49 protein-coding genes (1 of these 49 only partly in view) are annotated in these 57,671 nt (G+C 48.3%); 38 read left to right on the forward strand and 11 right to left on the reverse strand.

Annotation, left to right across the window (positions count from 1 at the left end):
• From A1OO_RS17185 to A1OO_RS17200, 4 genes are all read right to left on the reverse strand, one after another.
• Positions 1–795: DUF3483 domain-containing protein (locus A1OO_RS17185; RefSeq protein ID WP_017003811.1), on the reverse strand; the 795-nt coding region annotated here is incomplete at its 3' end.
• A gap of 20 nt (positions 796–815) precedes the next feature.
• Entirely contained in the window at positions 816–2,876 is a 2,061-nt protein-coding gene (locus A1OO_RS17190; protein WP_017003812.1) for an NADH:flavin oxidoreductase, read from the reverse strand.
• A 123-nt stretch (positions 2,877–2,999) separates the two neighbouring features.
• Positions 3,000–3,530 (reverse strand): DUF5943 domain-containing protein, encoded by a 531-nt coding sequence (locus tag A1OO_RS17195; protein ID WP_017003813.1) that lies wholly within the window; start codon positions 3,528–3,530, stop codon positions 3,000–3,002.
• 73 nt (positions 3,531–3,603) lie between these two features.
• Complete coding sequence (locus tag A1OO_RS17200; protein WP_017003814.1) at positions 3,604–4,593, reverse strand: dipeptidase; 990 nt, start codon at positions 4,591–4,593, stop codon at positions 3,604–3,606.
• A gap of 207 nt (positions 4,594–4,800) precedes the next feature.
• On the opposite strand from A1OO_RS17200, the gene A1OO_RS17205 reads away from it, so the two are divergent.
• Complete coding sequence (locus A1OO_RS17205; protein ID WP_026023928.1) at positions 4,801–5,925, forward strand: M14 family metallopeptidase; 1,125 nt, start codon at positions 4,801–4,803, stop codon at positions 5,923–5,925.
• A gap of 110 nt (positions 5,926–6,035) precedes the next feature.
• Here A1OO_RS17205 and A1OO_RS17210 read toward each other — a convergent pair whose 3' ends face one another.
• Both A1OO_RS17210 and A1OO_RS17215 read right to left on the reverse strand, forming a co-directional pair.
• Entirely contained in the window at positions 6,036–7,187 is a 1,152-nt protein-coding gene (locus A1OO_RS17210) for a sterol desaturase family protein (protein ID WP_017003815.1), read from the reverse strand.
• A 183-nt stretch (positions 7,188–7,370) separates the two neighbouring features.
• On the reverse strand, positions 7,371–9,101 hold the full coding sequence (locus A1OO_RS17215) for a formate--tetrahydrofolate ligase (protein WP_017003816.1): 1,731 nt from the start codon (positions 9,099–9,101) through the stop codon (positions 7,371–7,373).
• Positions 9,102–9,446: 345 nt separating this feature from the next.
• Between A1OO_RS17215 and A1OO_RS17220 the strand changes: the two genes are divergently transcribed.
• The 3 genes from A1OO_RS17220 to A1OO_RS17230 all read left to right on the forward strand — a co-directional run bounded on the left by A1OO_RS17220 (position 9,447) and on the right by A1OO_RS17230 (position 11,051).
• Positions 9,447–10,088 carry an SGNH/GDSL hydrolase family protein gene (locus A1OO_RS17220; protein WP_017003817.1) on the forward strand — a complete coding sequence of 214 codons (642 nt, stop codon included), beginning with the start codon at positions 9,447–9,449 and terminating at the stop codon, positions 10,086–10,088.
• Positions 10,089–10,172: 84 nt separating this feature from the next.
• Positions 10,173–10,691 (forward strand): lipocalin family protein, encoded by a 519-nt coding sequence (locus tag A1OO_RS17225; RefSeq protein WP_017003818.1) that lies wholly within the window; start codon positions 10,173–10,175, stop codon positions 10,689–10,691.
• Positions 10,692–10,847: 156 nt separating this feature from the next.
• Entirely contained in the window at positions 10,848–11,051 is a 204-nt protein-coding gene (locus A1OO_RS17230) for a hypothetical protein (RefSeq protein WP_017003819.1), read from the forward strand.
• A gap of 56 nt (positions 11,052–11,107) precedes the next feature.
• Here the strand turns inward: A1OO_RS17230 and A1OO_RS17235 are convergent, their stop codons facing one another.
• Positions 11,108–12,115: a LysR family transcriptional regulator gene (locus tag A1OO_RS17235; RefSeq protein ID WP_017003820.1), complete on the reverse strand. Its 1,008-nt coding sequence runs from the start codon at positions 12,113–12,115 to the stop codon at positions 11,108–11,110.
• 108 nt (positions 12,116–12,223) lie between these two features.
• Between A1OO_RS17235 and A1OO_RS17240 the strand changes: the two genes are divergently transcribed.
• Together A1OO_RS17240 and A1OO_RS17245 are read left to right on the forward strand one after the other, a co-directional pair.
• Entirely contained in the window at positions 12,224–13,249 is a 1,026-nt protein-coding gene (locus A1OO_RS17240; protein WP_016959190.1) for a zinc-binding alcohol dehydrogenase family protein, read from the forward strand.
• A 54-nt stretch (positions 13,250–13,303) separates the two neighbouring features.
• On the forward strand, positions 13,304–13,594 hold the full coding sequence (locus A1OO_RS17245; RefSeq protein WP_016959189.1) for a putative quinol monooxygenase: 291 nt from the start codon (positions 13,304–13,306) through the stop codon (positions 13,592–13,594).
• Positions 13,595–13,763: 169 nt separating this feature from the next.
• On the opposite strand, the gene A1OO_RS23900 is transcribed toward A1OO_RS17245, so the two are convergent.
• Entirely contained in the window at positions 13,764–13,889 is a 126-nt protein-coding gene (locus tag A1OO_RS23900) for a hypothetical protein (protein WP_016959188.1), read from the reverse strand.
• Between the two features lie 329 nt (positions 13,890–14,218).
• Between A1OO_RS23900 and A1OO_RS17250 the strand changes: the two genes are divergently transcribed.
• From A1OO_RS17250 to A1OO_RS17305, 12 genes are all read left to right on the forward strand, one after another.
• Entirely contained in the window at positions 14,219–15,094 is an 876-nt protein-coding gene (locus A1OO_RS17250; RefSeq protein ID WP_017003821.1) for a DMT family transporter, read from the forward strand.
• Between the two features lie 315 nt (positions 15,095–15,409).
• Positions 15,410–16,939, forward strand: a complete 1,530-nt coding sequence (gene yfcC, locus A1OO_RS17255) for a putative basic amino acid antiporter YfcC (RefSeq protein ID WP_083248060.1) — start codon at positions 15,410–15,412, stop codon at positions 16,937–16,939.
• A gap of 81 nt (positions 16,940–17,020) precedes the next feature.
• Positions 17,021–18,037 carry a succinylglutamate desuccinylase/aspartoacylase family protein gene (locus A1OO_RS17260; RefSeq protein WP_026023930.1) on the forward strand — a complete coding sequence of 339 codons (1,017 nt, stop codon included), beginning with the start codon at positions 17,021–17,023 and terminating at the stop codon, positions 18,035–18,037.
• A gap of 206 nt (positions 18,038–18,243) precedes the next feature.
• Entirely contained in the window at positions 18,244–19,761 is a 1,518-nt protein-coding gene (locus tag A1OO_RS17265; protein WP_017003825.1) for an O-antigen ligase family protein, read from the forward strand.
• Between the two features lie 13 nt (positions 19,762–19,774).
• Complete coding sequence (locus A1OO_RS17270; RefSeq protein WP_017003826.1) at positions 19,775–21,607, forward strand: response regulator; 1,833 nt, start codon at positions 19,775–19,777, stop codon at positions 21,605–21,607.
• Positions 21,608–21,896: 289 nt separating this feature from the next.
• Entirely contained in the window at positions 21,897–22,220 is a 324-nt protein-coding gene (locus tag A1OO_RS17275) for an STAS domain-containing protein (RefSeq protein ID WP_016959182.1), read from the forward strand.
• Between the two features lie 29 nt (positions 22,221–22,249).
• On the forward strand, positions 22,250–23,059 hold the full coding sequence (locus A1OO_RS17280) for an OmpA family protein (protein ID WP_017003827.1): 810 nt from the start codon (positions 22,250–22,252) through the stop codon (positions 23,057–23,059).
• The gene (locus A1OO_RS17285) at positions 23,056–25,158 is read left to right on the forward strand and encodes an SLBB domain-containing protein (protein ID WP_017003828.1); all 2,103 of its coding nucleotides are present in this window, start codon (positions 23,056–23,058) and stop codon (positions 25,156–25,158) included. Before A1OO_RS17280 ends, A1OO_RS17285 begins: the two co-directional genes overlap by 4 nt.
• Positions 25,158–25,865: a tyrosine-protein kinase family protein gene (locus A1OO_RS17290; protein ID WP_017003829.1), complete on the forward strand. Its 708-nt coding sequence runs from the start codon at positions 25,158–25,160 to the stop codon at positions 25,863–25,865. The genes A1OO_RS17285 and A1OO_RS17290 overlap by 1 nt, the downstream gene beginning before the upstream one ends.
• Positions 25,866–25,879: 14 nt before the next feature.
• The gene (locus A1OO_RS17295; protein ID WP_241819159.1) at positions 25,880–27,409 is read left to right on the forward strand and encodes a SpoIIE family protein phosphatase; all 1,530 of its coding nucleotides are present in this window, start codon (positions 25,880–25,882) and stop codon (positions 27,407–27,409) included.
• 160 nt (positions 27,410–27,569) lie between these two features.
• Positions 27,570–30,530, forward strand: coding sequence for a PAS domain-containing hybrid sensor histidine kinase/response regulator (locus tag A1OO_RS17300; protein WP_241819160.1), 2,961 nt, complete (start codon positions 27,570–27,572; stop codon positions 30,528–30,530).
• Between the two features lie 118 nt (positions 30,531–30,648).
• Positions 30,649–32,082: a sigma-54-dependent transcriptional regulator gene (locus A1OO_RS17305; RefSeq protein WP_017003831.1), complete on the forward strand. Its 1,434-nt coding sequence runs from the start codon at positions 30,649–30,651 to the stop codon at positions 32,080–32,082.
• Between the two features lie 162 nt (positions 32,083–32,244).
• On the opposite strand, the gene A1OO_RS17310 is transcribed toward A1OO_RS17305, so the two are convergent.
• Positions 32,245–33,189 carry an NAD-dependent epimerase/dehydratase family protein gene (locus A1OO_RS17310; protein WP_017003832.1) on the reverse strand — a complete coding sequence of 315 codons (945 nt, stop codon included), beginning with the start codon at positions 33,187–33,189 and terminating at the stop codon, positions 32,245–32,247.
• Positions 33,190–33,615: 426 nt separating this feature from the next.
• Between A1OO_RS17310 and A1OO_RS17315 the strand changes: the two genes are divergently transcribed.
• The 11 genes from A1OO_RS17315 to A1OO_RS17365 all read left to right on the forward strand — a co-directional run bounded on the left by A1OO_RS17315 (position 33,616) and on the right by A1OO_RS17365 (position 47,742).
• Entirely contained in the window at positions 33,616–34,632 is a 1,017-nt protein-coding gene (locus A1OO_RS17315) for a glycosyltransferase family 4 protein (protein ID WP_016959174.1), read from the forward strand.
• Positions 34,633–34,817: 185 nt separating this feature from the next.
• Positions 34,818–36,074, forward strand: coding sequence for a glycosyltransferase (locus tag A1OO_RS17320; RefSeq protein ID WP_017003833.1), 1,257 nt, complete (start codon positions 34,818–34,820; stop codon positions 36,072–36,074).
• On the forward strand, positions 36,071–37,213 hold the full coding sequence (locus A1OO_RS17325; RefSeq protein WP_016959172.1) for a glycosyltransferase family 4 protein: 1,143 nt from the start codon (positions 36,071–36,073) through the stop codon (positions 37,211–37,213). The genes A1OO_RS17320 and A1OO_RS17325 overlap by 4 nt, the downstream gene beginning before the upstream one ends.
• Positions 37,210–38,634 carry a lipopolysaccharide biosynthesis protein gene (locus tag A1OO_RS17330; RefSeq protein WP_016959171.1) on the forward strand — a complete coding sequence of 475 codons (1,425 nt, stop codon included), beginning with the start codon at positions 37,210–37,212 and terminating at the stop codon, positions 38,632–38,634. The genes A1OO_RS17325 and A1OO_RS17330 overlap by 4 nt, the downstream gene beginning before the upstream one ends.
• A gap of 237 nt (positions 38,635–38,871) precedes the next feature.
• Positions 38,872–39,594, forward strand: coding sequence for an acyltransferase (locus tag A1OO_RS17335; RefSeq protein ID WP_017003834.1), 723 nt, complete (start codon positions 38,872–38,874; stop codon positions 39,592–39,594).
• Positions 39,591–40,718 carry a glycosyltransferase gene (locus tag A1OO_RS17340; RefSeq protein ID WP_017003835.1) on the forward strand — a complete coding sequence of 376 codons (1,128 nt, stop codon included), beginning with the start codon at positions 39,591–39,593 and terminating at the stop codon, positions 40,716–40,718. Before A1OO_RS17335 ends, A1OO_RS17340 begins: the two co-directional genes overlap by 4 nt.
• Positions 40,715–42,220, forward strand: coding sequence for a GumC family protein (locus A1OO_RS17345; RefSeq protein ID WP_017003836.1), 1,506 nt, complete (start codon positions 40,715–40,717; stop codon positions 42,218–42,220). Before A1OO_RS17340 ends, A1OO_RS17345 begins: the two co-directional genes overlap by 4 nt.
• Positions 42,221–42,260: 40 nt before the next feature.
• On the forward strand, positions 42,261–44,621 hold the full coding sequence (locus tag A1OO_RS17350; protein ID WP_017003837.1) for a hypothetical protein: 2,361 nt from the start codon (positions 42,261–42,263) through the stop codon (positions 44,619–44,621).
• A 154-nt stretch (positions 44,622–44,775) separates the two neighbouring features.
• Positions 44,776–45,846 carry a glycosyltransferase gene (locus A1OO_RS17355; RefSeq protein WP_017003838.1) on the forward strand — a complete coding sequence of 357 codons (1,071 nt, stop codon included), beginning with the start codon at positions 44,776–44,778 and terminating at the stop codon, positions 45,844–45,846.
• 1 nt (position 45,847) lies between these two features.
• Positions 45,848–47,080, forward strand: coding sequence for a glycosyltransferase family 2 protein (locus A1OO_RS17360; RefSeq protein WP_017003839.1), 1,233 nt, complete (start codon positions 45,848–45,850; stop codon positions 47,078–47,080).
• Positions 47,081–47,088: 8 nt separating this feature from the next.
• A complete protein-coding gene (locus A1OO_RS17365) occupies positions 47,089–47,742 on the forward strand; it encodes a sugar transferase (RefSeq protein WP_198928791.1) in 654 nt (217 codons plus the stop codon).
• A gap of 135 nt (positions 47,743–47,877) precedes the next feature.
• On the opposite strand, the gene A1OO_RS17370 is transcribed toward A1OO_RS17365, so the two are convergent.
• Complete coding sequence (locus tag A1OO_RS17370; RefSeq protein WP_016959163.1) at positions 47,878–48,303, reverse strand: DUF4399 domain-containing protein; 426 nt, start codon at positions 48,301–48,303, stop codon at positions 47,878–47,880.
• 180 nt (positions 48,304–48,483) lie between these two features.
• Positions 48,484–50,151 (reverse strand): FAD-dependent oxidoreductase, encoded by a 1,668-nt coding sequence (locus A1OO_RS17375; protein ID WP_017003841.1) that lies wholly within the window; start codon positions 50,149–50,151, stop codon positions 48,484–48,486.
• A gap of 239 nt (positions 50,152–50,390) precedes the next feature.
• Here A1OO_RS17375 and A1OO_RS17380 point away from each other — a divergent pair, with 239 nt between their 5' ends.
• The 9 genes from A1OO_RS17380 to A1OO_RS17420 form a co-directional block, all read left to right on the forward strand.
• Positions 50,391–50,831 carry a YeeE/YedE family protein gene (locus tag A1OO_RS17380; protein ID WP_017003842.1) on the forward strand — a complete coding sequence of 147 codons (441 nt, stop codon included), beginning with the start codon at positions 50,391–50,393 and terminating at the stop codon, positions 50,829–50,831.
• 9 nt (positions 50,832–50,840) lie between these two features.
• Positions 50,841–51,287 carry a YeeE/YedE family protein gene (locus A1OO_RS17385; RefSeq protein ID WP_017003843.1) on the forward strand — a complete coding sequence of 149 codons (447 nt, stop codon included), beginning with the start codon at positions 50,841–50,843 and terminating at the stop codon, positions 51,285–51,287.
• A gap of 780 nt (positions 51,288–52,067) precedes the next feature.
• Positions 52,068–52,265, forward strand: a complete 198-nt coding sequence (locus A1OO_RS17390) for a Flp family type IVb pilin (protein WP_016959159.1) — start codon at positions 52,068–52,070, stop codon at positions 52,263–52,265.
• A gap of 22 nt (positions 52,266–52,287) precedes the next feature.
• Entirely contained in the window at positions 52,288–52,719 is a 432-nt protein-coding gene (locus A1OO_RS17395) for an A24 family peptidase (protein ID WP_241819161.1), read from the forward strand.
• A 3-nt stretch (positions 52,720–52,722) separates the two neighbouring features.
• Entirely contained in the window at positions 52,723–53,496 is a 774-nt protein-coding gene (cpaB, locus tag A1OO_RS17400; protein WP_016959157.1) for a Flp pilus assembly protein CpaB, read from the forward strand.
• An 11-nt stretch (positions 53,497–53,507) separates the two neighbouring features.
• The gene (locus tag A1OO_RS17405; protein ID WP_016959156.1) at positions 53,508–54,860 is read left to right on the forward strand and encodes a type II and III secretion system protein family protein; all 1,353 of its coding nucleotides are present in this window, start codon (positions 53,508–53,510) and stop codon (positions 54,858–54,860) included.
• Complete coding sequence (locus tag A1OO_RS17410) at positions 54,857–55,411, forward strand: hypothetical protein (RefSeq protein ID WP_016959155.1); 555 nt, start codon at positions 54,857–54,859, stop codon at positions 55,409–55,411. Before A1OO_RS17405 ends, A1OO_RS17410 begins: the two co-directional genes overlap by 4 nt.
• 12 nt (positions 55,412–55,423) lie before the next feature.
• On the forward strand, positions 55,424–56,686 hold the full coding sequence (locus A1OO_RS17415; protein WP_017003844.1) for an AAA family ATPase: 1,263 nt from the start codon (positions 55,424–55,426) through the stop codon (positions 56,684–56,686).
• A gap of 6 nt (positions 56,687–56,692) precedes the next feature.
• A protein-coding gene (locus A1OO_RS17420) for a CpaF family protein (protein WP_016959153.1) crosses the window boundary here: on the forward strand, positions 56,693–57,671 show its 5' portion. 299 nt of this gene lie beyond the right edge of the window; only the first 979 of its 1,278 coding nucleotides appear in the window; it begins with the start codon at positions 56,693–56,695; its stop codon lies off the right edge, out of view.

Raw genomic sequence — 57,671 nt, forward strand, 5'->3', positions numbered from 1 at the left:
TTTGGGGTTAAGCGGCTGGCCCGCGGCAAATGCTGGACATACTTTTTCGCAGCGCCCGCATTGCACACACGCATCAAAACCGAGTAATTGATTCCAATGAAAATCCGTCGGCTTTTCCACGCCTAGCGTGTTTTCATTGAGATCTATGGGTTTTAAGCCCGTCGAACGCCCACCGCCGAACCTGCCTTGCCGGCGATGAAACCCCAAGTGGAGTGCGCCAGCAAACGCATGTTTCATTGGGCCGCCCCACGTCATGCCAAATATCAGTTCAGCTAAACCGAGCAGCACGCCACCGAGCAACAGAACGGTGAGCACAATCGGCACATTACCGATACCAAGAAGCTGAATCAGTGCGATGCAAAGGCCTGACAATGAAAATGCTAACAAGCTATAGGGAAGACGATGCCAAACGCCCTTAGATAAATTTGCAGGCGGGTTATCTCGGCGTTTCTTCACCTGATAAGCGCCAATACTCATGACCGAGAATGTCACCGCCAACAAGCCATAGGTAAATGAAGAGTTGCCACCAAAAACATACACCACCAACATGGCAAGCACAGAGGCAACAAAACCACCTGCAGTGGCGACATGGGTATTAGCAAATTTTTTGTCTCGGGCCACCACATCATGCAAATCGTGCAGGTAGCGAGGAAGAATAGCTGCAATGCCTTTAAAGAATGGAACAGCGTTAGGGTCAGGCTTACCCTGACGCCACATTTTGACTCTTCTCGCTGCACCTATGGCTGCAAGCAAGATCGCAAGGAGAAGAAGAGGACCAATTAGCGCTGTGGACATATCGCTTCCCTCGCTAATGGCTATAGGTCTTTACACAGACGAAGCGCATCATAAATGGCTGCATGAATATTGCGTGGGGCGTTGCAATCTCCAAGTCGATAGAGCAAATACCCCTCCCCTTGTTCGGCGAACATAGGTTGAGGTTTGGCAGCATAAAGCGCTTCAAGATCGACTTGACCGTGATTTCGCGATCCCTCTTTGAACGCGTAATACAGGGCTTCATCGGGTCTTACGCCGTTTTCAATGACCACCTGATCCACCACGCGCTCTTCGCGCACACCCGTGTATTCATTTTCAAATCGGGCGATCAGCTTCTCGCCTTCTCTGTAGACCTGCTCCAACACAAGATCCGACGACATCACTACGTCGCGCGCATACAGGCTGCGGTAATAAGTCGGGAAGCTGGTTCCCCCCACCGCGACACCCGGTTTAATGTCATCCGTGACCATCTCAACTTGTGCGCCTTTGGCTGCCAGAAAATCTGCCACAGACATGCCACTGAATTCGCAAATGGTGTCATATACCACCACGTTTTCCCCCGGCGCAACCGCACCACTGAGAATGTCCCAACTGCTCACCACCAAGCCATCTTCCGCGCCCCATTCAGGGGTTTGATTTGTGAAGGGCGTGCCGCCGACAGCGAGCAACACCACATCGGGTGTTTCGGCCATGATCACGGCTTCATCTGCTGTCACGTCAAACACCAAGTTGACGCCAAGGCGGCGAAGTTCGAGATCAAACCAACGGGTAATGCCCGCGATTTGTTCCCGCTGTGGTGCTTGTGATGCGAGTGAAATCTGCCCCCCCAGCTCGCGGCTTTTCTCAAACAGCGTGACTTGATGACCACGCTCGGCACATACCCTTGCCGCTTCCATTCCCGCAGGACCGCCACCAACGACGACGACTTTTCGAATTGGGCCATCGGTTTTAGTGATGATGTGCGGCATGGTTTGCTCGCGAGAGGTCGCGGCGTTTTGAATGCACAGCACATCAATGCCTTGATACTGTCTGTCGATGCAGTAATTCGCGCCAACACACTGACGAATTTGGTCTGTCTGTCCCAGCTTCACTTTGGTGATGAGATGCGGGTCGGCAATGTGTGCGCGAGTCATGCCGACAAAATCAATCAATCCGCTTTCTAATGCGCGCGCCGCTTGCACGGGATCTTTGATGTTTTGCGCATGCATCACGGGCACATTGACCACGCTGCGAATGCCTGCCGCCAAATGGATAAACGGTTCTGGCGGATAGGTCATATTAGGAATGACATTCGCTAACGTATTGTGCGTATCACAGCCTGAGCCAACGATGCTGAAAAAGTCGATCAGACCGAGGCTGTTGTAATACGCCGCGATCTCTTTCATGTCATCTTGATCAAGGCCATCTGGGTGGAACTCATCCCCTGTCATACGAATGCCAACCGCGAAATCCGGCCCCACCTCTTCACGCACCGCTTTGAGTACTTCCACGCCAAAACGCATCCGGTTTTCAAAACTGCCGCCCCACTCATCGGTGCGTCGGTTAACGCGCGGACTCCAAAATTGATCAACCAGATGTTGGTGCGCAAAAGAGAGTTCAACGCCATCCAAACCGCCGTCTTGGGCGCGTTTGGTCGCTTTGGCGAAATCACCAATGATGCGCCAAATTTCTTCTGGTTCGATAGTCTTACAGGTGGCGCGGTGAACCGGTTCACGAATGCCACTTGGGCTCATCAACGACGGCCAATTGCCGCCATCCCAACGAGAACGACGCCCCATGTGGGTAATTTGAATCATGATATGCGCGCCATGTTTATGCATGGCATCGGCAAGATTTTGTAGGTGCGGGATCACTTCGTCGGAGGCCATATTGACTGACTTCCACCAGCCTTGCGGGCTGTCGATTGAGACCGGACTCGAGCCGCCACAAACACACAGCCCTATGCCGCCTTTGGCTTTTTCTTCGTAATACTGAATGTAGCGCTCAGTCGGCATGCCATTTTCGGTCGCATATACCTCGGCATGCGCCGTGCTGATCACGCGGTTTCTGATCATCAGCTTGTTAATCGCAAGCGGCTGAAAAATGGCATCGAACTGAGACATGATATTTCCTTATGTTCGTTTTAGATCCTGGGTCCTGCAAAAATTCAAAGCCCATGTTTGCTGCGTCAAGCTCTTGCTTTCCCTAGGATCTAGGGCCTGCTCTTAACTCTCAACGCTTGACGCTTAAACAGGCTTCACGTCAAACAACCCAAATTCGTAGCCCTCTTCCGAGCCACTTTGACGTTGAACAGCATGCGTTTTGAGCGGGAAGCCCACGCTTTCGGTGACCTGATCCATCGCGCCTGCAAACCACCCCGTGAACATGTAATCCACTTTGCGATTGACCTTGCCGTAGTAATACACAAACGCAGAGTTTTCGAGTCGCACTCGCGCTGTGCCTTGAGACACATCAAGGTGCTCGATAAAAAACTGCCCCCAACCACGTTGAGAAAGGCGTTTCATGTAATGATCAAACACTTCAGCGCCGGAAATGCTGTGGGTTTCACCTTCTTGCTCACACCAAAAATAGGCCGATTTATAGCCTGCTTTGTAGAGCAAATCAGCATAGACATCCGCACCTAACGCTTCTTCTACCGCAGCATGGTTATTGATGAAAAAATGGCGCGGCACGTACAACATGGGTAACCCATCTGTACGCCAAACGCCGGTTTCGTCGTCAACCTGAATCGGTAATTCCGGTGGATGTTGGCTCATGAATGTTTCCTCAGCTTTCACTATTAATCTCGATCAAATCACTTAGCAACAATCGAACGCTTACACGCAGGTGCTATTCGCCCCACACGTCTTTCAATACATTGACCCAATTTCCGCCCATGATTTTCTGCACCTTGCTTGCAGGCCAGCCGTTATCAAGCAGCGCTTGGGTTAAGTTCGGGAAATCCCCGATGGTGCGCATACCTTTGGGGTTAATGATCTCGCCAAAGCGTGTCAGCCTGCGTGCATAGCCTTTGTCATGGGTGATCCATTCAAAAAATGCCTGATCGTGACCCTGCGTAAAATCCGTACCAATACCGACACTGTCTTCCCCCACAATGTTGACGATGTAATCAATGGCCTCGACATAATCTTCGATGGTGGAGTTGATGCCGTTTTTAAGGAAAGGCGCGAACATGGTGACGCCAACAAAGCCGCCGTGATCAGCAATGAATTTCAGTTCAGCGTCAGATTTATTGCGCGGGTGATCTTTTAGCCCTAAAGGCAAGCAGTGGGAATAACAGACAGGTTTCTTGGATTCCAAAATCACTTCTTCAGAGGTTTTGGGACCAACATGGGAAAGGTCACACATCACGCCCACACGATTCATTTCCGCTACCACTTCACGCCCATAACCCGACAAACCGCCATCACGTTCATAGCAGCCAGTGCCAACGAGGTTTTGGGTGTTGTAGGCCATTTGCGCGATGCCAACGCCCAGCTTTTTGAAAATCTCGATGTAGCCCAGTTGGTCTTCAAATGCATGCACATTTTGAAAGCCCAGCATGATGCCGGTTTTGCCTTCTTCTTTGGCACGTAAGATATCTTGTGTGGTGTGAACAGGGCGAATAAGGTCGTTGTTGTCACGAAGCAGCTGATTGAATTCGACGATATTGTCGATGGTGGCCTGAAAATCTTCCCACACCGACACGGTGCAGTTAGCAACGGTGAGTCCACCCTTTGCCATGTCTTCAAACAGCGCCCTGTCCCACTTGGCAATGATGAGGCCATCAATAATGATGGAATCGCGATGAAGTACAGCGGCAGCGTTATTGTCGGACATGAAGGCTTCCTTGTGAGTATTCCCTTTTCTATGACTTTCACGTTAACCAACAACCTTCAAACTCGGCGGTGCGATTGCGACAGCTTGTTGCGGGTTTGCGTCAGAGGGGGAATTGCCCCCACGCATATCGGGGGTGATTGCAGGTTTAGGACGCCGAAAACTGTGATAATCTTACTGACTGTTCACACAAAAACGTCACATTCAAAAATGAAAATATTCAGCAACTTCGAAAGCGGAAATATTCACATCGTTAAAGCCGATACGCCTAACGATATTCAGCTCACCATTCCTGCGGATAACCAAACCGAGATATCCCAGTGGTTCCACTTTCGACTAGAAAGTACGTCGCAAGAACAGCATGATTTCAAAATTCTGAACTTAGCAAAATCGGCTTACCCAGAAGGGTGGAAAGACTACGATGTTGTCGCGTCTTATGATCGCAATGAGTGGTTCCGTATTCCTGCCGAGTTTGATGGCGACACCCTGCGCTTTTCTGTTATCCCAGAAAGTGGCTCCATGTACTTTGCCTACTTCGCGCCATACTCTTACGACCGTCATCAAGACTTACTGCACAGTGCGCAATCTCACTATGCGTGCGAACTTGAAACCCTTGGCACCACGCTTGATGGCAACGACATCAGTCTGTTGACCATCGGTGAGCCAGCAGAAGGCAAGAAGAACATTTGGGTGATTGGTCGTCAGCATCCGGGCGAAACCATGGCGGAATGGTTCATTGAAGGGCTGCTGTTGCGCCTGCTTGATGAAACCGACACCGTGGGCAAAACCCTGATCGACAACGCGGTGATCCGCGTGGTACCGAACATGAACCCAGATGGCAGCATTCGCGGTCACCTGCGTCACAACGCGATTGGCGTAAACCTCAACCGCGAGTGGCAAACACCGTCGGTCGAGCGCAGCCCTGAAGTGTTTTACGTTCGCGAGCGCATGCTAGAAACGGGGGTTGATATGTTCTTGGACATTCACGGTGATGAAGCCATTCCGTATAACTTTGTCGCGGGCAGTGAAGGCATCCCTTCTTATAACGAAGAATTGGCGGCGCTCGAAGATCACTTCAAGCAAGCCCTGCTGACCATCACCCCTGAGTTCCAAGACGAATTCGGTTACCCGAAAAGTGCACCGGGTACGGCCAACCTCACTGTGGGTTCAAACTGGGTAGCAGAACAATTCAAATGTTTAGCTTACACCGTTGAAATGCCATTTAAAGATCACATCAGCCACGCTGACGCGCTGTATGGCTGGTCTCCTGCCCGCAGTGCGGCATTCGGTAACGACATGTTGGCAGCCATTTTGGCAACACACAGCAAACTGTAATGTCAGTTGCTTTGGTGACTGACGGGTAGACTCGCACAGACTCAAATCAAAAAGCCCAAACGCAGAGTTTGGGCTTTTTTTTGACGCTTTGTGAATCAACGTGAATCTTGCTATTTGTTCTTTTTCCACGCTGTAATGGGATACAAGATCTGTCCCAGAATACTTTTCGGCAATGGCTTGGTCGTGCCGTAATTCGCAGGCCAATGTTTACCCGGCATGTGCATGGTGCCGAACAGCCAATCAAACACCACCAAATGCGCACTGTAGTTGGTATCAATCGCCGGCTTTTCTGAACTATGGTGCCAATGATGAAACTGTGGCGTCACGAATATGTATTTCAGCACACCAAAATGCAGACGCGTATTGCAGTGGATCAACACTGCTTGCAGCGCAGCGAATGCAACGTAAGCATTCAAGGCGGTTTCCGATGGGCCAAGCAAATACAGCGGCACCATGACCATTGCGCGTTCTGAAAACACCTGCAGAAAATGACCACGTGAACCTGCCAACCAATCGAGATTTTCCACCGAGTGATGCACCGCATGCACAGGCCAAAGCACTTTCACTTCGTGAAACAGACGATGCTCCCAGTACAACACAAAATCAGCGGCAATCAGAATCAACACAAACTGAACAAACACAGGTAACGATTGGATGGTTTCTTGAAACGAAGCACTCACCGCCCAGCTAAAGTGGCTCACATGGTAGTTGGCATAAATCAAGATGGCGGAAATCGCGAGATGGTTGAAGCAGAAATAGAGAAAATCCGTCTCCCACTCTTTGCGTAAAATCACCTGATTCTTGTATTTCGGATACAGCTTTTCCAGCGTCACAAACACCACCGCAGAGCCCAAAAACGCAAGGATTAACCAATCGACACCCAGCGACAACGCTTTCGGTTCAACGGGGCCAACAGGCACGGTGTACCCGCCTAACGCGAAAGCGATCAGGGTCAATGTTATCCCTATACACCCTAGCCTGCGGCGCTTTTTCAAAAGGTGCGTCATTGCCCCAAAGAACAAGGAAAAGTACATGCCGTATTTCAGAATGTGTTGCAGGCTTTCGGCGTCATAGGTTTTGCGTAGTTCGGTGGTAGTGAGATAAGAAGGAAACAGATAGGCCAGCACCGCAAGCAATGACAATGCACCGAGCATGACTGACAAATAGCCGCTGATTTTGCCATCGCCAATACGTAACTGGCGTTGTGCATCAAGCGCAACCTGTCGTTGCTGATAGTGATATGAAGGGTCCTGCTTGGCCATGTCTCTGTCCTTTTTTTGTGTCTGTGCTCCGTGTGTGGAACCAAGACTACGACAGATCCCGCCCGCCGTTAATACCGCTGTTCAAAGTAACAAAAAGCGCCACGAAAGGTGGCGCTATCTGTGACTTTTTAGCGTGAGCTACTCGAATCGCAGCTTACAGGCTAAGTATTGGCGTTGGGAGCGCTAGAACAAGCCCACAATTTCACCGTTATCATCCAAGGAGATACTCAGCGCCGCGGGTTGTTTCGGCAAGCCAGGCATGGTCATCACATCACCACAAATCGCGACCACAAAACCAGCCCCTGCCATCAAATGCAATTCACGCACGGGCAGAACATGTTCCGTCGGTGCGCCCAGCATGTGAGGATCTGCGGTAAAGCTGTAAGGCGTTTTCGCGATACACACAGGCAGATGACCAAAACCTTGTTGATGAATTTCATCCAACTGTTTTTGCGCGGCAATGTTGAATTGCACATCCGATGCGCCATATAAGCGCGTGGCAATGGTGCGGATTTTCTCGTCAATCGGCATCGCATCTTCGTAGAGAAACTTCACCTCTGGCGAGCCGCTGTCCAAAATCGCTTTAACGCCTTCTGCGACGGCTTTGGCACCCGCACTGCCTTCCGCCCAGTGATACGCTTCTTCCACTTTCGCACCTAATCCTAAACAGACTTCTTTAATCACCGTCAGTTCTTCGTCGGTGTCTGTTGGGAATCGGTTAATCGCCACCAGCGGGTTTAAGCCAAACTGCTGCATGTTTTCGATATGACGAACGAGGTTTTCTGCACCCTTGGTGACGGCCTCGACATTTGGCGCATCAAGATCGCCTTTGCCGATACCACCCTGCATTTTCAAAGCACGTACAGTACACACCAATACCGCAGCATCGGGTTTTAGACCTGACAATCGACACTTAATATCGATGAATTTTTCAGCCCCCAGATCCGCACCAAAGCCGGCTTCTGTGACCACGACATCGGTTAAACCGAGCGCGGTGCGTGTCGCCATCACCGAGTTACAACCATGAGCAATATTGGCGAACGGACCGCCGTGGATCAACGCTGGATTATGCTCCAGAGTTTGGATTAAATTCGGTTGAATGGCTTCTTTGAGCAGCACCGTCATTGCGCCATCAGCGCCTAGCTCGCGTGCCGTGACTGTCTTGTTGTCACGGTTGCGCCCGATGATGATATTTCCGAGTCGGCGCTGGAGATCTTTTCTATCATCAGCAAGACAAAGGATCGCCATGATTTCTGACGCGACAGTAATATCAAAACCAGATTCACGTGGCTGACCATGAGCAGGCCCACCCAAACCAACCAAGGTATGGCGAAGTGCGCGATCATTCATGTCCATGACACGACGCCACGAAATACGACGTGAATCCAGATTAAGCTCGTTGCCCCAGTGAATATGATTATCAATCAGCGCAGCCAGCAAGTTATGGGCAGAAGTAATGGCATGAAAATCCCCCGTGAAGTGCAGGTTCAAATCTTCCATTGGGATAGCTTGTGCACGCCCACCACCTGCCGCGCCGCCTTTTACGCCAAAACATGGCCCAAGTGACGGTTCACGCAAGCAAACACTGGCGCTCACGCCAATCGCATTCAATGCGTCGGTTAACCCGATACTGGTGGTGGTTTTTCCTTCACCAGCAGGTGTCGGTGTAATCGCGGTCACTAATACCAGCTTGCCTTGCTTTTTACTGGTATCAAGCTGCGCCAAATCCAGTTTGGCTTTGTAATGTCCATAAGGAATCAGCGCGTGTGCAGCGACGCCAAGTTTACGCTGAGCCACTTCGAAGATGGGCCAAGGTTTTACTGCTCGCGCGATTTCAATATCCGGTGCGCCCGGAGGAGGTAACACTGTCATAGTTAATTCTGCCAGTACTGCATTATTATGATTATTGGTCATTTGTACTCGAACTGCTTGTGAGTATGGGCTGTTTGCCCGTACTCGATATTCTTCATTTGCGACACTTTCTAATCTTTTTGCTCTCCTGAAGCGCGAAAAACCAGTCATCTCAAGATGCGTGTTCAGCGAGAGCTTGCGGGTGCCTAAGTAGACAGTAAGCGTGAGGAAATTGGCTTGATGCGGGTCAATGAAAAAGAAAGGATAGCGTCACTATTTCAACAATAACCGTCAGTTACTTGGGTATATCCGTTGAATATTATCTTGTGACGGTATTTACTCTTGAATGGGCGATATTCTAAATGCTTCGCTTTATACCCAAGTACTTTTAAACGGAGAAAAAACGCTATGCCACGGATCCTATGCTTCGGTGATTCAAACACTTGGGGATACAACCCTTCCAATGGCGAGCGATGGCCTGATGGCGTTCGCTGGACATCACGACTTCAACAACACCTCAATGACGAATCGCAAAAGCCAACGGCGTGGACACTGATTGAAGAAGGCCTTAACGGACGCACCACCATGTGGAATGACGTGCTCAAACCTCACCGTGACGGCAGCGCGGCCTTGCCAATGGTCTTGCTGACCCATCGCCCGCTGGATTGGGTTGTCATCATGCTTGGCACGAATGATCTCAAATCTCAATACCCATCAGAGCCAGCATGGATAGCAGAAGGCGTTCGAAAGTTAGTGGGTCAGGTTCGCGAAACCGACAATGCAGGACAAACTGCACCGCAGATCCTTATCGTTTCTCCCGCGCCCATGCATGACGCCAATAAATGGGCGTCTGGTTTTATCAATGGGAGAGAGAAATCACTGCAACTAGCGTCTTACTTCCACACCGTTGCAGAAGAAGAAGGCTGCTATTTCCTAGACGCAGGTCAAGTATGTGAAGCCTCACCGATAGACGGTTTACACATAGATGCGCAAGGCCATGCAGCATTGGCAGCATTCATTTATGAAGCGCTGGAAGGGTTAACCGACTGATCCTGAAAATGTTCGCCACCTTAATATTAGATTAAGCCCGTATTGGCTAACACCGGAATGCTCACACACAACACAAGAAGAAAAATGATGATTCGAACCCTTTTCGCCGTACTTTCATTGCTGCTACTCACTGCTTGCCAATCCGTTCCCGACGGCGTGACGCCTGTGACGGGGTTCGACGAACAACGCTATCTTGGCAAATGGTATGAAGTAGCTCGTCTCGATCACAGCTTCGAGCGTGGTCTAAGCAATGTCACCGCCGAATACTCAGTGCGAGAAGATGGGGGTATCCGTGTGTTAAACCGTGGTTTTAACACAGAAGATCAAGAATGGTCTGACGCAGAAGGGCGAGCGTATTTCGTGGATGAGCGCGATACCGCGCATTTGGAAGTCTCTTTCTTTGGTCCTTTCTTTTCATCCTACGTGGTGTTCGAACTGGGTGAAGACTACGACTACGCATTCGTGTCAGGTTACAACACAAACTACCTCTGGCTGTTAGCTCGCACGCCCACCGTTTCTGACGCACTACTGGCAGAATTCTTAACCATTGCAGAGGAAAAAGGGTTTAACATCAACGAGATTATCTTCCCCGTTCAAGAGTAATACAGACTGAGCCTAATCACTTTCAACGAGAGATTGGGCTCAACTTCCCGCTTTTTGATTAAATATTCTGCAAACTCAGTCGCCCTTAAACAAAGGACTAAACTTCATCCTTCCTTTCTGCTTAAATAGCCCGATATTAATAAGATAATCAATAATATGCCGATAACGACTGATACCCCTGCAATGCGAGATACACTTGCTCGCCTGAACCAAGATGCTATTGCCTCCATTGACACCAACGGAGAATGCAAGATTAAGGTCAACGATCTGTCTACCCTGCTTTCTGCTTACAAAATTGAGCTGAACAAAAACCGGGGCTTAAAAAAAGCAATGGGAAACGCAGCCAAGGCTGACGCTTAAGTTTCACTAAGCCTTGAACCGGATGGCTGATGAAGCTTCGGTGACTCAGCCGACCCTTAGATCAGATCTTTCTTATCCAATATCCCTTTTTCAACCAATTGATTGAGCAATGCTCTGCACTTCTCTTGCAGCATGTCCCGCAGCAATCTGGCGGCGGGCGTGATCGATTGACGGCTAGGAAAGAGCAACCAAAGTTCCGATGGCTCAGGCGGAATCTCTAAATCTAAGCTGATAACTCTGCCGGCTAGAAGATCCGCAGCCATATCAAGTGATGACTTGGATGCCAAGCCTTTCCCTGAGACACACCAGCGCCTGACTAAATCAGCATCATTTGAGGCGCGATCCCCCCTCACCTTGATTTTTTGCTCACGCTCGCCATCTGAAAACACCCACACGTCATGCAATACGTCATTCAACTGATAGAGCAAAGCATTGTATTGCTGCAATTTTTGCAGCGGAACGGTGACTCGATTTCCCCTGTTTCCGCAGTTCACGCTTCCGCTTTGCGCTGCGCTATCCACTAGATCACCCTCTAAGAGACCGCTATCCATAAGGTAATCCTGAGTGGCACAGAGAACGCGGGGAACGTTGCAGATCTTAAAACCATACACGTTTGCATCCGTTGGCGAGCCATATCGCAACGCCATATCAACCGAATCACGGTAGAAATCAATGTTGCTGTCGCTGATACTCGCTCGCAATCTCACGTCTGGGTGCGTATCCATAAATTCATCAAGCCAAGGGAGGATCACGTTGCGCCCTAAATCTGATGACAGCGCAATACGCACTTCACCATCGACAATGTCGAGGTCTTCTTTCACATTTTGCTTGGCTTGCGCCAGCATCAACAACGCCTGTTCACATTGAGGAAGATAGCGCTCCCCAGCATTAGAAAGGCGCAACTGCCTTGTCGTCCGGATAAAAAGCTCAACACCAAGGACGCTTTCCACACGCTTAACCGCCGCACTGGCGGTTGCCACACGCATATCCAATTGTGTCGCCGCGGCAGTAATGCTACGACACTCGGCCACTTTAAGGATGACTTGCAGATCTTCAATCAACATATTGTCAAAAATAATTTGATAATCATTCAATTATTATGCTGTTTATTACAAACCAATCAACACCTATTCTCTCTTCAACGCACAACATTGTGGATTCGGAGATAAAGCATGAAAGCGATTGGATACTTAAACTCACTGCCTATTACTGATACAGAGTCATTGCTTGATATCGAGCTACCACAGCCTATCGCGACTGGCCATGATCTTTTGGTGAAAATCAAAGCCATTGCGGTTAATCCTGTGGATTACAAAATTCGCCAGAACATGGCGTCTGAAAATGGCGAGTACAAAGTGATTGGCTGGGATGCAGTGGGCGAAGTGATCGCAACCGGAGATGAGGTTAGCAAATTTCAAGCTGGCGACATCGTTTACTATGCAGGCGCATTGGGCCGTCAGGGCAGCAACGCAGAATACCAACTGGTCGATGAGCGCATCGTTGGACATAAACCGAAAAGCTTATCCGACTCCGAAGCAGCGGCACTGCCACTCACAACCATTACCGCATATGAACTTTTGTTCGATCATCTAGCATTGGCGCAGCAAGATCCAGAATCCAAAGAGAAATCAGGCGATGTCCTTTTGGTTGTTGGTGCGGCAGGTGGTGTAGGTTCTATCTTAGTGCAGCTTGCAAAACAGCTTACTGGCGCAACCATCATTGCAACCGCATCACGTGAAAGCTCGCAAGCTTGGGTGACCAAACTGGGTGCGGATCATGTGGTTGACCACACCAAACCGCTTCAGACTCAAATCGATGCATTGGACGTTGGCCAAGTCACCCATGTTGCCAGTTTGAACTGCACCGAAGACTATTTTGATACCTATACGGAACTGCTTGCCCCGTTTGGCAAGATTGCACTGATTGACGACCCAAAGACAATGAACATTCACAAAATCAAACCAAAGAGTTTATCGCTGCATTGGGAGTTCATGTTTGCTCGCTCGATGTTTGAAGCAAAAGATATGGATAAGCAAGGCCAGTTGTTAAATCGCGTGGCGGAGTTGGTTGATTTGGGCCACATTCAAACCACCGCAGGCAAACATCTGGGCAAAATCAACGCAGGCAACCTGCGTCAAGCCCATGAAGAATTAGAGTCCGGACGCTCAATCGGCAAGATCGTATTGGAAGGGTTCTAATAAACCGAATACAGATTTACGCTGCTAACAGTCAAACTTAAAAAGGACAAGAACATGACCAAATTAACCATCGTCGCCAACATTATTGCTAACGAAGACAAGATTGAATTGGTGAAAACAGAGCTTTTGAAGCTGATTGAGATCACCCGCGGAGAAGAAGGCTGCTTGCAGTATGACTTGCACCAGGACAACGAGAACCAAGCACACTTCATGTTTTATGAAAACTGGGTAAACCGCGACCTTTGGCAAACACACATGAGCGCGCAACATCTTGCTGACTACTTAGCGGCAACAGACGGCGCTGTCGCGAGTTTCACTCTGAACGAAATGACCGTGATTGGCTGATTCTTTGGCCAACAATAACATGTACATATAAACGCACATTTTCAAGTAATCAAAGAGGGGCGACAGCCCCTCTTTACGCATCACGTTTTATACCCGTTAAATTGGTGATTTAGGCTTTCTTGACGTTGCCGGTTCCGCAATCGAATTACCGATATAAGCCCAATATTTATCAGTGACCACAGCCCATCATAGAAAAGCTTGGCATGTCCCAACTGTGTGTCCAATGCGTATCAAAAGCGTATGCAGTTCCCATCAAACCAAATAGAACCAAAGCGCCGATTGCCAATTTTTTCATTGCGTGTTCCTTTTTCTTATTATGCAAAAATCGGCGCTAGTATCGTTGTTTTCATTGGAATAAAAAGCCGATTTACGTAGCTTTACCTTGCTTTATGAATTAACAGGAAAAGGCATTGCGTGCGGGAGTCTGTCGACACAAATGTACGAGTTCTCTCTTTGGCTCCCCAACTTTTCTCGTTTAACCCAATCCACACTCATCACCAAATCACACCCATCACTTCAAGTCGTTAAATCTTTCTTAGGTTGTAGCGTTCCAACAGATACGTTCTAATCACTCTCTTGCACGTCGCATTCACGCTATTTGTCTTCGCCAAGGATTGCCAACTGATGTTAAAAAGCTCTATCCCTTTTATATTCGTATTGCTCTGGAGTACAGGTTTTGTTGGCGCAAAATTTGGCCTGCTGGACTCGAACGCTGCCACGTTTCTCTTGATTCGTATGGTGCTAAATGTGCTGGTGTTCTTGGTTATTCTGGCCGTGATGAGACCGATGATGCCCAGAGGAAAGCTGCTTGTTCATGCGCTGGTGTCCGGATTCTTGATTCACGGGTTCTACTTAGGTGGCGTATTCGCCGCCATTCAATTAGGGATGCCTGCGGGCTTGTCATCCTTGCTGGTAGGGTTTCAGCCTATTCTCACTGCGGTGATTGTCGTGAATACCTCGGCGGAAAGACTCAGCTTCTCGCAATGGCTAGGGCTTGTTGCAGGCATCGTTGGGATTGCTTTTGTCGTACAAGGGAAAATGAGCTGGGGTATGGATGCGCAACCGCTTTATGCCTACATATTCATTGGCTCTGCACTGCTTGGTATTACCTTCGGCACCTTGTACCAAAAACGCTTTTGTCAGGGTATGAACTTGGTGGCCTCGGCCATGTGGCAATATGTCGCGGCAGCTGTCGTATTCTTACCTGTCGTTTGGTTCGTCCAAGGTTTCCAGGTGACATGGACACTCACTTTTACTCTGACGATGATTTGGTCCGTGCTCGTGCTTTCCGTTGTGGCTGTCTTGTTGTATCTCTATATGGTCGGTCAAGGTGCGGCATCCAAAGTCACGTCATACATTTACCTTGTTCCGCCGCTGGCAGCCATCCAAGGCTGGCTGTTTTTTGATGAAGCGTTTTCCGGCGCGACATTGATCGGCTTTGCCTGTTGTGCGCTGGCGGTGTATTTGGTGATGAAAGCGCCGAAGCTCTCCTTTCGATAATCTAATTTCAATGAATACTGGCTGAGGGCACGTTTCTCTCAGTCAGTATCTTGTTCAGGTTTTCCCATTGTCTTGCCTAGTCGAGCCATTCTTTTCTACTTTCTTTCTCTTTTTCTCTTTTTCTCTTTTTCTCTTTTTCTTTATGCATTGTCGCAACTCATCTATCACACCGCTCAATCCTTAATCAGTCATACTCTCTGCTTTTTGAGCGAAAATAAGGATTAGTGAATTACCTCTCCGCAACAAATGAAATGCTTTGACTTTTTATTCGGATTTAACGACATTTTATGCCCCTTTTATTTTGAGAATGATGGAATGTCTCAAACACATGTTCAAACCCAAGATGGGGTGTCTGATCACAAAAAATGGCAAATGCCTGACACCCTAATTTTGATTTTTATCGTTGGCCTTTTCGCTGCTGCAATGACGTATCTGATCCCTGTGGGTCAGTTTGACAGCCAGCAAATTTCCTTCATGGTCGACGGCGCTGAAAAAACACGCACCGTGATCAACCCTGAGTCTTTTCGTTTGGTCACTGACGAAAACGGAGATTCAGTTTACAACCAAGTACAATTCTTCGCATCGGGCGGTGGTATTGGCTTGATGAATTTCCCGTTTGAAGGTCTGGTTTCAGGCTCAAAATGGGGTTCAGCGATTGGCGTGATCATGTTCATGCTGATCATCGGGGGTGCGTTTGGCATTGTCATGCGCACAGGTACCATTGATAACGGTATCTTGAAGCTCATCGACAAGACCAAAGGCAGTGAAGCGCTGTTTATTCCTGTGCTATTTTCGCTGTTCTCACTTGGCGGTGCCGTATTCGGCATGGGAGAAGAAGCCGTCGCGTTTGCCATTATCATTGCGCCATTAATGGTTCGTCTTGGCTATGATGGCATCACGACGGTGATGGTCACGTATGTCGCCACGCAGGTGGGATTTGCTACCTCGTGGATGAACCCATTCTCGGTGGCTATCGCACAAGGCATTGCAGGTGTTCCTGTACTGTCAGGCATGTCATTTCGCATGACGATGTGGGCAGGCTTCACCCTCATTGGTATTGCCTTTACCATGATGTATGCCGCCAAAATCAAAGCCAACCCGAAAGCTTCCTACAGTTTCGAATCTGATGCGTATTTGAAAGACAAAGCACAAGAAGATAACGAAGCGCGTTGGGGCTTTGGCGACACGTTAGTGATCCTGACAGTGATTGCGACCACCATCTGGGTTGTCTGGGGTGTGGTCATGCATGCATGGTACATTCCTGAAATCGCATCCCAGTTCTTCACCATGGGCTTCGTGGTCGCCATTATCGCTATCCTTTTTAAGCTCAACAACATGCGCTTTAATGATGTGGCTGACGCATTCAAAGAAGGCGCTGGTATCATGCTCGCACCGGCTTTACTGGTTGGCTTCGCTAAGGGCGTGTTACTGCTTCTTGGTGGCGGTTCAGACGACCCCAGCGTGCTAAACACGATTTTGCACAATGCCGGGGGCGCAATCAGTGAATTGCCTTCTGCAGCGGCGGCTTGGTTGATGTATGTGTTCCAGTCTGTGTTCAACTTCTTTGTGACCTCAGGATCTGGGCAAGCAGCACTCACCATGCCTTTACTGGCTCCGTTGTCCGACATTGCAGGCGTAACACGCCAAGTCGCGGTACTGGCCTTCCAATTGGGCGATGGTTTTACCAACATTATTGTGCCGACGTCGGCATCTTTGATGGCGACACTGGGTGTATGTCGTATTGATTGGGGCAACTGGGCACGATTTGTTTGGCGCTTTATGCTGTTGCTTTTTACCATCGCAAGTGTCACGGTAATTGGCGCGCACATGATGGGCTTTGCCTAGCATCAACGCAGCATGCCCAAGGCAATAAATGAATAACAAGGGCGAGATAGACATCTCGCCTTTTTTTGACCTGAATAGAGTATGGCGACACGCAGTATGACAACAATTATTGAAGGTAATCAAATCGACGGGCTGGCCGTGATCAGCGCATTAGATGTCAATCAGCTAGACGCAGGACAACACAAATTCTGGTTCCGCGCAGCCACCAATGCATTAGGCCAATCGCAACACTTACCTGTCTGGGTATTTAAAGGCGAAAAAGCAGGCAAGAAGATTGTCATTACTGCGGGCGTTCATGGCGATGAATACAACGGTGTGTTGGCAGCGCAAGCCATTGCCCGAGAGCTGAAAAGCAAAGAAATCGCTGGCTGCATAACCATTATTCCAACACTGAATCTCTCCGGCCTGCTTAACCACAGCCGCGACTTTGATTCGTCTGATCCCGATGTATCCTGTGGCAATCTCAACCGCCACTTTCCGGGTAATGCTGACGGCAATGAGCCACAGCGTTTTCTTCATGCGATCTGGCACAACTTGATGAAGCCAAACGCGGAACTCGCGATCGACCTACATACCCAAACCACCGGCACCGTTTACCCGCTGTATGCGTTTGCAGATTTTCGCATTGCTGATGCTGTCAACATGGCGCGATTGATGAATCCTGATGCGATTTTGGACGACCCGGGTGACCCAGGCATATTGGAAACCGTGTGGAATGAAAGCAATATTCCAAGCATCACGGTTGAACTTGGCGTGGGCCGTTATACCGACACTGTTATGGTCGCGCGGGCAGTCGATGGCGCAATGAATATTTTCAAGCATTATAATCTGCTTGATGAAATGCCTCAGGCGATAACCCCCGCCATTGAAAGTGCGCGCGTCACCAGTCTTCGTGCCATTCAAGGTGGCTTTATTTTGCCGCAAGTTTCACTGATGCAGCATGTAGAAACCGATCAACTCCTTGCCGTTCAATACGACAGCTTTGGTGAAGAAGTACATCAGTATCGCGCGCCTGAATCAGCAGTGGTACTCAGCCACAATGTGGAATCTATGCGTGCTGCGGGCGCGTTGGTGATTCGTCTCATTCATCCGCAATAAGTTACGCCAATTCGGAAAATCCCCCATGTTCGTTTAGTTTGTCGAATTGACAGTCAAAATAAGAAAACCGCGCCCTTGATGCGTGGTTTTCTTTTCTGTCTACATCTGTGAATTTATAATTAACTGATTTCATAGAATTAAATTTCAGATCAGTAAGTGGCACACTCTTTGCTGTAACCGTGTATGAATCACGAAGAGTGCGGGTAATGCAACTACTTGACTGGCTGAGCGAACAGCAAAACTTGCTGCTAACGCGAATGAAAACCCATTTTGTGCACGTCACAGCGATGTTTGTCGCTTTGTCTTGTGTGGTGTGGTTTATCATTCCTCATCCTGTCATCCCTATCGCCATTGGCCTTGTCCCGCTGGCCCTTCTGATCACCCTGTCTCAACCTGTTTTACTGGGTTTACTGTTCATTGCTTTTTCCTTCTTTCGCCTCCATGAAGCGTTCCCTCAACTGTATTCACTAAAAATTCCGCTGATGTTGTCTTTGGGCACACTGACCACATTGGCTTGGCACATCGGGCTTAGCGGTAAAATCAAGATGTTCCACAGCAAGGAACTTAACGCTTTTTACGTCTTTCTTGCGCTCGTCACTATCGGTATTCCGCTCTCTGGCAATATCGGTGAAGCCTTTGCTTACTACAAAAACACCTACGTCAAAATCGGCATCATGACCCCCGCTTTGGCGTGGTTGCTTTGTCATGCCAAGCACTATCGAAATGCGCTTGTTATGATCGTGGCGTCGGGCATGTCGGTCGCACTGGTCACCCTTTTTAACAAAATGAACGGCATTGGGATGGTGGAAGAAACGCGGGTGACCGTCGGTCGAGATATTGGCTCAGTATTAGGTGACCCTAACGATTTGGCGCTCGTACTTCTGTTCCCTTTTTCTTTTGCGGTCAGCATTGCTATCACAGACGGTCTACCTAAAAAAGCCCGCTTCTTGGGTTTACTGACAGCAATTGCGCTGTTTTCAGCCATTATCGCCACACAAAGCCGCGGCGGGATCTTAGGTATCCTCTCGGCACTCGGCACCATTGCATGGCGACGCGTCAAATCGAAAGCCTTGCTGTTTAGTGTCGGCGGTGTGCTGTGTTTTATTCTGTTTATCGCAGCAGGGATCAGTGGCCGTAAGTCTGGCGGTGCAGAAGAAGAAGGTTTAGACGAATCCGCAAAAGGCCGCCTGTATGCCTGGGAAGCTGCTTTCTTTATGGCCGTCGACAACCCTTTTTCAGGCGTAGGGTTGAACAATTTCTACTTCAATTATTTCTTCTATTCCCCACATTGGGATGGGCTTAACCATGCGGTTCACAGCACATGGTTCGGCGTATTAGGTGAAACCGGATTTTTGGGTTTGGCTGCGTTTTTAAGCATGACATTCATCGTGTTTCGCTCAGCGCAAAAAACGGTCTATCTCGTGACCCAAAAACCAAATGTGTACCCCCCGGTAGTGCGCTGTATTTCAGAAGGGCTATTTTCAGGCATGGTCGCATTTTGCGTATCAGGCACCTTTCTGACCCAAGGGTTTACTTGGCCTATCTACATTCTCGTCGCGCTTACCGCCTCAGTTGCACACTACGTCAAAACAACCGAAGCATCGCTGGTAGCGACAGGGGAACAAGACACAGAACCCAACACTGAAGGGAGCGACCCGACTGAGGTTCATCCATCAAACAATGAAACCCGCAGAAACAAATATTCAAAACCGAACCTGCGTTAAAGGAGTCTTTACTATGAAGCGTTTACCTCTTTGGCTTAAATACATTGCCTCTGTCCTCGTACTGACTGCCGGACTGAGTTATATGGCAGGTGAAGCGGCTCGTGGGTTTGAACGCAATTACCTCGAAAACCGCATGGACACACAGATCCGAGCGAATTTCTCTGCTCTCATTTCGGCGCTTTCAGACGATATTGTGACGCAGCAACCCGGCACACTAAATCAGAAGTTATTGCTGATGGCCGAACACTATCCCGATCTGTGTTATGTCTCCATTATCACAGACCAAGGCGTCGAAATTGGCCAATGGGGTGACAAGCCGCATGATGACAACCCGATGGCGCTAAATTTTGTCAATCCCGTCAGTGTAAAGGGCCAATACATAGGCTCTATGCAAATATCCATGAGCAAAAAACAGATGCTGCAGGACATTACGCAGCACGGTAATCAAATCCGTGGCTACGTGGCATTAACCCTGTTGCTGCTGAGTCTTCTGATATTTGCTGTTTCTCATTTTCTAATTTTCAGCCCACTTTCGCGTATTAACCGCCGCCTACTCGGTTTTGCAAAAACGAACGACTATCACTCGTCGGCACACGATGAAATTTCTCGATTGAACCAATGCGTGGAAGACTTGGACATTCACTTAAAAAGACAGCAAGAACGCGAAGCAGAATTAAAGCTCGCCCGAGAAGCCGCTGAAGCTGCAAATATTGCTAAATCACAATTCATTGCCACGATGAGTCATGAAATCCGTACTCCGATGAACGCTATTTTGGGTGCTATCGACATTTTGAACGAAGAAACGTTACCTGTGCATTGTAAACCTTTAACCAAAATGGCAAATGACGCTGCCAAATTGCTGCTTAGTCAGCTCAATGACATCCTCGATTACTCCAAAATTGATGTTGGTGCGCTTGAAGTCTTTAGCGAAGAATTTGACGTCGGCGCTTTAGGCAAAAACGTGATGTCGATGTTTGAAAAAAATGCCCGCGCTAAAAACATCGACATGGTTCTTGATGATCGCCTCAACCATCGATTCATTGCCGTCACTGACAAAGGGAAAATCAGCCAAATACTCACGAATCTAATCTGCAATGCGCTCAAGTTTACACAAGAAGGCGAAATCGAATTAACCATGAGTCATGTCTATCCCAAGGGCTTGAAATTACAAGTCTCTGATTCAGGCATCGGGATTGCACCCGCGTATCAAACCCTTATTTTCGAACCTTTCAAACAAAAGGACGCAACCTTTTCTCGTACCTATGGTGGTGTAGGCATGGGGCTGGCGATTTCAAAACGGTTGGTTGAGTTACTCGGTGGCGAACTCACACTAGAAAGCAGAGTGGGAGTCGGCAGCGTATTCACCATTACTCTGCCCTGTGAAATGCACTACCCAGAAGATGCTTTACAAGCAAGCACGAAACGCAAAGCGTTCAAAACGACCACAACAGAAAATGAAACCACTATATTGTTGGTCGAAGATAACCCCGCCAACCAACTCGTGGCACAGACTATGTTGGAAAACGCTGGATTCAAGGTATCAATAGCAAGCAACGGTAAAGAAGCGATTAAAGCCATCGAAAACGCACACTATGAAATCATTTTGATGGATTTACAGATGCCAGAAATGGACGGATTCACCGCATGTGAAGCTATTCGTGACCTCAATGAACAAGGACGTACCACGCCCATTCTCGCCATGACCGCGAATGTCAGCGCACAAGACAGAAACAAATGTCGCCAAGTAGGCATGGATGACTTCCTCGCCAAACCCGTCAACAAACAAACAATGATTGATGTCATCACCAACTGGACAGGGCGAAAACATATCAGTTTCAAGGCATAACGCGTGTCTTCGAGCATAACTAAGTGTCGCTTTCGAGAGTTTAAAACTATCTTTAAAAATGGACAGGTGTTTTTTTTTAGAGATACGAGCAAGTCACTAACATCATTGTGAGCCAAAGAGAATGAAATTGGGACATGCCAAAATGGCTTTTCCCAATTTCATTGTCAGAATGAGAAACTCCCTGTCCCCTCATGAACAAGTAAATATATCCTTATGTTTAATAAGAATAAAAATACTTGGCATGCATTTCGCTTAAGAACATGTGCTCATAACGGAGAGGCTATACAACATGCAAATCGAACGTATCCAACAACCTGATGACTCCCTTCTCATCCTCATTCAAGGGGACATGGATGCTCAAGGCTGTAGTGAGCTTCAACCTGAACTCGATGCGCTGGTAGGCGCAGATCCTTTATCTGATATCACGTTAAATCTCGGCCAAGTGGACTTTTTAGACAGTTCCGGCATTGGTGCCATTGTGTTCCTGTTTAAACGATTGAAAGCATGCGGAAAAACCTTGGCGCTTACCCATGTTCACGGTCAGCCTATGGAAATCATTCAACTGTTGCGCATTAACAGCGCAATTTCAGTTGAAGCGGCACCCGCTAGTTAATTGCACGCTGACCTGACAAGGGAAACGTCATGAGAAAAATTTTCGCGCTCATCACCATCACAGCTCTGTCATCAGGTTGCTCAATGTTTCCCGATCACGGTCAAGGTGGCATGGCCGAACATCACTATTCAGCGCTCTCTCCGGTTTTAGCCGACCAACCATTGGGGCCAGAGCATGGATTGCGTTTTGAATGGGAATTATCCGCTCGCCATTTAGATGTGTTGGTACTGGAAGGTGCCGAACTCTGTTTCCCCGCCACTGTATTGCAAGCTCGTCGTATGCAAGACCGCATTGTTAGAGAATTACACGGTGACCTAGAATTCGACGCCGCTAACGACCTCATTATTCAACGCGCTGCTCTTGAGCGTCTTGAAAAACAACTCGATGCCGTAAAACATAGCGGCGCATGCAGCCCACCAGGTGACATCAGCTATGCCTCATCTGCGGCGCTGGCGACAGAAATTGATGCACTACTCAATATCGATAACCAATTTGCGTTTAACTCACCAGCAGTAAACCCCAAATACATGGGTCACTTGGCCGAAGCGGCGCATCTGCTTCGAGAACTCCCACAATATTCGCTGCACATTACTGGTCATACCGATTCCGTGGGTAATGAAGCAGCAAACCAAGCACTGTCACTTGCTCGAGCCAATCAAGTAAAACGATATTTGCAGATTTTTGGCATTGCGCCATCACGGTTAACCGTCGCTGCCGTCGGCGCTAACGATCCTTTATTTAAAGGCCACGCCCCGCAAGAACGTCTCGTCAATCGTCGTGTGTCCATAGAATTGATTGAACGCTCAAAAGCCAACAATAGCCTAGGAGGCTCACAATGAAACGCCTCCTGACTTTCATCTTGTTCTCAATGCTGAGTGTCATTAGTGCACATGCAGATGAGTATCAAGCGCAAATTGGCGATCAGATCGCCATCATGTTGCCGGGTGAAGTCACGCTTAATCAAGAGTTTCAAATTGACCGCCAAGGCCGCCTAACACTGCCCGAAGTCGGCATGATTGAAGCGGCAGGCATGACAGAAACCGAACTGTCCGCAGCGGTGCAAGAGACACTAGGCTCAGTGATCCGCGATTTGTCTTCCCTTCAAGTATTCGTGAGCAAACGCCAGCTTCTTGTTACCATTCAAGGGTATGTGGCTGAGCCCGGTGAATTCACCCTAAAAGATAACGCGTCCATTCAAATGGCACTGTATGCGGCGGGAGGGCTTCGCCCCGGCGCACAACTCGACCGTTTTCAGCTTCGTCGTGGTGAAGAAATCCTTATCTTTGACTACAAAAAGTTCCTAGATTCGGGCGATGACAGTTTGTTACCCGACCTCAAGTCGCTCGATACTATGTTTATTCCTGCCTCCCCGATGACGGGTAATGTTGAACAAAGCTTCGACCCATCACAACTGGCTGATTCCGGTGACGCCGCCGAGGACAGAAAAGCCATTAAAGTATTTGGCGAAGTCATTAGCCCCGGCAGTTTTTCCGCCAAAGAAGAAAACAATTTAGTGGATTTATTGATGCGCGCGGGCGGCGTAACACGCTTTGCGGCGGTTGAGCAAATCCGCGTTATATCTCAAAGCAAGCCTCGCATTTTCAATCTGAAGCAGTATCTGGACAGCGGCGACGAAAACTTACTGCCCAACATTGTTGAAGGTTCCACCATTTTTGTGCCTAAACAAGAAGAAGAAATCAAAACCGGTTCGAACACAGTTTATGTGATGGGTGAAGTCGCCAAGCCCGGCGCCTATGAAGGTAAAGAAGGCGCGACCTTTATCGATATTCTCGCCAATGCCGGTGGCCCAACTCGTTTTGCTGAAAGCCGGCAGATACGCATTATTAAAGCGAATGGCAACACGGTGCCCTTCGATCTGACTTTATTCTCAGAAGGAAAACTGACGGGTCCACTGCCACTGGTGCAGCCGGGTGACGCCATTTTCGTTCCTGAAAAACTCGACATGAATGAAAAGTCTTGGTTGAAAGTGTCCCCTGACAGAGCGGTACGCGTGCTCGGTGAAGTGGTACGCCCAAGCCGCGTGGAATGGTCGAGTGAGATGTCACTACTGGATTTACTTGCCCACGTAGGGGGGCCAACATCACGCGCTGACACCAGCAAGATCGAAGTGGTCACGCCTGTCTCTCCCACAAAATCTGAGGTGTTCGTGTTTAACCTCGACACCTTTATTCGCGACGGTCTGTCCGATTCAGAATTACCCCCGGTCAATGCCGGCTCTACGATACGTGTACATGATCTTCCTGACGACCCCACGGAAAACAAAGCAAAATGGGTTCGCCAAAGTTCAGACACATCGATTTATGTCTTCGGGCAAGTAGGCGCACCAGGGCGCTATAAATTCACGGAAGAGATGCACTTTTTGGATATTCTCTCCGCCGCTGATGGCCCAACCGCATCCGCTGATATACACAACATTCGTATCACCCATCTTGATGGCAAGGTGGCTCGCGTAAGCCGACTTAATCTCGCCCTGTTTTTCGAAACTGGCGATGCCACAATTTTGCCTGAAGTGAATATTGGTGACACGATTTACATCCCTGAAAAGGACGGCAATTGGTTGGACCGTCCTAAAGAAGAAACCATTCGTGTTCTTGGCGCAGTGAGCCGTCCCGGTCGTTATGACTTCGATGACCACATGACCATTTTAGATTTGCTGGCAGAAGCCGGTGGACCAAGCTCAAATGCCTATATTGAAAAAATCACGGTCGTCAATATGTCCTGCTGTCGTGATCAAGCTCGAACCTTTGACCTGTCGGAGTTTAGCCGTACGGCGCGCTTCCAAGACCTTCCCGTCTTGCGCGTGGGTGACACTGTTTACGTGCCTACCCAAGAAGAGAGTACTGCTGAGAAAATCCGTCAAGGTATTACGGACATCTTCCAACTCGTCGGCATCGCCGCACTGATAGGAGTACTGTGATGATTATCCCTCCATGGAACATTGAAGTTGAGCGTATTTACTTTCAGATTGTTCGCAATGACTACAAAACCCTCGCACTCACCGCGACAGAGTCTGGTGAAGGTGTAACGTCATTAGCCAGTGCCATTGCACACCGATCGCTGCTGGCGGGAAAATCCACACTGGTGGTGGATTTGAACCTTTATCATCCCAGCCTTGAAAGCCAAGGTATGACGGTCACAACCTATGATAACCACCAGCTTCCTAGTCCTGAATTAGTTGGCGTTTCAGGCGAAAACGCTTACTTCACCGGTATCATCGCGCCATCTAAACGCGAAACTATCATGGAGTTACGCCGTCCTGGTTCTTTGGAAGAGTATGTGAAGCAGTGGCACAAAGATTTCGACCTTGTCATTTTTGACACCTCGCCAATTTCACGCCTCAATGCCAATAATATTCCCCCAGAGCGAGTCGCCGCTGCCGCAGACGGCACCATAATGGTCGTTATGACTGGGCAAACCACGGAAGCGCAAGCCTCTGAATCCGTGAAAAAGCTCAATGATGCAGGCGCACATTTACTGGGCTGCGTACTCAACGATAAGAATAACCCGTCTCTGAAAGTCGAAATCTTGCGCGAAATTGGCCGCTTATCTAAACGCATGCCGAAACTTACAGGACGACTAAGAAAAGCCATATTAAGTAGCCACTTGTTGTCGTTGGAGATCTAGCCATGGTGTCGGTTGTGAATGTCCAATGTCGTCCCGCTACGCTCAAAAAGGTCAGCTCTGCCAGAAAAGAAATTGGTGAAACACTGAAAAAGCGTGGGGTTGGTGATCATCTTTCCAACAAAATTCAGCTGTGTTTTGCAGAAGCTGCGGCCAATTTGGTGAATCATGCCAGTCCACAGCCCACGTTCATTGATGTGGCATTGGAGTGCCAAAACGAGTCTTGGTTATTGCACCTTTCCGATGATGGTCAAAGTTGGAACCCAACGCTGCCAAACAGAGTGCAAACCTTAGATACGTTTGAGGAAAAAGAGGGAGGTAGGGGATTAGCGCTGATACAAAGCCTGACGGATGATATGGAATACACCAAACGTACAACGTTTGGTACCAACCGTTTAACGCTGAAATGGACTATCCAACAGATCACGACCAAGCCGACCGTACTCATTGTCGAAGACGATGACAGTCAACGCCGCTTATACAGTGCTTACCTTTCTGAACACTATCGAATTTTTGAGGCGGAAAACGGCGAGAAAGCGCTCGCGTTTTTATTGCATCACCCCGTTGACCTCGTGATCTCGGATATTCGCATGCCAGGCATGGACGGATTAAGCCTCAAAAAAGCACTCCATGAACATACCAACACCCTGCTCACACCCTTTATCTTTTTAACGTTTTCCGACAACCCAGAAACACGAAACAATGCGCTGGGATTAGGCATTGATGACTACATGGTCAAACCCGTGGCCAAAACGTCGCTCATGCAAAGTGTGCAACGGGTACTGAATCGATCCGACCAAATCTATCGCCAATTAACGAACAAAATTAATCAGCGAATCACGAACGCGCTCACTCCTTCTTTACCTCGGTCGTCACACGGTTGGGAGTTGGCAGTTGCGAGTAGAAACACAGGAATAGGTGGCGGCGATCTGGTGCTATACCGCGACACCCCCGATTTTCTCATGCTCAACGTTGCCGATGTCATGGGTCATGACGTGGCGGCTAAGTTTTTCTCATACGCCTACGGCGGCTACCTTCGCGGCCTAATGTATCAGGTCGAAAAGGAAGATGACCCTTGCGCAACATTGCTTAATCGCCTTTCAGACTGCGCCCTTGAAGATAACTTATTGTCACAGGTTATCCTCACCTGCAGCTCAATCGCTTTGTTCAATAATGGCCATATGCAAATTGCCAGCGCCGGCCACCCTGCTCCCATCAAAGTCTCGGCCAACGACGTACAAACCTTAGACATAGGCGGCATTCTGCCCGGCGTATTGTATGGCGCAGAATACGAGGTGCTGTCATTAGACGTCAAAGAGGGAGAGCGAATCGCCATTTATACTGATGGGCTTTTTGAAGCCGCCGAAGACAACGCTGCGCGTCAAAAACTCACCGATAAAGTGATGGAGGCCCTGCAACAAACACTGGCGTTACCCCTCCATGAAGCAACTGAGGCGGTCATGCAATCCTTTGAACATTACGGCGAGCGACACAAAGACGATGCGACGCTGATTTTGCTCCAAATCGCGCCGCAGGAAAAAATATAAGCGCTCAAACTGGTCTAAACTCAAAAGCGCAGACATCTTCAAATTGACACTTAAGTATCAATAATTAAACTGCAAGTAAGGGGGCGCTCTGAATATCAACCTTAAAACTGTGTTTGTCACCGTTTGCGCGTTCACTTTTGTTCTCATGGCGCTGATTGTCATGTCTTTTAATCGTCATATCGAAACCAACGCTGACGTTCCCGACAATCATATTCAGCAGATCGCTAACATTACGGCAGCTGCAGCACACGATTACATCAAAAATGAAGATCTGGTGGGGCTAAAAGCCTTCACAAATCGTGTGATCGCAGAAGAAAGCTTCACTTTTCTCAGCGTTGAACAATACGGCAATGTCATTGCGTACAGTCAATTAAATAAGGACGCATCTGGCGAACTAGCCACGAGGAGCGCTCCAATTGGCGATGTCAGTAACCCAAAAGGTTGGGTAGTGATTGGGTTCTATGATCATTCCCCCACGCCAGTCGCCTTATTCTCTGAACATTTGCTTATTTGGGGAACGCTTGGCGTCGGTCTTCTCTCCATTATTTTGATCCACATGATGATGGTTGCGGTTACTCGCCCACTTCGGCAATTGCACGATGTCAGTGACACGTCAGATTCCCCTTCTCACTTTCAGTTTTTCTATCAAGATGATGTCAGCGAAACAGTGAGTATGGTCAACGCAATGCGCGAGAAGCTGGACAACAGCTATAACGCATTACACGCTTCGCTTAAAAATCAAAAATACTCCTACAGTGAAGCACGTCAGATAGAAGAGAAAAACGAAGCCATTTATAACGCGTCACACGATGCGATTATTGTGGCGAACGACAACGATATTATCATTGAGTTTAGCCCCGTAGCAGAGCAGATATTTGGCTGGGAACGCCACGAAGTGGTAGGTAAAGCCATGGCGGATACCATCGTCCCAAAAACCATGCGCGAAGCACACATTAAGGGAATGCGTCATTTCCTTTCTACGGGAGAAGGTCCCGTTCTCAATCAACGTATTGAGTTGTCGGCCATAAGACGAAGTGGGCGAGAATTTCCCATCGAAATTTCCATCTCGCCCGCCAAGACTGAGCAAGGGCATATTTTCGTCTCCTACATTCGCGATATCACACAACAACTTAAAGATCAGACTGAACTGAAAATTGCCGCCCATGCCTTTGAATCCTCAGAAGCCATGTTTATCTCCGACAGTAAAGGGCACATCATTCGCACCAACCCTGCGTTTACCAAGATAACGGGTTTCTCAGGGACAGAAGTCAAAGGTGAAAAACCGCGATCACTAACCGCCAACCCTCACGATGCAGCATTTCATAAAGGAATATGGCGAACACTATTGGCAAACGACAGCTGGCAAGGTGAGATTACGTTTCTTCACAAAGAAGGACGTGTCATTCCGGTCCGTATGAGTATCACGGCAGTCAAAGATGAAAACGAACAGTTAACCCACTACGTGGCACATTTCTTTGACTTGACTGAACAAAAAAACACGGAGCAGATTCTCTTAGAGGCACAAAAGGCGGCTGAAAATGCCAACCGTGCCAAGAGTCAATTCCTTGCCGCCATGAGCCATGAAATTCGCACCCCCATGAACGGTGTGCTTGGCGTTCTCGGTTTATTAAAAGAAACGCCCCTCACTGATCAACAACAGAAACTGGTGCTAACTGCGCGTGAATCTGGCGAACTCCTCTTAGCCATCATTAATGACATCCTCGATTTTTCTAAAATGGAAGCAGGTAAACTAACGCTTGAGAAAAACCCGTTTGATGTCTTTGATTTGTTTCATCAAACTATTGACATCATGCGCCCTCAAGCGGAGAAAAAGAACCTACGACTCACGGCTAAAATCTCTGACTCAGCACCGCAATACCTCATTGGTGATGGTGACAGGATCCGACAGGTTTTACTTAATCTGTTGTCCAACGCCGTTAAATATACCAAGCGCGGCACAGTCACAGTGTCGCTGACATGTAATCATCAAAGTTCCACCTATAGTCAGATACAAATCGACGTGGTGGATACTGGCATCGGCATCGATAGCAGCCACCTCCCAACACTGTTCAACGAATTTACCATGGCCGAAGGTAACTATGATCGCGGGCATGAAGGCAGTGGATTGGGCCTAGCGATTTGCAAACAAATCGTCAATCTAATGGGAGGGGAATTGTCGGTTGTCACCGAAGTCGGCAAGGGTTCCGTCTTTAGTTTTGCATTGAATTTGGACCTGGCGCTACAAGATGATTGTGTTGTCACCACACCAGAACCTCTTCCCATCAATGCGTCGATTGCAAAAGATATCCGTATATTGATGGCGGAAGACAACCCTGCCAATCAGATCGTGCTGAGAACCATGCTGGAATTTTCGGGACTATCCGCCGACATCGTGAGCAATGGACTAGAGGCTATCGAAGCCGTTTCCAGTATTCCTTATGACATTGTATTAATGGATATTTCAATGCCAGAAATGGACGGAATGGAAGCAACCCGTCGTATTCGTGCCCTCGATTCTGAGGCCAAGAATGTGGTGATAATTGCACTGACTGCGCATGCTATCCGAGGGGACAAAGAGCACTTTCTCGATGTGGGCATGGATGATTTCGTTTCAAAGCCGTTTACACGACAAGCCATTCTAGATTGTCTCGCACGCTGGCAACCCAAAACGGTAGCTCTGAGTCAGAACGACATGGTCATTGCGCCTGAACAAGATGAACCAAACACTGCACTTGCACCCGCAACCAGCCAAGAAATGGTGAATGAAGGTACTTTAAACCAATTGGTGCAGGACACATCAGCAGACGTGGTGCCAAATCTGATCGCTTTTTACATCACAGATGCAAAAAAACGCATCGATAAGATCGCGGACGCAGCCGCTAAAAATGACTATTACGCCTTGGAATTTGAGGCGCACACCTTAGGCAGCAGCGCCGCGTCTCATGGCAACAGTTTACTGTGCAGCCTTTGTCGTGAACTAGAACAAAAATGCATGAATCAAGACTATGAACAAGCCTTAGACATCGCTTCGTCGTTAGGAAAAGAAGCGCCAGCATCGTTAAGTGCATTAGAAGAAAGAATGCTTCTCGGCTTTACCGAGCAAAGCAACACAAAGAAATAAACCGTAGACAGAACAAGTCTGTCTTACGCTGAATATAAATAACTATCATAACGTTACGTCTCCTTTACCTTACGATGGCATGACGTAGGCAGACAGTAAAAAAAGGGATTCTTTTCACATGAAGTCAACGTATCGCGTGCTTATCATTGAGGATTCGGAGCCTCTTTCGAACCTTTATATGCAGTACCTTGCCAACGAGCCCATTGAGCTTACTTGCCTTGGAACTGGCCAAGCTGCACTTGATCACCTTCAGGTTTCGACACCTCATTTGATTTTGCTGGATCTCAAACTGCCGGACATGTCCGGCGAGAAAATCCTCCAGTGGATCAACGAGCAGGCAATTCCATGCGCGGTTATCGTGGTGACCAGCCATGGCTCTGTCAATACCGCCGTAGATTTAATGCGCCAAGGCGCGGTGGATTTTCTCGAAAAGCCCGTCAGTGCTGAGCGTCTGAAAACCACGATTAGAAATCAGCTCGAACGCACGCGACTTCAAGGGTTGGTTGAAGACATCCAAAGCAACTTCGAACGCAATACCTATCAAGGATTCATTGGTTCCAGCCTGCCGATGCAAAATGTGTATCGCATTATTGATGCTGCAGCCCCCAGCAAAGCGACTGTATTTATTACAGGAGAAAGCGGCACAGGCAAAGAAGTCTGTGCGGAAGCCATTCACCACCAAAGCCCTCGAACCAACGCGCCTTTCATTGCACTCAACTGTGGTGCGATCCCCCACGATTTGATGGAAAGCGAAATTTTCGGTCATATAAAAGGGGCATTCACGGGTGCCAGTAATGACCGTAAAGGGGCCGCTTCTCAAGCTGAAGGCGGCACACTGTTTCTTGACGAAATCTGCGAAATGGATTTAGAACTGCAAAAGAAACTCCTGCGTTTCATTCAAACCGGACGCTTCCAAAAAGTGGGGGCAAGCAAAGAGGAAAGCGCCGATATTCGCTTTTTGTGCGCCACCAACAGAGATCCACTTCAAGAAGTGTCAGCAGGGCGTTTTCGTGAAGACCTTTATTACCGATTGCACGTTGTACCTTTAGCCATGCCGCCTTTGCGAGAACGTGGTGATGACATTTTGTCGATTGCGACGAGCTTTTTGGTGACCTATGCCCAAGAGGAAGGGAAGAAATTCTCGCGCTTTACGCCCGAAGCAGAAGTGGTATTGCGCCACTACCCATGGCCGGGTAACGTGCGTCAGCTTCAAAACGTGATTCGTAACGTGGTGGTATTGCATGATGGCGATGCGGTCAGCATCAAACAACTTCCGCCACCATTGAATGAAACCTTAAGCGATCAGGAAATCAAATCGCTGGCACATTTGGCGATACCCGAGCCCGTAAACCATGCCAACGCAATAGACAATCAAATCTCATCACCCGATGCAGAGGACGGTATACGTCCACTCTGTGATTTAGAGCGCGAAGCCATTCAAAAAGCCATCGCCCATTGTGGTGGCAATGTGCTCAAAGCGGCCGTGTTGCTACAAATCAGCCCCTCGACGCTGTATCGTAAGAAGCAAGCGTGGGAAACCGATGAAGCCTGAGTGACAATTTCAAAATAGCATCTAAGCGGCTAAACGCACCACACAGAAAAGTAGAAAACGCCGCTTCGTCGCGGCGTTTTTTTATGTTTATGGTCGGTTAAGTCTGGGGAAATATAGCGGGATGATTACCTTGTCGGGGTATTCCCTTAAACACGGCACTGATTAGCCAACCGACCGCTGAGTATGATTGCCATTGGCCAGATAACTCAGGAGTTCACGCAGTCCCTGTGTGACAGAGGTTTGAGCAACCACTGTCAATTCTTTCGCCCCTCTTGCCGGGCTACCGATGGACGTACGGATATCACCCCGACGCGCTGGGACGTATTCCATATCAACGGTCGTGCCTGTTAGTGACATCAATATTGTGGCCAATTGATTGACCGACAGGGCGTCCCCTCGGCATACATTAAACACTTCAGGTGTTACAGACACTTCTTTCATGGCTGCGCGTAAGAAACGCACGACGTCTGCCACATAGATAAAGTCACGAGTTTGCTCTCCGTCACCAAAAATGGTGAGTGGCTCTGCATCCATCACTTTGTCAGCGAAAATCGAGATCACACCAGAATAGGGCGATTTTGGATCTTGGCGAGGTCCAAATACGTTAAAGAATCGCAACCCCGTTGTTGGCACACCATGTACCATCGACGCAACACGCGCATGTAATTCAGACCCTAACTTATCGGCGCCATAGGCGGTCAATGGGCGAAGCACTGCTCGCTCTGACAAAGGCATGTCCGCATTATCACCATAAACAGCCGCCGAAGACGCATACACGACTGGCGTTTTGACCGCCCTTGCCGCCTCAAACACGCGAATACTGCCCGTTAGATTCACTTCGTGCGTTTCGACCCACTGCTGATTAGAACGTTCGACAGAGGCAATCGCCGCTAAATGAAAACAACCATCCATTTCCTTCATTGCGTCTTCAAGGACACCCGACTGACAAATGTCTGCCACGCGGAGTTCACAGTGACGAGGCACGTTCCCGCGTGACCCCGTCGAAAGATCATCGATCACTCGAACATGATGACCGTCAGCCAGCAACGACTCGACTAAATGTGAACCGATGAAGCCACAGCCTCCAGTAACTAAATAACTTGCCATGCTCGCCTCTGTGCTTTTATGAGAAATCTGTCAGGAGCAATGCAAAGGCTTTGCCAAGTTTCTTGTTTGCCATTGCACACAGTGCCACGTTCACCACTGGCCATGAAGTATTGATCCCAAGGAAAATAAGGGCTTTATCTCTTTCAGCCGAGTACTGTTCCGAAGCAAATTAGCGATTTTCTTTAGGTAATAGACCCCGCGATTTTTCTATTTATTCACTTTTTCTCCCAACCCCGTCCTTTCTTTCGTCAATTTGACATGCGGTTTGACCAATCGCTGATTAGCGATTGTCATTTTGATTACTCAAGATGCCCTATTTAGACCAAAAAATCCTTAATATTAAAATTGAATCAATGAGTTAACGCATTGGCACTATCTTTGCTGTAGCTGTGCGTAGGACTATTTATCTAGGATGAAGGTGACAGCATGACAACGAACAAAAAGAAAATCTGGCTAGTGTTGGACAGCCGAGGGTTTGGCGGCATTGAATCTCATGTCGAACAACTGGCGCTGGGACTGAGTAATGCCCGAACCGATGTCACTGTTGTATTTCTCAATAGCTATGGTGAACATCCCGTTCACAAGCGCCTGCTTTATTGCGGTTTACACTGCGACGTTCTTGACGGTCGCTTCATGTCTTTATGGCAAGCCATTCGCAAAGGTAAACCTGACGTCATTCATACCCATGGTTACAAAGCCGGCATTCTCGTTCGTCCTATCACTAAAATATTGGGGATCACCTGTGCCAGTACTTTCCACAGTGGCGAAGTCAAAGAAGGGAAAATCAAACTTTATGACTGGTTCGATCGCCATACCGCCTTTCTCGCGAATCAAGTTTATGCCGTGAGCACACCCGTGCTGGAATCTTTGCCTTGCGCTGCCAAGCTTGCCAATAACTTCGTGAACACGCACAACACACCGCCATCAGATGGCGATCAAATCGCGTTTGTGGGGCGCTTGAGTAAGGAGAAAGCACCTGAACGTTTTGTGCATCTCGCGAAACGATTTCCTCATCTTGATTTCCATATCTATGGTGATGGGCCAATGCGCAAACAGCTAGAAAGGATAGCTCCACAAAACGTCACATTCCATGGTGCGCAAAGTGATATGCGCAAAGTCTGGATTCACATTGGTCTGCTTGTGATCCCTTCTCGAGCGGAGGGGCTGCCTATGTCGGCTTTAGAAGCCATGGCTCGAGGGATCCCCGTCGCAGCCTTTAATGTAGGTGCGTTAGATAAGCTTATTCAACATGACCAAAATGGTTGGTTAATCAAGCAAGGGGATTTTGAAAGCCTGGTCAATGTCATTCATATGTGGCGCAACAGTGATGCGGTTCAACGTGCGCAATGGCGCATGCGAGCCATTAAAACCATCGAACAACGTTATTCCGCCGAGGCCGTGGTTCCGCAGTTGCTCCAAGCTTATACCGCCGTGGCAAAGTAATCTCACCAGTGATTCTCAAAATGACAAAAAGCCAGTCAACCGCGGTGCAATGCATCGCGGTTTTCTTTTAAATCCCAGTAAATCAGTCGGATAGGAACATGGCTCAATCATTGCAATGTTTTAAGTCAATACTCTTACGATTCCCGTAAGTCACGAATTGATATTAACAACCTGGAGGAAGGAAAATGACATTAACACCTCAGGTTCTACCTACCCCTCAAAAAGTGCTGTTTGTCCATTATGGTGATGATTGGATCCGCGGCAGTGAACGTTGCTTAATTGACCTCATCACGCACCTCGACAAAACATTGTTCGAGCCAGTGCTTTGGTGTAACAGCGAACGACTCGCCAATGAAGTCCGCCCACTTGATATCCCGGTTTATGTCAGCAACTTTACGCTGCTGCTCGGTGAACGCGCCCCCAAGTGGGACGTGATCGGTTTCAGCCGATTAGTGAGTCTAGGATTGCGTATTGTTGACGAACATCAGATCTCTCTGATCCATTCCAACAGCGGCGCGCCTTCCCAGTGGTTAAACTTGGTCTCCCGTGCTCGCAAGCTTCCTCTAGTGCTGCATTTGCATTCTCGCTATCCGCTAAGAGACCGCATTACTCTCGGACTGCATCATGCCAGCATGGCGGTTGGTGTTAGCCAACCGGTGGTTGACCAACTGTTAACCGATGGGGCCGTTCCCGATCGTTGTCAGGTTATTCCTAACGGAATAGACACTGAAGCCTTACTGAAACAACCCGTTGAAGACATTCGACGATCGCTGGGTCTTCCTAGCGATGCATTCGTCGCGGTGAGCATTTGCTCACTGATACATCGTAAAGGTGTCGATCTGCTGATTGAAGCTTGTAAGCAACTGCGTGAACTGCGTCTGCCCGTTCACTTAGTTGTGATTGGCGAAGGTTCAGAGAGAAAAGCGCTCGAAGCACAAATCGCTGAAGCGCATCTCACCGACTATGTGCATCTCGTGGGTGAAAAACACAACGTGGTTGGCTTGATGCGCGGTGGCGCTGACCTTTGTATTTCAGGTGCTCGCGAAGAAGTATTTGGCTTAACCTTGGCAGAAGCTGGCTTGGCAAGTCTCCCCGTTATTGCACCGCGCGTCGGCGGCATTCCCAGTGTTATCAGCCATCAAAAAACAGGATTATTGGTTCCAACGGAGGATGCGCATGCGCTTGCTCAAGCCATCTACCATTTGTTTGTGAACCAAAACCAAAGGTTGCAACTTGGTGTGCAAGGTCATCAACATGTGCTCGCGAATTTCACCATTAAGACGCATGCCTCGGCTTTCGAAGCACTCTACAATGGTTTGCTCAACAACCCTGCCATGACTACCAAATGGATGAGTCATTGGCAATTTGTTCCACCGGTTAAAGCATCATTTGCGTTTGTAAAAAACTACCGCAAGCCGCATCCAGTCGAGGTGGCAGTATGAGCAAGTTAAAACACATACTGATCCTTGACCCCATCGCTTTTGCAGGGGGCTCAAAGGTATCCACCAAGCACGTGCTGGCGCAGCTTGAAAATAAAGAAGTTCGCGTGTCTGTGCTGACGGCAGATGCCAAAAGTTGGCGTCAAACCCAAGCCTACGTTAGACACTTATTCATGCCCGCAAGATTAGAAAGTGCTGAACAAGGATTGGCCTACTTTGCTCGCCACTTGCTGATCGCCGCACAACTGCTTTGGTTTCGATTGGTTATCGGCACTATCGATACCGCCCTTGCCGCTTCCGGCCCTGGTGTGGATTTAGGGCTGTACCTAGCCAAACCTTTTTTAAGTTACCGAATCGTGCAAATGGTTCATGGCCCTGTCGCCACCTCCCGTACCATTGGACGATGTCTGATGCGTGCAAACCATGTGTTTTACCTTGATTCCACCCGTGAATCATTGTGTTCGGCGCTCAAAGCCACAGGCAACACGGACGATGTGTCTGCGTACCCGCACTTTCAAACGTTTAATAACGGCTTACCGAAAAGTGCTTGGCCAAGCCCGTGTCAACACGACTATGCCGTCGTCTTCTGGGCAGCATCTCTGTTGAAATGGAAAGGGTTGGACACCTTGATACAAGCATTGAGCAGTGTTCCCCCGTCTCAGCGTGCTGAAACACATATTTGTTTTATTCGCCCCGAGCAAACTACGCTTACAGTTAGTGACGCGCCACAAAGCGTTAGCAAGGTATTCTGGTATGAAGCGCCCGATGACCTCGATGGTATTCGCGCTCGCGCCAACATTTTCGTGTCCACCAGCACCAAAGAACCCTTTGGACTTTCCATTCTTGAAGCAATGGCGGCCGGAATGTGCGTGATCATTCCCGAAGACGGCGCCTATTGGGATACCCAATTAACCCACGGTGTGAACTGTTTGAAATATGCACCGCACGATGTGAACGCGCTGGCTGGCTCACTCATCGATGCACAAAGTGACATGCGAACCCTTCAGTGCATCGGCAAAGCGGCCAATATCGTCTCGCAGCAATATCGCGCTGAGTATTGTTTTTCTGATATCTGTGAGGCATTAGTGCCCAACTCAGGATCGCGTTTTTCGTCATTGAGCCGCAATGAGGTACAAGGATGAAATCGTTGTCGCCCGTCATGAAACAAACCCTGCTCTACGGCAGCAGCATCGCATTGATGAAAGGGATTTCATTGCTGATGTTGCCCTTTATCACTCACCAACTGCCACAAGCAGAATTTGGACTACTGGAAATTATCAGCAGTATCGCAGCGCTTGGCAGTATCCTTGTGGGTTTAGGGCTTGAAGATGCGTTATATCGCTTTGTGGGTGGCAGTAAAACCCAACGCGAACGCATTACCATGGCGGCTCGAATATTCACTCTAACACTGATGGTCTGTGCCGTAATGATTCCACTAGGTTGGGTCGGTGCTGCCATGCTCGACAGCTATTTGCCGGGCGGACTGACAACCTATCAATTGCGCTTGGTGTTACTCATGCTGGCATTGGAAGGCTGCATCGCCGTGCCATTAGGCTGGCTAAGAATGCAAAACCGCGCCGTCGCGTTTTTCTCTGTTGCCGTAGGCCGCGCCTTTTTGCATGCGGGGTTAACCATAGTGATGCTGCTTAATGGCAGAGGCATTGATGGGGTGCTGGAAGCGGGCGTTATTGCTGCAATAACGCAAGCCGTGATCCTGACCATTGTGCAATTAAAAGAAACGGGGTTTTCATTCTCACGCTCGGTAACGGGACAATCGTTAGTTTATAGCATGCCGATTATGGCAAGCGGCATCATGGCTTTTACACTCAACGGCCTTGACCGCTGGGTGCTCGCAGACGTGAGTTCATTAGAGGAACTGGCGCAATTTGGTGTGGCCGCCAAGTTTGGTTTGGCCGTGGTGTTATTGCTTCAACCTTTTGGGATGTGGTGGATGCCTAAACGCTTTGATGTTCTCTACGGCATCGATGGCAGAAAGAAAGCCACACAATTTACTTGCTACGGTTTAGTCGCGGTGATGTTGATTGCCGTTAGCGTCGCCTTTGTCGCGCCACTCGCCATTACTTGGCTACTGCCAGAAAGCTACATTTTAGCCGCACAATTTATCGCATTCTTGGTAGCAGCAGCTTTGTTCAAAGAAATGGCTGAACTGGTCAACCTTGGCAGCTTTGCAGGTGACACCACTTATGCGCAAATGGGGATCAATGCGGTAGCGGCTGTCGTTGCAATAACAACGCTATGGTGGTGGGGTCACGAATACGGCGTGTTTGGTGTACTGATGGCGTTGGCCTTCACACAGTGTCTGCGCTTTGTTCTGTTTTTTGTTGTTAGCCAATCGCTATATCACCTGCCTTACCCAATATATTCACTCATCCTACTTGGCATTTTGTGTTTTGGTTGGTTAGCAGTATCACATCTCGACTGGTCACCGGTTACCCGAATCATATTGCTCGCGCTGGCACCACTTAGCTTGATGTTGGCAAGCCAAAAACTTGGGTTACTGCCGAAATTGTCATTCAAACGTTTTGCCGGACAAACCGTATAGGCGCATTCGACAACGAGATGTGCCTAGCACTCACAACGGCTGACTGCAATCATCGCAGTCAGCGGTTTCTTTAACGCGTGCTTTTGTCTATTTGAATGTCAAAATGAAAAACGTGCCCCCCGCCCTTATCGAATACCCCCTATCTCTCTGATAAGTAGAAATAAAATAAGTTGGCTCGCTTCGTGCTTTATCACTTGTTAGACGGTCACTGGTACCGGAATAGCAAGGAGAAAGGCGATGAACATACAAGCGACGCGACATTGGTTAAAGCACAGCCCCAGCCCTGTGGCTCGCGGCCTATTTCGTACCCTAAAAGCCTGCCTCCACATGAGCATTCCCGCGCCAAAACTGATTGTTGTTCCGCTGTATCAGCTAACCCGATTAACTCAAGGGCTATGGGAAAACATGACACGCACAATATGGTGGACGCCCGTGTTTAAAGGTCGCCTGCATCACGTAGGCAAAAACTTTTATCTCTATGGCGGCATGCCGTTAGTCAGTGGCCCTCTTTCCATTTCCATGGGTGATGATTGTCGCGTCTCCGGACAGACCACGTTTTCAGGTCGCACCTGCAGCAACGAACAACCACAGCTGTTAATTGGCGATAACATCGATATCGGCTGGCAGACCACCATTGCAGTCGGCCGAAAAGTGGTAATCGGTGACAACGTTCGCATTGCAGGACGGGCGTTTCTTGCGGGCTATCCCGGCCACCCGATCAACGCACAAGATCGCGCTGCTGGTCTGCCAGAATTAGACAGCCAAGTCGGCGATATCATTCTTGAACCCGATGTATGGCTCGCCACCGGCGTGTCTGTCATGGCAGGCGTCACCATCGGACATGGCACCATTGTCGCAGCAGGCAGTGTCGTCACGTCTGATCTTCCCCCAAACGTCGTTGCTGGCGGTATCCCGGCTAAAGTGCTTCGCAATCTCACTGTCGAGGAGATGACCCAATGAAACGCGACCTGATTGTTTTTGGCGAAGACTGGGGCGGTTTACCCTCCAGTACACAACATTTGATCCGCCGCCTGTCACAAGATCGCAAAATTGTTTGGGTCAATTCCATTGGCTTACGTCGCCCAACATTGACGGTTAATGATTGCAAACGTGCCTGGCAGAAACTCACAACCCGCTCAGTCAGCAACAAGGGAGCATCAAAAACCTGTGCGACGCCGCAGAGCCTCACCGTTGTGAACCCTTCTACGTTGCCTGCACCACGCACGATGCTGGGACGCAAACTGGCGGCGGGTATGCTGCGCAATCAGCTTGCACCCATCATTGCGCAAGCAAATCTGCACAATCCTATCTTGTGGACGTCACTTCCTACCGCTGTTGACGTTTCCGACCAACTCGGTACTTCGTCATTGGTGTATTACTGCGGTGATGATTTTTCTTCATTGGCAGGGGTTGATCACCACACCGTGGCTCAACGCGAACAGGAGTTGGTAGAAAAAGCCGATCTTATCCTGACCGCGAGTGAAACGCTCTTCACGCGCTTTTCTGATAAATGCACTCGCTTACTGCCACACGGTGTCGACTATTCCCTATTTTCTACCCCTTGTCCTCGCGCCGAAGATTTACCGAATAATGGCCGTCCTATTGCGGGTTTTTATGGCTCATTATCAGAATGGCTCGACTACAAGATGCTCGCAAAAACCATCACGCTTCTTCCCGATTGGGATTTCGTATTTATCGGCAAACCTTGCGAGGCCGCATTGGCGCTCAAGCAACACGACAATGTCACCCTACTCGGCCCTAAATCTCACCATGAGCTACCTGGCTACAGTCAGCATTGGTCAGCCAGTCTGCTACCTTTTACTAATAACGACCAAATCAAAGCATGTAATCCACTGAAGCTTCGAGAATATCTCGCTGCGGGAAGGCCTGTCATCAGCACGCCCTTTCCTGCAGTGAATGAATATCGCACCTTTGTCTCAGTGGTACAGAACGCCGAAGAAATGGCCAAAGCGCTTCGTAATGCGGCCGAGCAAGAACCCAATGCTCACCAGCAAACTGCGGTTAGCGCGCACACTTGGGATGCGCGGGCTGAAAAGCTTGCCACATGGTTGGATGCTTTATGAATACGTTAACGTATAAGTTGCTCATTTTGCTTGATGGTGCATGGCGTCGTCGCTATGTGATCATCATGCCCATCATCATCTTTCCGTTAATGGGCACGGCCATTGGCATGCTAACGCCTAAGAAATACAACTCACACACCACCATGCTGATCCAAGAAACGTCTAAGATGAACCCCTTTCTCGAAGACTTGTCCGTTTCTTCACAGATGAAAGAGCGCTTCAGTGGCTTGCAAACTCTGCTTCACAGTCGCCATATCTTGGGTAAAGTGGCGCTGGAACGCGGGTTAATTGAAGAAGATTCCTCTCCCGTAAAAATAGACGAAACCATTGCCCAGCTCTCTGGCGGCCTCAACATGTCGACCATAGGCAAAGACGTGATCCGCATTGAGTTCCGCTCTAATACCCCCGAAGGGATGAAAGAGACGTTGCAGATTGTTAGCGACCATGTCATCGAAGAATTGCTGGCACCTGAGCGCTCGTCGATGAAAGACTCCAGCGACTTTCTTTCCGAACACATCGATTTTCGCCGCATAGAACTCGATAAAGCAGAAGCCGCATTGTCAGATTTTCGCAGTAAACATGCTGATGGTCTGCCTGAGTTACAGCTCGCCAATTACGCGCGTATCGAGACACTGAAACAACGATTGTCTGAGAAGGAAGCCGAGATGGCGGGTGCGAAAAGAAGTCTAGGCGGGCTTGATCATCAGCTTTCCAGCACCAACCCCGTTGTGGGTCGCATTGAAGATCAAATCGTGAAGCATCGCAGTGAACTTGCCATGTTCAAATCACGCTATACCGATCAACACAGCTTGGTGCAGGGGGCGTTGAGGACGTTACGTCGTTTAGAAGAGCAACGCACTCAGCTTCTAGCTTCCAACCAACAGCCCGTTGATACCGACAAACTGTGGGACATGGCCAGCAGCGCAGCCATTAATTCAAGTACCGAATCTCAGCCTCTGTTGATTTCACAACTAGAGAATCTTCAACTGGCGCGAAGCAAAGTCGAAACACTCGATGAAGAAACCGTCAGCTTGCGCAAGATGATCCTCACACTGGAAAACAAAACCAGCCAATCTGGCGAAAAAGAGCAGAAGATCCGTAAGCTTGAACGCGACCTTGACGTGAAACGTCAGCTATTCCAAGAATTACTAGAACGTCACGAAATGGCGCGCCTGACCAGCTCCCTCGGTGTGTTCGAGCAAGACAAGCGCATCAAAATCATCGATCGCCCTTATTCGCCGGGCATACCCAGCAACCTTCCTTTGATTATTTTTACGATTGCAGGATTGATTGGCGGCTTTTTCCTCGGTTGCGGCATGGCCGTTCTCCTTGAGCTGACCGATACCACTATTCGCCGTATTTCAACCTTGGAAGCCATCACAGGTACTCCCGTTCTGACCCGTGTTCCTAAAATGACCTCAGAGTTTCCTCCTCTTCCTTCAGGGCCTAGCGCACCACCTAACGGCGGTAACGGCGGCGGAAGAATCATTGACGTGAATTAATTGAGATTGGATTGAGGTTGAAGTTGAAGAGGATAAATTCATGAAACATTGGCTACTGTCGCTAACACTGATGCTTTGCACGCCAGCACTTGCCGATTTAAGACTCGATAAAACCGAGTTAATCGACATATCGCAAACCAGCATGTTGTTGATCTCCGGGAATAACCTGACCGCTTCCGATGTCATTATCGTCATACGTGCAGATGACACCAAGAACCCTGGATACTCAGATCGCGCCAACATCGAGCGTGTGATCCCACAAGGTAGTTTTGAATTGCAGATCCCGTTTGCCAGCTTGCGTACCCCCAGCGGCCGCCAATTGGATCTCAACAAACTGCAGCAAATCATCGTATTTTCTGGCAACAGTGAGCGCGGTTTCGCTCTGTCCAATGCACGAATTGAAACACCAAAACCACTTGGGGAGAATGTGTATGCGTGGGACCTTGGCCCAGTAGGCAGCGCAATATGGCCGGGCTTTCAACCACTCACCATCAAGTCAGGGTTGTTGACGGGACCGGGGCTCAACGCCATTGATCGAGGTGCCCGCGCACAAGCTGCTGATGCCCTGACCATTGATGGTATACGTGGTATCGAATCCGCAGCACTCCCTCTGCCCGCAGGAAATTGGCAAATCACCCTTTGGCTTCGCGATGCCGGCGAGTGGGAATACCTTCCCCATCCACTTCAGCGCAAGATTACTGCCAACGGCGAGCCTGTATTCACTCAAAACATGTCACCGACTGAATGGATTGAAAACGTCTACCTTGGCCGGCGCAATGTAGATATTTCGCCCAATAGCAGCAGTTGGACACATTATGGCGAACGTAAAAGTGACCGTGTCACTTTCAACGTTTCCAGTGATGGCAATCCCGTGATCTTGCGGTTAAGTGGCAAAACAACCGATGCCCAGTTTATGAGTGGCATTCTGGCTGTCCCACAGAGTAACCCGCTGATTTTGGACATGCTCACACGCCAACGCAAAGTATGGTGGGAGAAGAATTGGCCCATCGCAAATTGGAAGAAATGGCCAACCGGACAACCTCGCCTACAAACCAATACCACAGAAACCAACGTCGCACCGGGTACATCTGCTGTGCTTCAATTTGCGTTTGAACAAGGCAATATTCCCGGCGCACCCATGGTGATGCTGCGCCAACCCGAGTTGAATGGTGTTTCCATTCCCGCCAATTGGCACTGGAGTCAGTGGCAATTAACGCGGACGCATCTCTCTTCAACACTGTTAGAGGCAAATGATGACTTTTTACGTTATGGCTTAATGCCAGAAAACGAGGGCGTTGCAATGCCGCGCCGCATGGTTATTCGTGTCGATGTACCCACCGCAACACCACCCGGTATTTATCACGGAGAACTGTTTGTGATGATGCAAGGTAAAAGCCTAAAGGCACCGTTTTCCATTAACGTGGTCAATGCGTCTTTGCCTGATATGACCAAACCTGTTGGTATTTATCTTGAACCGTCGGTGCACTTTGGATGGTTTAAGGAGCTCGCCGCCATAAGCCATCAAGCCACGTTGTGTGATCTCACCTTTTTGAGAACATTGGGACTCACGGGGATCTCACCGCCTTACCCCACGCCACAAAACACCGAGGCACTTCAAGCGTTCGAGGACATGTCTATCACACTGAATAAAATGGGTTTTCGTGAATCCATGGCCTACACACCCGCGAAACGGCTGACACAATCACTCGGAGCAGGAAATGCAGCCAATGTGGTAGCGAATATTGAACAGCAACACCAACAACGTCTGCAAAGCACGCCGTATTGGTCAATCGCCGATGAACCGAGCAACCCTGGTAATGTTGATTTATTTAAAGACATGCATCGTCAGTTTTCTATCTTTGCCCCGTCCGCAAAATTAGCCGGACATTTAAACCATGACAAAGACAGAGAATACCTCTCCATGTTCGATTTGATTTTGATAAACGACGGCTATGGCGTGGACAAAAACGAAATACAGCAAGCGCAACGGGATGAACGCAAGGTGTGGTTGTATAACTTACCCAACCCACGTGCTGCCGCAGGCTTCTACCTTTGGCAGTCGGACGCTGACGGCTTTCTCAAATGGCATGGGCGAATGCCAACCGCCGATCCGTTCGACCCCACTGACGGACGAGAATATGATGTGCAGTTTCTCTACCCATCAAAGGAACCTTGTCCTGAAGAACCTGATATCAACATCACGCTCTACGACATCATGGAAGGTATTACGGATTATCGCTGGGTGTTATGGCTGCAGAATAAAGCCCAAACGAACCCTGACGCCAAACGTCTTCTGACTCAATTGAAACGTGATGTGCCGGATACATGGGAAGCCATGCTAAAAGTCACACCTCAACAAATGGAAACATGGCGCCAACAGATTATTCAACTCGCTCAGTGACAGTCAAGGCGACTCTCAGAATGAGAAAACACTAAGCCGGAGAATTTTTTTCCGGCTTAGTTCTTTTTTAATCAACACATTATACTCACCAAAAAAAGTGGCACGTCTTCTGCAATAACACTCTCAGTTGTTCGTTTTTTTACTCGAGGTTGTCATGAAGACCATTGTTCAGGTAGTGCAACATCTCAGACCAGGCGGATTAGAAGTGATGGCGTTAGAGCTGATGAAGTTCTCTCATCACGGTCACGCAATGAAGATTGTCAGCCTTGAAGGTGATGCAACATCCGCCCTTGCAGCATGGCCTCGTCTTCGCGAGTTTGATAATCAGTTGGTGTTCATGAATAAAGCACCGGGGTTCACGCCATCAACAGTGGTCTCACTCAAGCGCCTGCTCACATCGTTAAATGCAGACCTTATCCACACTCACCACATTGGTCCGTATTTTTACGGCGGCCTCGCCGCTTTTCTTAGCCGTATCCCTCATGTTCATACCGAGCATGATGCTTGGCATTACAGCAACAAGCGCCACCAAATGCTGCATCGTATCGTTTCTACATTTGGTAACCCTATTCGCGTTGCCGATGCTGATGTAGTTGCCCACGCCCTCTCTTCAATATCAGGCATGAATGACATTCGCGTGATCAAAAATGGGGTAGATACGGCGAAATATGTACCAGGTGAAAAAACTGCTGCACGCGTTGCGATGCAACTGCCCACCCACGTAAAAATGGTAGGAGCAAGCGGACGTCTTGAGGAAGTTAAAGGACACGGCGTGTTGATTTCCGCCATGGCCGAGTTACCTAGCCACATTCACCTCGCCATTGCAGGTTCTGGCTCAATGGAAATGCAGTTAAAAGATAAGGCCAAATCCTTGAACCTGAGCGATCGCATTCACTTTCTCGGTCATGTCGAAAACATGCCGCAGTTCTACCAATCACTCGATTTATTTTGCCTGCCGTCTTTCAATGAAGGGTTTCCGCTTGCCCCATTGGAAGCCCAAGCCTGTGGTATTCCGACTGCCGTGACCAACGTTGGCGGTGCAGTAGAAACACTGTGCCCCGAATCAGGGCTGATACTCAAAGCCGGTGACGCAAATGATATGGCGGAAAAAATCATCACCCGAATTCATGGTGTCAAATCATCAAACCCACGCGCATTTATCTCGAAACACGCAGACGTACGCACCATGGCACATGCCTACGATTCTCTCGCAGAGGGTCTATAACATGACACATGAACTGATTTTCTGGCTTACGGCCATCAGCATATTTTTGGTGATATACCATCACCTCGGCTATCCCCTACTGCTAAAACTGCTGGTGCGCCGTCCTTCTTCTAACGAAGAAAATACACACGAAGGAACGCCTGCTCGAGGCTACCGTGAAAGTGTTGCAGATAGCGACTTGCCGACCATTAGTGTCCTGATGCCAGCTTACAACGAAGCAAACTGGATCGCAGACAAGATCCGTAACCTCGCAGCACTGGATTACCCAAGCAACAAGTTACAGGTGATATTGGCCTGTGATGGATGCAGTGACGATACCGCAAACATCGCCCGCCAAACTGCCGCGGAGGCGCTGTGTGCTCACCTTAATGTCACGGTGATTGAATATACAGAGAACGCAGGAAAAGTCGCGGTGATCAATACCACCATGCCGCAAATCAAATCGGACATTGTGGCGTTCAGTGATATCTCGGCGCTGATTTCTATCGATGCGTTCTACATCGCGGCTCGCCATTTTCAAGACCCAACAGTCGGTGTGTTGAACAGCCGTTACTGCTTGCTTAACCCCGCCGAAGGAGAGCAAAAATACTGGGATTATCAAAGCAAAATCCAGAGCAATGAAGCTCAACTGGGTTCATCGCTTGGTGCACATGGCGCGTTGTATTTCATTCGAGGCCATCTGTTTACACCATTAGCGCAAGACACCATCAATGATGATTTCGTGTTGCCAATGCAAATCGTGGAAAAAGGCTTTCGTGCTGATGTCCACGATGCGATTCAAGCCGTAGAGCTTGAGCCAACCAATGCACATCAAGATTTTCGCCGCCGCCTCCGTATTGGCGCGGGGAACTGCCAACAACTTCTGCGTCTTTTTCGTTTACTCAACCCTGCGCGTGGTGGCATCGCCTTCACGTTCGCATCAGGAAAAGGTTTGCGAGTATTGATGCCCTTTTTCATGCTAACCGCTTTGTTGGGTAGCGCACTGCTTGCACCATCAAATGGGTTCTTTGCCCTTGCGGTGCTCGGTCAAATCTTCATCTATCTTGCGGTGGGTTTTTGGCACCTTTCGGGCTATCAGCCCAAAGGCAGTATCGCGAAATCGCTGGTGTATTTGGTTACAGGACACACCGCCAATTTCATCGGTACGTTACGTTACATCACAGGCTTAGAGACAGGGAAATGGACCCGCATCTCTGAGGTGTCGAAGAATACTCACAAGGAAGCATCAAAATGAATCTCATCATGAATTTGAACGCGAACGTGAACAGCGACATCAACCCCATCACAGCGAAAGCAAAACGTGGATTCGACATTTTCTTTGCTTTAATTGGACTGGGGCTAACCCTTCCGCTGTTTCCTCTGATTGCGCTTGCTATCAAGATCGACAGCCGTGGTCCGGTATTCTTTAGCCAAATGCGTATCGGTCGTGCGTTACCTGACAGAAGTCTGATTTTTGAAATGCTGAAGTTCCGCACCATGCGTACCGATGCCGAAAGCGTTTCTGGTGCAACATGGGCGACCAAAACGGACCCTCGTGTCACACGCATTGGTCGTTTTCTAAGAAAAACACGCTTGGATGAAATCCCACAATTTATCAATGTACTCGTAGGTGATATGTCACTGATCGGCCCACGCCCTGAACGTCCAGGTTTCTACCAAAAGCTGGAAAACGCTATCCCTTACTTTGCAGAGCGTACATACGGCGTAACACCAGGTATCACGGGTCTAGCGCAAGTTAATCAAGGCTACGACACTTGTATTGACGATGTGCGATCTAAAGTGGGATACGACCACTCTTATGCATTGGCGCTTTCATCACCAATAACGTGGTTCAAGATGGATTGCTACATCATGGTTCGTACTATTGTCGTGATGGTGTGTGGTAGAGGCCAGTAACCCCAAAGGCGGTCATTCATACATTTGATTCATCACAAAAAACGCCGTTTCCCTTCGCGAAAAAGCGAGCCGGAAACGGCCTTTTCATGCGTACACAATTGACGCTAGCAGGTCATTGAGATGACTTAATTTAGGTTACTGAACATTAATGGTGATTTTTTGAGAGAGAACGGGTTTGTCATGGGGGATATGCACAAAATCCGCCAGCAACAATTGTAGTGTGTGCTTACCTTTAGGCAATGTCAGCAGGGTTTCAGTTTGCCCTCCCCCAAAGTGCTTCACATTATCATTGGCGGGTAGCGGTAAGGCAAAATCCACCAGCGAATCGACATCAATCAGCAGGTGATGGTGACCCGAGTTGGGTTGATTGTCACCCGCAGGTGCGACATCCATGCCTTTTAACCCAAACACCACTTTGAAGGTCTCAGGTACAGTTTCACCATCTTTGGGTTGCACAAAATACACATCTGCACCGGCAGCAGAAGGCGTAGCCGCGAGTAACGATGAAGGCAGAAGCGAAGCGGTTACAAGCAATAGCGATGAGAGCAATGCATGTTTCATAATGTTCCCTTAATAACGCTGTCTAACAGCTTTCAGCATGACTGATGTTTGGAAGGGATAAGTGTCAGGATATGGGACTTTTCCAAAAAAATACCGCCCTATCTTAGGGCGGCATGGTGAATCATTCTTCAGGGGTCAGTTAACGCGATGTCATCCGCCATGAGGCGTAACATTGAAACGTTAGCATTGAGACGTTTTCCACGTGCGATACCCACCAATGAGGTTTTTCACTATAAAGCCACTGTTCGCCAATTGGCGATAGGCCACGTTTCCGCGCAAGCCCACCTGACACGCCACAATGATTTCTTTGTCTTTCGGCAGTTCATTCATACGCCCGCGAAGTTGATCAACGGGGATATTAATAGCGCCGGGGAATGTACCGACCGACTCAAGCTCACCCGGATTACGCACATCTAACAGGACTTGGTCGGCGGTTAAATTCGCCAACGCATCATAATGAATGCCATTAACGTCGCCTTTCATCACGTTGGTTGCCACAAACGCCGCCTGATTAATCACATCTTTCGCGCTGCCATAAGGGGGGGCATACGTCAGCTCTACATGTTGTAGCTGTTCAACGGTCATACCCGCGCGCTGTGCAACCGCCAAGATATCAATGCGTTTATCAACGCCATCTTTACCAATAGCTTGCGCACCCAGAATTTTGCCAGATTCTGGCGAGAACAGCAGTTTCAGTGATACCACTTCCGCACCCGGATAATAGCTCGCATGGCTGGCTGTGTGCACATAGACTTTCTCATACGCCATTTCATCACGCCTGAGTTGCTTCTCATTCTTACCGGTTGAAGCGACAGCCAAATCAAACACTTTACAAATCGCCGTACCTTGCGTGCCTTTGTAGGTTTCGTGTGCGCCTAACATGTTGTCTGCCGCCATACGTCCTTGACGGTTTGCTGGGCCAGCAAGTGGCACCACGGTTTGCTTACCTGTCAAAAAGTCTTTTTCTTCGATGGCGTCACCCACGGCATAGATAAACGGATCGCTGGTTTGCATTTCATCATTCACCCAAATGCCGCCAAGCTCGCCAATTCTTAGTCCCGTGGCGCGCGCCAATGTGGTTTCAGGGCGAACGCCAATCGCCATGATCAATAACTCGGTGTTCAAGCTCTCACCGTTACTCAATTGCAGTGTGAGTGCGCCACGTTCTGCGTCATCTGCTGCTGCCTGAAACTCTGCCGATTGCAACGCAACCCCCAAACGCAAATCAATATCTTTTGCGCGAATTTCTTGATGAACAAATCCTGCCATTTCTTTGTCTACTGGCGTCATGACCTGATCGGCCATTTCAACCAATGCAGTTTCAATGCCTAATTGATGAAACGCTTCCATCATCTCCAAACCAATAAAGCCACCACCAATCACTGTCGCATGCTTAGGCTGGTTATGTGTGATAGAAGTAAGGATCTTGTCCATGTCTGGAATATTGCGAAGCGAGAAAGTAAGCGGGTTATCAATACCGGGAATAGGCGGTACAACAGGGCTCGCGCCGGGGCTGAGAAGCAAGAAGTCATAACTTTCCGAGTACTCAGTGTCGTCGAGCAAATTTTTAACAGTAACGGTTTTAGCTTCACGTTGAATACTGATGACTTCGTTCATCACGCGGACATCCACGTTGAATCGCGATAGGAAACTTTCAGGGGTTTGCAGAAGAAGCTTGGCTCGGTCTTTAATGTCTCCGCCAATATGATATGGCAAACCACAGTTCGCAAACGACACAAAGGGGCCGCGCTCAAACATAATGATCTCAGCACTTTCACTCAATCGACGGGCACGTGCCGCGGCTGAGGCTCCACCTGCAACGCCGCCAATAATAAGGATCTTCGCCATAACTCACTCCTGTGTTTCTCCACCGACGAATGCATCGTGGTATCGAAAAATGATACATAAACAAAACTGGGGGACTCGTCGTTTTCTGTCAGTACGAGCCAATAACTGCTACATTATATTAGATTAAACTCATATACAACACTCTAAATTAGCATTGACTTAAATAAAGATCGTCGTATGATTAATATCATCATAAACGCATATGTATGTGTTTAATTGAAGAAAATCAGGGAGTAGTTATGTCGTTTCAGATCCCTTGGGATACGTTCTCTTGGAGCCCATTGCTCGGTGGAATGCTACTGGGCGTTTCAGGGTTGGTACTGCTCACTTTCAACGGGCGTATTGCCGGAATCAGTGGCATAGTCGGTGGGTTGCTCAAACCACGAAAATCCGAATTCTCTTGGCGCTTGTTGTTTCTTAGCGGCATGGTTATCGCGGGTTTGACTGCCCCTCTGCTCGGATTTGAATACCCAGACTTGTCTTCTCTCACACCAAGCATTTCGCCGATGATGGCAGTTCTCGCGGGCTTGCTGGTCGGCATCGGGACTCGGCTTGCCAATGGCTGTACCAGTGGTCATGGAATTTGCGGTATGGGTCGGTTATCTAAACGTTCCATCGCCGCCACGCTAATTTTTATGACGGCAGCGTTTGTCACCGTATTTTTACGTCTTCACGCCTAGGAGGTTTCTATGTTTTTTCGCGCAATCGCATTATTTGCAGGTTTACTTTTCGGCTTGGGCATGATGATTTCTGGCATGGTGAATCCAGCCAATGTAACCGGTTTTCTCGATATTTTCGGCCAATGGAACCCAAGTTTGGCATTTGTGATGGGCGGTGCGCTGCTTGTGTTCACACCGGGTTATTTTTTGTTGATTCGTCGACAACCCAAACCCGTGCTTGCGGAAACGTTTTGCTTGAGTGAGAACCAATCGTTAGATAAACGTTTGGTCTCGGGTTCTGCGCTGTTTGGCATAGGTTGGGGCTTGGCAGGCATCTGTCCAGGACCTGCCATCACACTGCTTGGTTCTGGCTCTGGCTCCGTCGCACTGTTCTTTCTAAGCATGCTCGCAGGAATGTATCTGGTAAATATCGTTGACGACAAACGCGCAGCGCTCGATATTAGCCCACAGCGTTAATTTTCATATTCGCTTTTTTGCTTAATCATTTGCCTCTCACATTACTCCCACCTCGCACACGATAGCTAAGTCATCTAAAGAAACCTGTTCAGCGCGAATATTCACCCTCGGAAGAGGGTCTGAATCCTGCCTCAGGAATCCTGAAATCACTCGGGTCTATCGTTAAAAAACAAAAATATCGACCTCCCGCTTTTCTTTTCCACCTCACAAAAGAACAGCCCAAAAAACGTAACCATATACACTCATCGCATAAAATATTGGGCAAAAGAAAGAGAAAACCAAAGTGCACATTTAATAACCACCTTTACACTTTGACTAACTTTCATTTATAAGTGCTCAATTATTCATGCAGATTATTATGCACCCAATAAATCCTGAAATTTAAATAGTATAATAAACCGTCACTCCTCATGTTTTTCTATGTGATAACCATCAAATAAATAGAATAATTAACAGTGTCTCATTTGTTCTCAATCATGATAAGCGACGTTTAGTTTCATATATCCAACCGTGATGTAAATCATGTCATTGACATCAAAGCATTAAAACGATCGCTTATGAAACAGAGAGTAAACCCAATCATCCGTCTTATAACTGAAGCAACCAACGGTATATGACATAAAAATAGACAAAACCGATGGTGGATAATTTTTAATATCAGTTATATCTTATTGTGAAGTATGTGCTTATATATTCTTCAAGGGAAATTCGCTTAAAGAGTGGTTATGCAAGCACATGCTTCTCTTAGTAAATATCATCTTAAACAAACGGAGCTTATCTATGTCATTATCTCAAATCACAAAGCGTTTTATTAATGACGAACGTGGCGTAACAGCAGTTGAATATGCAATACTTGGCGTTGCGATTTCAGCAATCATTCTGGCAGCTGTCGCAAACGATTCTACTCTTGGAACGGCTATCAGTAACGCTATGACTCAGATTTCCACCAATATCACCTCTGCTAACACTGGGGGCTAATTCACTCTAACGGGTTAGCTCGTTGAGCGCTTTAGAACTGCTTTTAATCTCTGGCTCAATAGCAGGGATGGCGACTGATATTTTACATAGAAAGATAAGCAATAAATTGTGCTTTGGCATTCTTCTAACATGTCTATTATTGGCATTTTTCGAACAGAAATTGCAACTTCATGTATATCAATCTCTATCTGTTGTCGCTATTGGGCTAGTGCTATTTTATTTTGGGATTTTAGGGGCAGGAGACACAAAGTTATTTTCAGCATATGCACTCATTATTGACACCCAATATTTCTCATTAACAATATTCATTATTAGCTTTCTAGGCGCAATAACAGCATTAGTCATTTTGGTTATGCAATTCATATCAGAAAACAAAACCAATAAAGGTGTGCCTTATGGCGTTCCCATTGTGGTTGCGAGTTTGTTTAGCATTTATTTAAGTAAGTTGAATTAAACCATGAGCCAACGTGTATTCTTTCTTATTGCTTTACTGTCCATAGGTGTAGGCGTTTTAGGCCTAAGTGGGTTTTTCCAAAGTAAGCACACTACCGCATCCGGAATATCGAATATTTCCTATCAGGTTGCTCAACTAAAATCATCGGTTAAACGCGGTGATACTCTGACTCGTGAAAACATCCGATATTTCAAACTGCGAGAAGAAGACGCCCTGAAAAATGGGATCGTCAGCGATATCATCATCTCGCATGTTCCCGGCATGGTCGCCAAACGCGATATTGGCGATGCCGTGTATCTTTCCTCGAGTGATTTTTTGCTCCCCAATGACCCCAATTATTTAGATGCTGTCATCAAAGATGGCATGTCGCCCTACGCCCTAACCATTGATCGAAAAGAATTTATTGGCTCAGGTATTTCAGTGGGGGATAAAGTTGATGTGATGATTTTAACCTCTGACGAACAGAATATTGGGGAAACGTCTAGGTCTACTTATATCGAGTCTTTCCGTTCACTTTCCGTGTCTCCGCTTCTGCGTAACATACGCGTATTAGCGATTGAAGATGACCACGATGAATTGCTTCCTCTCACGATTGAGCTCAATCGTGAGCAAATCGCCAAAATGGTGATCGCTCGTCGAATAGGCATTGTTGAAATCATCAAGGCATCAGGCAATGAGCTTTATAGCAGTGGTTCAATGAACGCTGATACTCACGATGTACTTCCTAACTTCAAATCCGTTACTGAAATTCGTGGCCAAAATAAGGCCTTTAACTAGAGAGCAAGAACATGCTACGCCATTACTTATCTGTCATTTTTTCTGTTGGCTTGCTCCTCGGTGGCACCTCTTCTGCTTTTGCTGCTGGAATTTTAAACCTAGGGACAGGGGACGCGCGATCTTTATCCTTTGATGCCGTGATCGGCACCGTTTTCATCTCCGATCCAGACGTCGCCGACTATCAAGTTATCGACAACAACCGTCTTGTGGTTTTTGGACGTGAAATAGGCACCACCACACTGATTGTTTTTGGTGAAAACAGTCGAACACTCACCAAAAAGAAAATTGTCGTTAACCAAAGCCTCACCAAGATTGAGCAAATTTTGGCGATTCAATACCCCAATGTCGAAGTGTCAGTACTTAACCTTGGCGAGCAAGTCGTACTTTCAGGTTTTGTGCCCACGCAAAAAGAAAAAAATGAGATCTATTCCATTGTTGGGGAATTGTTGAAAAAGAAATTCACCGAACGGCGAACGGAATGGAAAACGTCAACACGAGAAAGTTTCGATATCGATTTCATGGCGCGACGCACCTATGACGGATTGGTGAATAATCTAGAAGTCGCGGTCACAAAACAGGTCAACGTCAAACTCACCATTGCTGAGGTCAACAGCTCGCTGGTTAACGAACTGGGCATTAAATGGGGAACGATCTTTTCCGACGGATTTGGCGGTAACGGACAGTTCTTTCGAGGCATTACTGGCTTTAATGGTAGCGCGACCAACATTGCGGCTTACATCTCAGCCATTAATGACGACAATGTCGGTCAAGTGCTTTCGGAGCCGAATGTTTCGGTGATTTCTGGCGAAACGGCAAGCTTCTTAGTCGGCGGTGAAATCCCGATCACCTATCGTATTGATGATGGCTATCGCATTGAATATAAAGAGTTCGGTATTGGCCTTGATTTGGCTGCCGAAGTGCTTCGCGACGACAAAATCAAGCTGTCCATCATGCCGCAAGTCAGCTCAGTGGACAGTCAATACGGCGATACCTTACTCGACATCCCATCATTTAAAGTACGACGCGCTCGCACCACGTTAGAACTGGGTGACGGTGACAGCTTTGTACTGGCAGGCTTGCTCAGCAGTGAAGACGAAGAAGCCTTATCTAAAATTCCGTTTATCGGTGATGTGCCTATCTTGGGTGCTCTTTTTCGCCATACCTCAACAACCCGCCGAAAAACCGAGTTGATTATCGTCGCCACGGTTTCACTGGTGGAGCCAATTTCTTCAACCAACGTCAAACTGCCCAGTATGCAGCGAACGTCCGCACTGTCTCGGTTCTTTGGTGTAGGTATAAACAGTTCTCCTGAAGTGTCGAAGTGGCAGGAAGAAATCCTCTCAACTGGAGGCTTCAAAAAATGATGATCATTAAGCACAGAGCAACACTATTTCTTTCGTTGGCACTTGCAACCACCTTAATGGGCTGCGCCACAGGGCCTGCTATTACGGGTAGCCACCTATTAGTGACCCCTGTTGTTTACGAATATTCGGTGACTGTCAAAAATAAGGCTCTGCAGCACGCGCAGAAAGAAATTTCAGCATACTTGGAGCAAAACGAATATGCATTGTTGGTACATGGTGCCACGATTTCATGGAATGGTAGACACGGAAAGACGATTGCGAAACATGCACAACAGTGGCTCATAAAACGCGGTATCTCTCTGGATAAATTGTTGCTCTCAGAAGCCAAAACCATGAGCAAAAGCACGGGAACAAAACAAAGCAACGTGACCCTGTCCACCACCATCCATCAGGTACAAAACCCAGCGTGTGGTTACGCCGTTATCGGTCAATATCATCGTAACAATGATGGTTGTATCCATGAGGCGATGCGATGGGAATCCATGGTGTATCCGGAAAACAAGCTTGCTGGGCAAGGACGTCTTTCTATTATCACACCAGACACCCTATAAAGGAGGTTATCTATGTTAGATTTTGGCGATCTCCTAAAAAAAGAAACGACTGACAGCGAACCTGCGATCGGGAGCCAGCATGGCCTGAAGTCTCTGCAATTCTTTCGTACTGAAGAAGTTAAAATTCTGGTGGATGAGACCTTCAGATTTGATGGTCACTCAGTCCCCATTTCCTATGCGTACAAATTCAAAGATATTCCCACGCAGGTCGAAGAGCATAACGCTCAACTCGTGGTCATTGATTTAGTTGGCTGCCCAGACACGCTCAAAGAGTGTCGCCAGTTATCTGCTCGGCTACCCTCTTATCTTTCTGTCATCATTCTGGGGGATGTGGATGCAATTTCAGTGATCCGAGAATTAAAATCACTGGGCTTTTACTACCTTTTTTGGCCTGTCGATAAAATTGAGTTGGCCGAGTTTGTTGATACGGTCTTAACGCGACATATTGAAGCGAACTCTCTCCACGGTCGACGCAAAGCCAAGCGTATTGGTGTAATTGGCATGCGTGGCGGCGTGGGCACCACCATGCTCACCGCAGAACTTAGCTGGATTTTATCCAACGATAAACAGACGTCGTGTCTTGTTGTCGATCACAACTACCTTTCCAGCAATCTCGATATTTTCCTCGGCATCAAAAACCGCGAAAAACGGCGGCTTAACGATACAGAAACCGGCGGGGGAGAAATCGATCAAACATCATCCAAAAACCTCGTCACACGCGTGAGTAACCGCCTTGATTATCTCGCCCTCGGACTCAGCGACGAACGATCTGCAGATCTGGATGAGATGACTGAATTGGTGCTCAATTATCTCGCCCCAGACACGAATTTTATTCTCGACGATTACTCCGCGTCCGTCGGGTTTGATATACAGCCCAGAAACTTATTAAAAACGCTGGATGTTGCCGTGCTGGTGATGGAACCGACCATTTCTTGTCTACGCGAAACCGCCGCGATGCTCAGTAAAATGAAAAAGTTATTCGAAGAGCCTGAATACAAACGCACCGTGCGTATCATTTTAGTGTTGAACAACCACCGTGCTTCCCGCTTTAACAGCGTGACGCAGGCGGAAGTCGAAAAGTACCTAGATGTTCCCGTCAACATTGTTCTCCCCTACGAGATCACGGTGGAAGAAGCGCTGTTGAATGGCACCTATCTCAGTGCCGGGAAATCTAAAATTGGCACCCAGATCAAGCACCTTTGCTCACGGATCATCGGCGAAGAAATCGCCCCTAAACGTAAGCTTTTCTCCTTTACACGTTCCAGTAGCGAGTAATTATTTATGCTTGGTCCAAAGGAACTCTATCGCTCATTCCGCGAACGTATTTTTGATGCCATTGACGCGGAAGCCATTACCACGCTGTCGAAAGAAGAGCTAAACAGTCAGCTCACCCAAGCCATTAACCTGCTAACAGAGCAGGACAATGTGCCCATGCCAACATCACTTCGCAATGACTATGTGAAGATGATGTATGACGAACTTCGTGGGCTGGGTCCCATTCAATCATTGATTGAAGATGACTCTATTTCCGACATCATGATCAATGGGCCTCAAGCCGTTTTCATTGAGCGAAACGGCTTGGTTGAGAAATCACCCATTACCTTTATCGACAACGAACAACTCCTTACCATCGCCAAGCGTATTGCCGCCAAAGTGGGGCGTCGCGTTGATGAATCTGTCCCACTGTGTGATGCACGCCTCATGGACGGTAGTCGAGTCAATATCGTTTTACCGCCCATCGCCATTGATGGCGCGTCGATTTCCATTCGTAAATTCAAAAAGAAAAGCATCGGTTTTGGTGATCTCATTGAGTTTGGAGCGATGAGCCCGGAAGTCGCCAAACTGATGGTAATTGCCTCTCGCTGTCGGCTCAACATCGTGATTTCTGGTGGTACCGGCTCAGGCAAAACCACCATGATGAACGCCCTATCCCAGTACATTTCGGAAAGAGAGCGGATTGTCACCATTGAGGATGCGGCAGAACTGCGATTGCAACAGCCTCACATTGTTCGTTTAGAAACACGCACAGCAGGCATTGAAGGCACGGGCGAAATTAACCAACGGAATTTGGTGATAAACGCACTTCGCATGCGCCCCGACCGCATCATTATTGGTGAGTGTCGTGGCTCTGAAGCCTTTGAAATGCTGCAAGCGATGAACACGGGACATGATGGCTCCATGACCACCCTTCACGCTAACAACCCACGCGATGCCATTTCCCGTATCGAAAGCATGGTGATGATGGCGACAGCGTCGCTCC

It is taken from the genome of Enterovibrio norvegicus FF-33 (genome assembly GCF_000286835.2).
Lineage (GTDB): Bacteria > Pseudomonadota > Gammaproteobacteria > Enterobacterales > Vibrionaceae > Enterovibrio > Enterovibrio norvegicus_A.

Excerpts from the sequence above, each read along its gene's own strand:
- A1OO_RS17365 (WP_198928791.1), top strand. The coding sequence starts at position 47,089 with ATGAATTTGAACGCGAACGTGAACAGCGACATCAACCCCATCACAGCG.
- A1OO_RS17235 (WP_017003820.1), bottom strand. The coding sequence starts at position 12,115 with ATGTTGATTGAAGATCTGCAAGTCATCCTTAAAGTGGCCGAGTGTCGT.
- A1OO_RS17210 (WP_017003815.1), bottom strand. The coding sequence starts at position 7,187 with ATGGCCAAGCAGGACCCTTCATATCACTATCAGCAACGACAGGTTGCG.
- A1OO_RS17410 (WP_016959155.1), top strand. The coding sequence starts at position 54,857 with ATGATGATCATTAAGCACAGAGCAACACTATTTCTTTCGTTGGCACTT.
- A1OO_RS17275 (WP_016959182.1), top strand. The coding sequence starts at position 21,897 with ATGCAAATCGAACGTATCCAACAACCTGATGACTCCCTTCTCATCCTC.
- A1OO_RS17320 (WP_017003833.1), top strand. The coding sequence starts at position 34,818 with ATGACATTAACACCTCAGGTTCTACCTACCCCTCAAAAAGTGCTGTTT.
- A1OO_RS17325 (WP_016959172.1), top strand. The coding sequence starts at position 36,071 with ATGAGCAAGTTAAAACACATACTGATCCTTGACCCCATCGCTTTTGCA.
- A1OO_RS17215 (WP_017003816.1), bottom strand. The coding sequence starts at position 9,101 with ATGACCAATAATCATAATAATGCAGTACTGGCAGAATTAACTATGACA.
- A1OO_RS17265 (WP_017003825.1), top strand. The coding sequence starts at position 18,244 with ATGCAACTACTTGACTGGCTGAGCGAACAGCAAAACTTGCTGCTAACG.
- A1OO_RS17360 (WP_017003839.1), top strand. The coding sequence starts at position 45,848 with ATGACACATGAACTGATTTTCTGGCTTACGGCCATCAGCATATTTTTG.
- A1OO_RS17280 (WP_017003827.1), top strand. The coding sequence starts at position 22,250 with ATGAGAAAAATTTTCGCGCTCATCACCATCACAGCTCTGTCATCAGGT.
- A1OO_RS17350 (WP_017003837.1), top strand. The coding sequence starts at position 42,261 with ATGAAACATTGGCTACTGTCGCTAACACTGATGCTTTGCACGCCAGCA.
- yfcC (WP_083248060.1), top strand. The coding sequence starts at position 15,410 with ATGTCTCAAACACATGTTCAAACCCAAGATGGGGTGTCTGATCACAAA.
- A1OO_RS17330 (WP_016959171.1), top strand. The coding sequence starts at position 37,210 with ATGAAATCGTTGTCGCCCGTCATGAAACAAACCCTGCTCTACGGCAGC.
- A1OO_RS17340 (WP_017003835.1), top strand. The coding sequence starts at position 39,591 with ATGAAACGCGACCTGATTGTTTTTGGCGAAGACTGGGGCGGTTTACCC.
- A1OO_RS17390 (WP_016959159.1), top strand. The coding sequence starts at position 52,068 with ATGTCATTATCTCAAATCACAAAGCGTTTTATTAATGACGAACGTGGC.
- A1OO_RS17415 (WP_017003844.1), top strand. The coding sequence starts at position 55,424 with ATGTTAGATTTTGGCGATCTCCTAAAAAAAGAAACGACTGACAGCGAA.
- A1OO_RS17200 (WP_017003814.1), bottom strand. The coding sequence starts at position 4,593 with ATGTCCGACAATAACGCTGCCGCTGTACTTCATCGCGATTCCATCATT.
- A1OO_RS17300 (WP_241819160.1), top strand. The coding sequence starts at position 27,570 with ATGTCTTTTAATCGTCATATCGAAACCAACGCTGACGTTCCCGACAAT.
- A1OO_RS17385 (WP_017003843.1), top strand. The coding sequence starts at position 50,841 with ATGTTTTTTCGCGCAATCGCATTATTTGCAGGTTTACTTTTCGGCTTG.
- A1OO_RS17220 (WP_017003817.1), top strand. The coding sequence starts at position 9,447 with ATGCCACGGATCCTATGCTTCGGTGATTCAAACACTTGGGGATACAAC.
- A1OO_RS17310 (WP_017003832.1), bottom strand. The coding sequence starts at position 33,189 with ATGGCAAGTTATTTAGTTACTGGAGGCTGTGGCTTCATCGGTTCACAT.
- A1OO_RS17335 (WP_017003834.1), top strand. The coding sequence starts at position 38,872 with ATGAACATACAAGCGACGCGACATTGGTTAAAGCACAGCCCCAGCCCT.
- cpaB (WP_016959157.1), top strand. The coding sequence starts at position 52,723 with ATGAGCCAACGTGTATTCTTTCTTATTGCTTTACTGTCCATAGGTGTA.
- A1OO_RS17355 (WP_017003838.1), top strand. The coding sequence starts at position 44,776 with ATGAAGACCATTGTTCAGGTAGTGCAACATCTCAGACCAGGCGGATTA.
- A1OO_RS17205 (WP_026023928.1), top strand. The coding sequence starts at position 4,801 with ATGAAAATATTCAGCAACTTCGAAAGCGGAAATATTCACATCGTTAAA.
- A1OO_RS17270 (WP_017003826.1), top strand. The coding sequence starts at position 19,775 with ATGAAGCGTTTACCTCTTTGGCTTAAATACATTGCCTCTGTCCTCGTA.
- A1OO_RS17305 (WP_017003831.1), top strand. The coding sequence starts at position 30,649 with ATGAAGTCAACGTATCGCGTGCTTATCATTGAGGATTCGGAGCCTCTT.
- A1OO_RS17345 (WP_017003836.1), top strand. The coding sequence starts at position 40,715 with ATGAATACGTTAACGTATAAGTTGCTCATTTTGCTTGATGGTGCATGG.
- A1OO_RS17315 (WP_016959174.1), top strand. The coding sequence starts at position 33,616 with ATGACAACGAACAAAAAGAAAATCTGGCTAGTGTTGGACAGCCGAGGG.
- A1OO_RS17375 (WP_017003841.1), bottom strand. The coding sequence starts at position 50,151 with ATGGCGAAGATCCTTATTATTGGCGGCGTTGCAGGTGGAGCCTCAGCC.
- A1OO_RS17250 (WP_017003821.1), top strand. The coding sequence starts at position 14,219 with ATGTTAAAAAGCTCTATCCCTTTTATATTCGTATTGCTCTGGAGTACA.
- A1OO_RS17405 (WP_016959156.1), top strand. The coding sequence starts at position 53,508 with ATGCTACGCCATTACTTATCTGTCATTTTTTCTGTTGGCTTGCTCCTC.
- A1OO_RS23900 (WP_016959188.1), bottom strand. The coding sequence starts at position 13,889 with ATGAAAAAATTGGCAATCGGCGCTTTGGTTCTATTTGGTTTGATGGGA.
- A1OO_RS17380 (WP_017003842.1), top strand. The coding sequence starts at position 50,391 with ATGTCGTTTCAGATCCCTTGGGATACGTTCTCTTGGAGCCCATTGCTC.
- A1OO_RS17190 (WP_017003812.1), bottom strand. The coding sequence starts at position 2,876 with ATGTCTCAGTTCGATGCCATTTTTCAGCCGCTTGCGATTAACAAGCTG.
- A1OO_RS17230 (WP_017003819.1), top strand. The coding sequence starts at position 10,848 with ATGCCGATAACGACTGATACCCCTGCAATGCGAGATACACTTGCTCGC.
- A1OO_RS17370 (WP_016959163.1), bottom strand. The coding sequence starts at position 48,303 with ATGAAACATGCATTGCTCTCATCGCTATTGCTTGTAACCGCTTCGCTT.
- A1OO_RS17195 (WP_017003813.1), bottom strand. The coding sequence starts at position 3,530 with ATGAGCCAACATCCACCGGAATTACCGATTCAGGTTGACGACGAAACC.
- A1OO_RS17225 (WP_017003818.1), top strand. The coding sequence starts at position 10,173 with ATGATGATTCGAACCCTTTTCGCCGTACTTTCATTGCTGCTACTCACT.
- A1OO_RS17285 (WP_017003828.1), top strand. The coding sequence starts at position 23,056 with ATGAAACGCCTCCTGACTTTCATCTTGTTCTCAATGCTGAGTGTCATT.
- A1OO_RS17245 (WP_016959189.1), top strand. The coding sequence starts at position 13,304 with ATGACCAAATTAACCATCGTCGCCAACATTATTGCTAACGAAGACAAG.
- A1OO_RS17240 (WP_016959190.1), top strand. The coding sequence starts at position 12,224 with ATGAAAGCGATTGGATACTTAAACTCACTGCCTATTACTGATACAGAG.
- A1OO_RS17260 (WP_026023930.1), top strand. The coding sequence starts at position 17,021 with ATGGCGACACGCAGTATGACAACAATTATTGAAGGTAATCAAATCGAC.
- A1OO_RS17290 (WP_017003829.1), top strand. The coding sequence starts at position 25,158 with ATGATTATCCCTCCATGGAACATTGAAGTTGAGCGTATTTACTTTCAG.